The following is a 56,689-nucleotide window of genomic DNA, read 5'->3' as shown; positions in this document are numbered from 1 at the left end:
GATTCGCGGCAGGCCGGCGAACTGCTGCTCAAGCGCATCATCGGGCTGCCGGGCGATGTGGTGGAGCTGCGTGACAACGTGCTCTTCATCAATGGCCAGCCCGCCAGCTACGGCCCGGCGCACGCGCGTCCCGAAAGCGGAGATGGCGTCGACCAGGCGCGCTACCGCGATGAAAGGCTGGACGGGATGAATCACCTGGTGCGCCTATCGGAGGCCCATCCCAGCCTGCACAGCAGCTTCGGCCCGGTGGTGGTGCCGGCCGATCATTACATGATGCTGGGCGACAATCGGGACAACAGCATGGATTCGCGCTACTTCGGCTTCTTTGCCCGCAGCGAGCTGATGGGGCGCACCCGTCGCATCGCCTTCTCACTGGATGCCGACCAGTTCTACAAGCCGCGTCTGGAGCGTTTTGGCCGTCCCTTGGACGCGGTGACGATGCAGTAATGAGATTTCCGGGATTTTTGTCACAAAAATCTTCGTTTTTTTGCTGTCAATCGCTCAAGTTGTCCAAAAGCATGCCGTTATCAATGACGGAAAACATGCCTTTGTCATCTGGAGCACATCATTTCTCTCACCTTCATCTCCGATCCGGCCACCGGTCGCCGCAGGAATGCCGTCAGTCATGACGCCATCCTCGATGCCACTTATGTGATGCTCGAGGAGATCGGTTTCGACAAGCTCTCGCTGGAGGGCGTGGCGGCGCGCGCCGGCGTAGGCAAGGCCACCATCTACCGCTGGTGGCCCAACAAGAGCGCACTGGCCATGGAAGCCCTGCTGCGCGCGGTCGAACCGTTGCCGCCGCTGGGCGACAGCGGTTCGGCCCGCGACGACATCGAACAGCACATGCTGCAGCTGTCCCAACTGTTGCGTGGCAAGTCCGGCCGGGTGGTGCGCGAGATGATCGCGCTGGCTCAGTTCGAGCCCGAGAGCCGCCGCATTTTCAACGACAACTACCTGGAGCCGCGCCGCCTGGCGCTGGTCAACGTGCTGCGCCGTGGCGCCCAGCGCGGCGAATTCCGGGAAGATGCCGACCTCAACCTGGTCTTCGACCTGCTGTACGCCCCCGTACTGCAGCGTCTGCTGACCGGCAGCGCCGACATCGATGAACGCCAGATCCAGTCCCAACTGAAACTGGTCCTGGGCAGCATTGCGCTGTCCCAACCCCTTTTGACGCCAAGTAAAATTTCGAGCCAACAAACGTAAATTTTATTGAGCAGTACCCCGATTGCACCTAGAATCCGAGACGAAACGTATCGTATTGGTTCTGGGCAAGTGAACTTTTGCGTCAAAAATCAGCCATTCCGGGCCACCGGGATACGCTGAAAGCGCCAGCAGACGGCGGCTTTCGACGACAAGAATCCATCTCTTCCTCCGCAGAGGGCGCGGAGGACAGCCCTCGGGAAATGCGAGCCACCTGTTCAGCGGGTGACCTGCTTCTTCCCATGCACCGGTGCAGGCCGGGGCAATTCCAGACGACGTTGATCCGAACAGACATTGCCAGCATCCCTCACGGGAGACTGGCGCATGGTTGCCGCCGCGCATTTGGGCGTCGTCACGACGGCGCGTGGGCAACCCAGGGGCAGACCACACATGCAACATATGCCAGTGCAAGGGGGAAATATGCACAGCAACGCAATGCAGTCATGCCGGGGCGGTGATGCTTCCGGCGATGGCCAGGAATTCTGCCGCCGCTATCGCAAGATGCGGCGCTGGTGTCTCACCGGCTTCGTCGGCATTCCGTTTTTGCTGGGATTTCTCTGGCTGCAGTTCGTCGCCGCGCGCAGCGGCGGCGAGTTGTTCTATGCCGATCACGTCTGCGATTGCCGTGAGGCAGTCTCGATGTGGGTACGTGATTATGTATGGACGCAGATGATCTGGCTGCCGGGCAACATGCTGTTCCTGCTGATCTGGATCGCGTTGGCAGTCAAGCTGTGGAGCGGCAAGCGCAGCGCAGGCTGATCCTGCGCGTCATCAGCTGGTCAGCCATCGATATGGGCCACCAGCGGCAAATGGTCAGAGGCCACGCGTGACAGGGCGGTGCGGTGGACCTGCACCTGCAGCAGGCGTTGACGCGGGCTGATCCAGATGCGGTCCAGCGCAAACAGCGGCCAGCGTGATGGGAACGTGCGCGGCGCGGGTGCGGCCTCGAAGTGGGAAACCAGCCAGCGCAGGGCACGCCCCCACATGAACCATTCATTGACGTCTCCCATGAGGATCACCGGCGCCTGGTCGGTATCGAAGGCCTGCAGCAGCCGTTTGATCTGGGCACGCCGCTCAGCGGGCTTGAGTCCCAGATGGGTGGCGATCACGCGCAGCATGTGGCCGTGGCAATCGATATCCGCATCCAGTGCGCCGCGCGGTTCGCGGCTGCCGAAGGACAAGTCGATGCTCTGTTTGGCCAGAATGGGGTAGCGGCTCAGGACGGCATTGCCATAACGGCGTTCGGCACTCTCCATGGTCGGTCCCTCGACCGCGAAAAATCCAGTCTCTTTCCTTAGCAAGGACAGCACATCCGGCTGCGAGGAGCCGCCCAGGGGCACTTCCTGCAGGGCCACCACATCCGCATTGATTTCCTTGAGCACCTGGACAATGCGCTGCGGGGAGAATACGCCATCGGTGCCGATCGCCCCATGGATGTTGTACGTCGCCACGGTGAGCGGCCATGGGTCGAGGTCGCGCAAAGGCACATCGCCGGTGAGGACGAGTTCCTTATCGGAACGCGCCTCCGCCGTCGACGCCGGCTGGTGCCCGGCGGCACGCTGGGACAGGCTACCGGAGCGCATCAGGCCTGCCTCGCCTCCACGCCATGCTCGGCGCTGACGCGCGCCATGTCCTCATCGCCCGGAGTGTGCGGCGCAGGGCTCTTGCGGGTGGACGGTGCGGACGATTTCGATTTTTTCCCGACGCGCGGCTTGAGCAGCTTCTGCAAGCCAAACGCCATCAACATCAGCGCCGCGGTCACGCCGACCAGAATCAGCACGGTCTGCAAACTGGGATGGCGGATGGCTTCGGCCAGGTTGTGCGAGAACACCACCGTCAGCGCGATACCGGGGGCCATGCCGATCAAGGTGCCCAGCAGGTAATCGCGCAATCCAAGGTGCGACGCACCCGCCACCACGTTGACGACCGTGAAGGGCGCAATCGGCAGCAGCCGCACCACGGCCATGGCAGCGATGCCGCGCTGGGCAAAGCGTCGGCTCAGGTTGTTGATGCGCGGACCCAGCATGTCGCGCAGCGCGTCATGCCCCAGCCAATGGCCCAGGCCGAAGCCGAGCAGGGCGCTCAAGCTCACGCCCGCCGTGGCATACAGGCCGCCATTCACCGGCCCGAACACTACCCCCGCGACCGCGATCAACACCGTGATGGGTACCATCAGCATGCCCGCCACCACGAAGGCCGCAATCACGATGGCCGGCGTGAAGGGCATCTGGTCGACGCTGCGCGCCAGCGCAATCAGCGAGCTCAGATTGATCCATTCGCGCAGCGGTGTGAAGCGCCAGGCCAATGCAAAGACCACCAGTGCCACGGCCAGCACGCCCAGGCCGATCATGCGGCGCGGGACCGGCTTTCTGGCACTGTGCGGCACATAGGCATCGACGATTTCATCGGGGCTGATGGGGCGTTCCGGATCGAAGACGGCATTGTCCTGGGTCAAGGCATCCAGCTCCGGGATGAGGCGCGGATCCATGGGGCGCAGTTCGCGCCGTTCTGCCTTGCGCAAGCGGGCGATGGCGCCATGCAGGCTCTGGTCCTGCTGAAGGGCAGCTTGCACATCGGCAGCTGCGACGTCCAGATGCTCGGCCAGCAGGCGGTTGCGCATGAGCGCGATGGCCGCGCGGATTTCGTCCTGCTTGGCGGCATCGCCCTGCAATTCGATGGTCAGGTTGCATTCGGTGTCGAAGGCCATGGAGCGATTGCTCATGTTGGCCGAGCCGACCGAGAACAGCCGGTCATCCATGCTGAATACCTTGCTGTGGACGTTCAGGCAGCAGCCATCCTCCAGGCCGGGCAGATGCGGGCAATACATCTGGTAGCGCGTAGCGGCCTGCTCGCCCTGGTTTTCCAGGGCGCTTTTGAGACGGTGATGGATGCGGGCGCGCAGCGCGCCCATGGTGGCCTGCTCCAGCCAGCCGCTCTGGGTCTGCGGAGATATGACGGCCACTTCGGGGCCTTGCGGTTCGCGCAGGCGCGCGCCAATCGCTTCGGACAGCACGTTCGAGGTGAAGTACTGGTTTTCGAAGAACAGGTGATGCTGCGCACCGGCGATGGCATCAAGATAGAGTTCGCGCACTTCAAACACCCCTGGACGATCTTCGTAGGCAGGTTCGGTGCGCGAGATGCCAACCCGCAGATCGCACAGATCGGGCTCGAATCCCTGTGGCCATGGATCATCGGCAGGCAAGCTGGTGGCTTGCATCAACGCGGTACGGCGTTCGGCATAGCCGGCCAGGCTCCAGCGCCGACGCGCCAGTTCGCCCAAGGCACGGGCGACATCGCCGTCGACCATGGCCTGCACGTCATGGAAAGGGGCGTAAGGCTTGTCGTCGGGATCGCGCCGCAGCGGGTTCTCTGGGAGATGTTCCGGCGTATCCCAGCGGCAGCGGGTCAGGTCAAGGCCGCCCACGAACGCCAGCTTGTCATCGATCACCACGATCTTCTGATGATGCGAAGCGCCGACCGGATGGCGCGCATCGGTACGGAAATGCAGCCGCTTGTTACGCGCACGGCCCGGCTTGCGGGCAATCATCCATTCACGTTCCAGCGCGTAGAGCATGGCGTAGTCCCAGTTCAGCACGCGGATGTGCAGATCGGGCTGGCGCTCGACCAGCGCATGCAGCAGGTCACCCAGCTGCGGCGGCAAGCCATCGTCGGTGTCATTGATATCGGGTACCAGGACGGTACGGCTGTCGATATCCCAGCCGAGAATGAAGACGCTGCGCCGGGCGTTGAGCAGGGCCATGCGCAAGGCGCGGAAATAATCGGCGGCGTCGATGAGCAGCTTGAAACGCTGCGCATGTTCCACCCGCCAGCAATTGCGGCCGGGCTGCAGCAGCCCCGCTGCGGGGAATTCCTGGACAGGGGTGGACGACATCATGGCCTCCGGCGACACGTGAGTTTTGTGATCGTTGTGGTATGAATGGGATCAGGGCTTGCCAACAGACATCGGATGTTCATCCGTGTCGGTCGATTGCCGGGACGGATCCGTCGCGCCGTTGCTGCGCTCTTGCACCGCCTGGTGCGGCAGAGGCTTGGGCTTGCGCTGATCCATGCCGGTCTCGGTGGATTCCGTGGTTTCTTCGGGCAGGGGAATCTTGTCGCTCACGATGGGCTCCTCTTCACTTTCAATCACTTGTGGTTCATTGCGGCGGCTGGCCGTTGGAGGCGGTGACGCCACCGTCGACCGGCAGGTTCACACCGGTCACGAAGCCGGCATCAGGGCTGGCCAGGAAGGCGATCACGGAAGCAATCTCCACCGGGTCCGCACCGCGTCCGAGCGGAATGCGTTCGGCGAACTTGGCCAGCTGTTCCTGGTCCTCCGCCACATCGGCGGTCATGCCGGTGAAGGTAAGGCTGGGGCAGACGGCGTTCACGCGTATGCCTTTGCGGCCGAAATCCAAGGCCATGGCGCGGGTGAGGTTGACGACGGCACCCTTGGAGGTGTTGTAGGCCGCCAGATTCCAGTCGGCGCCCAGTCCCGAGACCGAGGCCACGTTGACGATGCAGCCGCGCGTCTTCTCCAGATGGGGCATGGCTTCGCGCGCCCCGTAGAACACGCCGTTGACATTGGTGGCCTGGACGTGGTGCCAGTCTTCCGGGCTGACCTGGGTGATGTCGCCTTCGGCGAAGATGCCGGCGTCGCTGACCAGGACGTCGATGCGGCCAAAGCGTTCGATGGCGAATGCCACCATCTGGCGCACGTCTTCATGGTGCGACACATCGGTTTCGCGCGCGGCGCTGCGCTCGGCCGGCAGGGAATCGAAGACCTTGGTCAGTGCGGCAGCATTGCGGTCGGCCAGCAATACCTTCGCGCCTTCGTCCGAAAAGCGGCGCGCAGTCGCTTCGCCGATACCGGAGGCAGCCCCGGTAACGATGACGACCTTGTCCTTGAAACGTTGCAATTGGGAGGGATTGAGGCTGGGCATGGGAGGCTCCTGTTCAACTGGCAAAGCAAATGGGTAAGCGTGAGGACAGCAGGGCGCATGGGGCCAAGCCGCCAAAAGCTTCACATTAGGCCCTTCCTCGGCGGCAGCCCATCGGACAGCTCCCCAAGCTGATGTAGGAAGATGCTGTCGCAGATCGCCCTCGGGAGGGCAAATGCGAGTCTCCGATAAACGCAAAAGTGTAATTTTTTGTTGTCATGGAGCAGTAATACTTCAGTGCAACAATGCGCCCCGCATCCAGACCGGCTGTTCATTCGTTCAGTTTCCAGGGAAGAAGCTGAAGCAAATGACCAAACCCGCGCCGGTTCACCGCCACCTCAAGGGGAATTCCATGACCATCCGCATGCGTATCACGCTATTGGTGATACTTACCTTTGTCGCGATCGCCGGTATCGGCGGCTACGCGATGATGCAATCCCGCAGCAGCGCCGTGGAGGTGCGTTCGGTGACCGAGGGCGTGATGCCCAGCGTGCTGGCCTCGGCCGATCTCATGGGGCAGTTGAAGGATGTGCAGTTGGCCGCCATGGTGATGGTCAACGAGACCGACAATCAACTGGTCGCGCAGGAAAACGACAAGCTGGCCGAGAAGAAGGCCGTGCTGGAAAAGGCACTGGCCCTGCAGGCGCAGCAGGCTGAGGGCGTAGCGCAGCGCGGGCTGATCGAGCAGGCCAAGGAAAGCCTGGACAACTACTTCGGTGCCATCGATACCACCGCCAAGTTCAAGCTGGCCGGCAAGAACGAGATCGCGCAAGCGCAGTTCTTCGGCGGCGTGATGCAGTACCAGACCGAGCTGGAAGGCATCGTCAACACCCTGCGCATCGAGAAGAACCGCTTCAAGGACAACGCAATTGCCTCGCTGAACGGCAAGCTGGCGCAGACCACTACCACCATCAGCATTGTCACCGTGGTGGCAGTATTGCTGCTGGGTGGCCTGGGCTTCCTGCTGTATCGCCAGATCACCGGTCCGATCAGCCGCATGGCGGCCATGATGGGCGAGATCGCCACCAGCCAGGACTTCACCCGCCGCCTGCCGGTGCAGCGCATGGACGAAGTGGGCCATTCCATCGTCGCTTTCAACGGCATGGTCGAGAAGATCGAGGAAGCTTCGGCCCAGGTGCGCCAGAAAACTGCCGACATGCAGGCCATGTTGCAGAACATTCCGCAGGGCATTCTCACCATCGTCGATGGCAACAAGGTGCATCCGGAGTATTCGGCCTTCCTGGAAACGGTGTTCGATACCACCGACATCGCCGGCCGCGACCTGATGGAACTGGTCTTCTCCAACACCAATCTCGGCGCCGACACGCTGTCGCAGATCGAAGTCATCGGCGGCGCCTGCATCGGCGAAGACGTGATGAACTTCAGCTTCAACGAACACCTGATGGTCGGCGAAATCGAAAAGACCATGGCCGATGGTAGCGTGAAGATTCTCGATCTCTCGTGGTCGCCCATCACCGATGAGCAGGACATGGTGATCCGCCTGATGCTGTGCGTGCGCGATGTGACCGAGCTGCGCCACCTGGCTGCCGAAGCCAACGAGCAGAAGCGCGAACTGGAAATGATCGGCGAAATCCTCGCCGTGGCCCCGGCCAAGTTCGCCGAATTCATCGTCAGCGCCCGCCGCTTCCTGGACGAGAACGAGCAGATCGTGCACCAGAACCCGCAAGCCACGGCCTTCGCCATCGCCAAGCTGTTCCGCAACATGCACACCATCAAGGGCAACGGCCGTACCTATGGCCTGCTGCACCTGGCCAACGTGGTCCACCACACCGAGCAGCATTATGACGACCTGCGCCATCAGGACAGCGGTGCCGTCTGGAACCAGGAAGAGCTGCTGCTGCAACTGGCCCAGGTACGCGAGATCATCGACCGCTACGCTCGCATCAACGACGTCACGCTGGGCCGCGGTGCCAGCGCCAGTGCCGGCGGCGACCAGGTGCTGCCGGGCTACCAACGCCATGTCCTGACCATCGACCGCAAGCACATCCAGGAAAGCCTGCTGCGTCTGGAGAACGTCAATACCGCCAACCTGCACGAGCTGGTGGCCGTGCGCAACGACGTGCGCCGTACCCTGCGCCTGCTGGGCACCGAGACCATCGAGGAAGTACTGGCCCCGGTCATCGATTCGCTGCCGGCGCTGGCCAGCGACCTCGGCAAGTCGGCCCCGGTGGTGCAGATCGACGACAACGGCTACGTGGTCCACAGTTTTGCTTCGCCGCTGCTGCAGAACGTATTCATGCACCTGATCCGCAATGCGATGGATCACGGTCTGGAATCGGGCGAAGAGCGACTGGCCAAAGGCAAGCCCGAAGCCGGTACCATCAAGCTGGAAATGGGCGTGATGGAAGACATGTTCCAGATGGCCCTGTCCGACGATGGCCGTGGCCTGGCGCTGCACAAGGTGCGCCAGATCGCTATCGAGAAGCAGCTCATCAGCGTGGACCAGGTACTCACCGATGCCGAGATCGCGCGCCTGATCCTGCAGCCGGGCTTCTCCACACGCAGCGAAGTGACCGAGGTATCGGGACGCGGCGTGGGCATGGATGCGGTGCTGGATTTCGTCACCCGTGAACACGGCAAGATCGAGATCCGCTTCATGGATAGCGAAGAGGGCGCTGCCTTCCGTGCCTTCCAGATCATCGTGATGCTGCCGGAAAACGTGGCGGTGGAAGTCGATGGCATCGACGTGCCGTATCCGGTGGCGGGACAGGAAATCGCTGCACCGGCGGTGCTGCCGCCGGGCGGCGATGCACAGGTCGCCTGATTCACCTGGCGCGATCACGCAATCTCATCAAGACAGCAGGAATAGCACGCCATGTTTCAATCACTTCTTCTGGTGGCGCTGGGCGCTGCCCTGGCCGGCCTGCCGATGGCCGCGCTGTGGCTGCGCCAGAAGCGTCGCGCGCGCCAGCTGATCGATGCCGGTCAGCTGGAACGCGTGCGTGACCAGGCACAGGCCGCACTCGCCGAGCAACAGCAGCAATGGAGCGCGCACCAGCAACAGCTGGAACAGGATCGGCTGGCCGCGCAGCAGCATATGGCCGAGATGCGCCGCGAGAGCGAGGCCATGCTGGCGCGCCTGTCCAGCGAGCAGTCCGATCACGTGTCGCGCGTGCGCCAGAGTTGCGACGAGTCGCAGGACACCATCAGCAAGCTGCTGGGACTGGTGCGCACCTTCGAGCGCTGGCATGACGACATGAACGAGCTGATCGCGCACAACCGCGAGATGCATCGCAAGAACGACGAGTTCGCGCTGATCGTGAATCAGGTCATCATCGTGGCCCTGAATGCGTCCATCGAAGCTGCGCGTGCCGGTGTGCATGGCCGTGGCTTTGCTGTGGTGGCGCAGGAAGTGCGCGATCTGGCGCAGCGGGCCGAGAAGCTTTCCAAGAGCTATCGCGCCAACCTGTACCAGAACGACCTGATCACCACCACCACCTTCCAGGACCTGCAGGCCGGCGGCAAGATGATCATGGGCGCCGTCATCGGCCTCGACCTGATCAACAAGAAGACCCGGCAAGCCCTGGCCGAAGCGGCATGAGCGCCAACGACATGGACGAGCTGCAGGCGGTAGCCGAGGTCGTGGCCGACGAGCGCATCAGCGCCAGCGCGCGCGACGGTTTCGATACCCTCCTGCAGCAGGCGCTGCGCAGCAGCCTGGTGCCGTCGGACGCCAGTGCGGAGATCTCGGTGGTGGAAGACATCGCCGCCCTCACCGGGAAGAAGATGGTGGTGCTGACCATCTCGTCTTATCTGTTCCGCCTGATGGTGATGTTCCACTTCACGCCGGACGCCGCCACGCGCGGCCACTTTGCGCGCCTGACGCGGGTGTCTGCAGGGGAGATGGGCGAGCAGGCCTTGATGGATGCGATTGCCGAATGCGGCAATCTTTGCTGTGGCATTTTCAACCGCGAACTGGGGCGCTTCTTCCCGCACCTGGGCATGTCCACGCCCAACGTGATCGATACGCAGTGCGTGGCCTACCTGCAAAAACTCAACTGCGCGCACGTGCGGCATTTCGCCATCGACATGGCGGACGCGCCGCGCCTGCACGTTTCACTGGCTCTTTCCACTTACGACCGGCTGGACTTTGCCGTGGCACCGGGCGAAGAGGCCGATACCACGGGCGAGCTGGAACTGTTCTGACCATCCAACGATTCGGGGGGATCTCATCACCATGGAAGCCACTGCCAGCCTTGACAACGCCATCACCAGCAAGATGCTGGTCCTGGACCGCGACGCCGACTGCTACGACACCATCAAATCCTTTTGCGAGCGCCACAACCTGGTCGGGCTGAAGGCGCATGAAGAACATGTGATGGCGGTCTTGCGCAGCAACGTCGACCTGGGCGGCATCATGCTCTCGGAAAGCCTGGCCGGACTGGGCGAGGGCGGGCGGGGCCTGGCGCGCCGCATCCGCGAGGTGCGTCCGGAATTGCCGATCTTCCTGCGCCGCCGCCGGGAAGCTGCTGATGTCGAATTGTCCGAACGCGATAGCGAACTTTTCAGCGCCGTCTATCGCATCGAGCACATCGATGCGCTGGCACCGGCGGTGGCCTCGTCGATTTTCAGCCAGCAATACCCCAATGCACTGGTGCGCGGCATTGCCGAGATCAGCCGCATGGTGCTGGAGAGCCAGTTCCCCGGCATGCAGGTCGAGATCGAGCAGCCTTACCTGGTGCGCGACCGCATCATCTTCGGGGAAGTGTTCACGCTCATTCCGCTGGAGAGCAGCTGGTGCCGTGGCTACATGATGCTGCAGGCGGAACAGAAGACGCTGCAGGCGCTGGCACCGGACGAATCGGGCGATTTCCGCCATCTCAACAATGCGCTGGGCGAACTGACCAACCTGATCTGGGGCTGGTTCAAGAACCGCTTCATCAACCAGAGCCAGCCCATTCATCAACTGAGCCAGGTGCCGATCATCATCAATCACCAGCATCGCTACATTTCCTTCGGTTCGGAGGATGCGCAGCTGTGCTTCAAGTACCTGCTGCGTCGTGACGACGGCGCACCGCTGGTGCTGCTGCAGCGCTTCATCTTCAACCTGTCGTGGTCGCCGGAGGATTTCACCGAGAACCAGACCTCGGTGGAAGAGCTGTTCGAATCTGGCGAGCTGGAACTGTTCTGAGGCCGGGGCAGCACACCGGCATTGGTTTACCTTCCCCTCAAGCAATTACGCAAATCAAGCAAAGAGAGAATTCAAGATGGCACAAATCCTGGTAGTGGACGATTCGAGCACCGTGCGCGCCGAAGTCGGTGACTTCCTCAAGAAAAATGGCCTGGACGTGGCCCTGGCCGTGGATGGCCGCGATGGCCTGGCCAAGCTCAAGAGCGATCCGGCCATCAAGCTGGTGGTGTCCGACGTGAACATGCCCAACATGGATGGCCTGACCATGGCCGAGAAGATCCGCAGCGAACTGGGCAATGCCACTGTGAACATCATCATGCTCACTACCGAGAATTCGCCCATCATGAAGGAACGTGGCAAGGCGGCCGGTATCAAGGGTTGGATCGTCAAGCCCTTCAAGGGGGAGGCGGTGTTGCCGACGTTCAAGAAGCTGGTGGGTGTTTGAGTCGATAAGATAGCTAAAGAGAACTCATGATCCTGCAGCATGATTCTTGATCGGCTCGCTTGTTTGCGAGCCGTTTTCATTTCCGGCGTTACTACTGTCCTGGGTGATTTGACGTGGCTACAATGATCGTCCGTTCATGATCCAATCCGTTTCAAACCGAGCGATATGCCGAAACTCAAGCAAGGAACGATTCTGCCCGGCCGCCGCGAAAACGCCGCCCTCACAAAGGCTGCTCTGGCCGACCCGGACACGCAGCTTCTCACGGCGGAGCAGTTCGCAGCGATGCGTCCGGAGGGCGGACGTGGCAGATCTGCGGGAGTGGCTGGCGCAGCACAAGCTGGCTCGAATCACTTCTCTTCCAGCACCAGTTCGAAACAGATCAGCACGGGATTACTGCCGCGCTTGAGCACGCCTTCACAGACCTGACCTTGGGGATTGATGAGGCCGATGTCCAGGCGGCCGACTCCATCACGCACTTCGCCCGAGCGGATCAGGATTTCAGTGGCACGGTCTTCCAGCACGCGTCCGTCTTCAAATTCCGCCCCGATGATGCTGCCCACGCTGCCGCGCACGACGGCATTGCGCATGCCCTGCTCCGCGCAGGCCTGTTCGACGGCGATGGTGAGATCCTGGTCGGGGCGGATGCGTGCCAGTACCAAGCGTTTTCCACTCGCTGAGAGGGGCTGGTCGCTCAGCCGGGTAGGGTAGAACAGGGTGAAATTGGTCTCGGGATCGTAGCGAGTCGCCATGGTGGCGTCGTGCAGACCCCAGGCTTGCGCGGGCGTACTGGCGCCGACCACGGTTTTTTCCATCATCAGGTGACCACCCTGGCGCTGGCCATCGCGGCCGCGCCAGATGGCGTGACAGTGCACGAAAGGCTCGCCGTCCTTGCGTCCGGCGGTGGCGCAGGCGTATTCGATCACCGTTCCTTCTTCCATCGCCTGTGGCGCGCTGTAGAAAGCGGCGTGCTGGTCATCCACCGCCAGTGCAGGCATGAGGAAGTGAAGGGGGGAGACAGGGAGGTTGGCGAAGCGCACGGTACCGCCATCCAGGCCCGCGCGTGCCAGCGGAATGCTGATGGCGTCACGCAGGTTCATGCCGGCTTCGAGGGTGAAATCGAGATGCATCGCCGGACCGGACAGGGTAACGATGCGCTGCGGGTCGGGCGGGCCGGGGTGGCGGACGGTGCGGGCGAAGGCGGGTGCGGCTGTCATGCGGTCTCCTTGGCAGCTGGGCTGCAGGCGGTGCGGCTTTGAGGGGCCGTCGGGGCTGGTTGAGTTCGGGGATTATCGCGCGTTCGGTGGCGGGGTGCCGGTGAATGTTTTTAATCCGTCAGCACGCAGATGAAGTTTGCAACTGCATATGGTCACTCACAATGAGTGCTGACACTTCTGCGGACACCTCTGGCTCGATCAGCAGTACAGATGGAGGAAATGACCATTACAGTCCCGATACAGCGCACTGTACAGTTATGCTGTCCGCCTCCCGCTGCACGAGACAGGGTACCGGCCCGGCCTCACATCACTTCTCGCCGATACTCTCCTGCTCCCGCTCCGCCTGGCGCCGCGCCCTGTAGGCGCCAATCTCGCCGATCTTCAAGCCTTCCGGCAGCGACAGATACTTCCCCTGTCCCACGCGTTGCGCATGATAGATGCCGGTATGTCCGGAGAACAGATAGGCCACCACGCAAGCCAGCGCCGCAAACGGACCGATCTCCGGCCCGAACAATTCGACGGCCATGATGGTGGAGGCAATCGGCGTATTGGCCGCGCCCGCAAAGACCGCCACGAAGCCGATCCCGGCCAGCATCGAAAATGGCAGATGCAGCAGGGGGGCCAGCGCATTGCCCACTGTCGCGCCGATATAGAAGAGCGGTGTGACTTCGCCGCCCTTGAAACCGGTGCCCAGCGAGGTCACCGTGAAGACCATCTTGCCCAGGAAATCCCAAGGGGCCAGCGGTTGCTGGAAGGCTTCCACGATCACCGGGATGCCGAGGCCGATGTAGCGTTGCGTACCCAGCGCCCACACCGCCACCGCAACGATGGCGCCGCCGATGAACGGTCGCAGCGGCGCATAGCTGACGTGACGCTTCATGAAGGCCGATAGCCGGTGCGTGCTGTTGGCAAACACCATGCCGACCAGCCCGAAGACCACACCGGCCGCGATCACCGCCGCCACGCTCCACAGCGCGACCGGTACCACGCCGCCCATGTGGTAGTGGGTGTGATGCACGCCCCAGGCCAGCCCGACCTGATCGGCCGCAATGGCCGCCACGAAGCAGGGCAGGATGGCGTCATAGCGCATGCGGCCGATGGCCAGCACTTCCAGTCCGAACAATGCACCGGCCATCGGCGTGCCGAAGACCGACGCAAACCCGGCGCTGATGCCGGCCATCAGGAGAATGCGCCGGTCTTCCGTGCGCAGACGCAGCACCGTGGTCAGCTGATCGGCCAGCGCGCCGCCCATCTGCACGGCCGTGCCTTCACGGCCCACGGAAGCACCGAACAGGTGCGACATCACGGTGCCGAACAACACCAGCGGCGCCATCCGCAGCGGGATCACCTTTTTCGGATCGTGGATTTCATCGATCAGCAGGTTGTTGCCGGCTTCCACCGGCTTGCCGGTCTTCAGGTACAGCCAGCCGACCGCAAAACCGCCCAGCGGCAGCAACCAGATGATCCACGGATGGGTTTCACGCCAGTGCGTGGCGTAGTCCAGCGCGAAGAGGAAGAAGGCCGATGCCGATCCGGCAAGGGCGGCGATCAGGCTGGCGATCAGACACCATTTGATGATGTAAGGCAGCAGGTGCAGCTGTTCGGGGAGTTTATGATTTTTCATGTGACCAGAGTGCTGAATGAACATCCTGGCACACCGGGTGCAGCGCGCGCGAAGCAGAAAGGCGAACGCCTACAGCCCCGGATTGCCAGGTCACTGTAGGCATCATCAGCCCCAACAGGACGTTGGTGGCGGTTGAAGGAGGAATGCCATCTCCTTGACCCCGATAGTAGCAAGATTGAAGCTCATCGACAACGGCGCGTTGTCTGTTGCAGACAGTGCATAGGTCAATCATCCACGCAGGGCCGCTTCCAGGTCACGCAAGTGCAGCCAAAGCCGGCCGCTGCTGCCTGCCGTGAGGGCGTGGGCGATGCGGCCGAACCACTGCGGCTGCAGCCGCAGCGCCGTGCGGAAGGCCTGCAGGGCATCGTCCATGCGATGTATCTCTTGCAGGGCCACACCCAGGTTGAGCGCGGCATCGGCATAGCCGGGACGCAGTTGCAGCGCGCGGGCAAAGGCGTCGACGGCGGCGGCACCTTCCTTCATATCCTGCAGCGTCAGACCGAGGTTGAACCAGGTCTCGGCTACCTCGGGACGCAGCCGGCACGCTTGTTCAAAGGCCTCACGGGCGGCGGGCAGCGCGCCCAGTTCGCGCAGGGCGCTCCCCAGGTTGAGGACGGCTTCCATGGCTTGCGGCGCCAGCGCGACGGCCTGGCGCAAAGCCGCTACGGCCTCCGCATGCCGCCCCACTGCCGACAAACTGGTGCCGAGGTGGAAATGCGCCTGGCTCAGTCCAGGCTGATGTCGTGCCGCTGCGTCGAAATACTGGACGGCCGTGGCGGGATCGCCTTCGGCCAGCGCTATCCGGCCGGCCATGAGTAACGAGGGCACATGCTCCGGCCGCGGTGCCAGGCTCAGCAGGATATGTTGCCGCGCCTGCGCCAGCGCCTGCCGGTCCAGCGCCAGCATGGCCAGCAGCTGATGGGCCGCCGGATGCTGCGGCACCAGCGCCAGCAAGGCGTGGCAGACTTGTTCGGCTTCTGCGGCACGTCCGGCATTGTAGTGCTGCAGGGCGGCGCCCATGATCTGGTCGGGAGCGGCTGGCGAGGCGGACATGGCGCGGGCAGGTGGTTGTTCAGCCAGCGGCGCGTTCGACGATGACGTAATGCTTGCGCACCGGCTCCAGCACTTCAAAGACGCCCTTGAATCCCGCCGGAATCACCATCGCATCGCCCGGACCCGCTTCGGCCGCATGGCCCTGTTCGTCGATGACGCGGCAGCGGCCTTCGAGGACGCAGAAATATTCATCTTTGTTGGGGGCGAAGGCGATGCGCCAGCTGCCTTTTTCGCAGGCCCAGATGCCGGCGTTCATTTCTCCGCTGGCATTGGTGAAGTGATTCCACGTGGTGCGCAGCGGATTGCCCTCCAGGCGGCGGTCTTCGCGTGGGTGGTCGTATTCGGGCGCAGGGGAATTCAGGCGGAACTGGGTGATGGCAGGGGTGGCGGACATGATGAAGAAGTGGGCAGGCAGCGGTCAACGGCGAGGCCAGCAGTGTAACAGCAGCAGGCCCGCTACAGTCGCGCTGGCTGGCACCAAGCGGGATGCCTTGGGTCACATCGGGACAGGAGAATCTGAACGAGGAGAGCATCATGGGCAAGATCTGGATCGGCATTTCCGGCTGGCGCTATGCGCCGTGGCGCGGCAGTTTCTATCCCGAGGGGCTGCGTCAGGACGACGAACTGCACTACGCCTCGCGGGTACTGCCTAGCATCGAACTCAACGGTTCCTTCTACGCCCTGCAGCGCCCGGAAAGCTACCAGCGCTGGTATGAAGCAACGCCGCCCGGCTTCCTTTTCAGCCACAAGGGCAATCGCTTCATCACGCACACGCGCCGGCTGCAGGATATTGATGGCGCTCTGGCCAATGTCTTCGCCTCCGGCGTACTGAACCTGAAAGAAAAGCTCGGCCCCTTCCTGTGGCAATTCCCGCCCAGCTTTCGCTACGACCCGGAGCCACTGGAACACTTCCTTAGCCTGCTGCCGCACGATACCGAGGCGGCGCAGCGGCTGGCGCGTGGCCATGAGCCGCGCATGGAGGGCAGGGTGGCGCTGGATGTCGACCGCAAGCGCAAGCTGCGCCATGCCATGGAAATTCGTCATGACAGCTTCGTGGATGAATCCTTCATCAAGCTGCTGCGCAAATACAAGGTCGCGCTGGTCGTCGCGGATGCGCCCAAGAAATGGCCCTATCAGGAGGACGTGACGGCTGATTTCATGTACCTGCGCCTGCATGGCGACAAGCGCCTGTACCAGAGCGGTTACAGCGATGAAGCCATCGACGCCTGGGCCGAGCGCATCCGGGCCTGGGCCAGCGGCGGTCAGCCGGAAGATGGGCCGCGCATCTCGGGGAGCGCGCCGCGCAAGCGGGCCAGTCGCGACATTTACTGTTATTTTGATAACGATATGAAGGTCAAGGCCCCCTTTGACGCGCGCCGCCTGATCGACCGCCTGGGCCTGAAGCTGGACTTGCCGCCGCCCGGCCACATGCTCGATGAGGATCGATGAGGTGAACCGGCCTCGAGGAGCGGCTATAATACTGCCCCTGATGCGGACAAAATGGGCTGCAATATCAGTGACTTAGTGAAGTTTGCTGAATTGCTGAAGCCCGCCGCGTGAATTCATCCCGGTGCGGCCTTGCGCCTGCCTTTCGCCTTCATATCGTGACTTACAGCATCAAAGAAATCTTCTATACCTTGCAAGGCGAGGGCGCGCACGCCGGCCGTCCGGCGGTGTTCTGCCGTTTTTCGGGCTGCAACCTCTGGACCGGCCGCGAGGAAGACCGCGCCCGCGCCATCTGCCAGTTCTGCGATACCGATTTCGTCGGCACCGATGGCGAGAACGGCGGCAAGTTCAAGTCGGCGGCTGAGCTGGCCGACAAGATCAACAGCTTCTGGCCGGCCCGCCATACGGCCAGCAAATACGTCGTCTTCACCGGCGGCGAGCCCCTGCTGCAACTGGATACGGCCCTGATCGAGGCCATGCATGCGGTCGGCTTTGAGATCGCCATTGAGACCAATGGCACCATCGAGGTGCCGCAGGGCGTGGACTGGATCTGCGTGAGCCCCAAGATGGGCTCGGAACTGAAGGTCAAACGCGGCAGCGAACTCAAAGTGGTGGTGCCGCAGCCTGGCCAGCCGCTGGACGAATATGAAAAGCTGGATTTCCAGCACTTCCTGCTGCAACCCATGGATGGCCTGCAGGCGGCCGCCAATACGCGCCTGGCCATCGAGATGGTCAAGAACAACCCCAAGTGGAAACTGAGCATCCAGACCCACAAGCTGCTCAATATCCCCTGACCGATTTTTTGCTTTTTTCTTCATGCGGCGCTGCGCCGCGTGATTACAATGGCTTCACCCGGCCTGCTGCACGGCTTGTGCGGCGGCCATCCTCGAAGAAACATTCATGCTCACCATCACCCGCAAACTCGAATTCGACGCCGGCCACCGCATTCCGGACCACAAGAGCCAGTGCCGCAACCTGCACGGCCACCGCTATACGCTGGAAATCACCCTGACCGGCGCGGTCATCGACATCGAGGGCAATTCCGACAACGGCATGATCATGGACTTCTCCGACATCAAGGCCCTGGCCAAGGAGCACCTGGTCGATGTCTGGGACCATGCCTTCCTGGTCTATGAAAAGGACGCGCCGGTCCGCGACTTCCTGGCCAGCCTGCCGGGCCACAAGACGGTCATCATCGGCAGCATCCCGACGGTCGAAAACCTGGCCCGCGAAGCCTTCGCCATCCTCAAGGCAGCCTACAAGGACCGCTACGGCACCGGCCTGCATCTGCAGAAGCTGGTGCTGCACGAAACGCCCAATTGCTGGGCTGAAATCACGGCCGACTGATGGACGGCGCTGTCCTCCCGCAAGCCATCACCGAGGCCGACCTGCGCCACATGCGCGCCGCGCTCGACCAGGCCAACAATGCCTGGGCGCTGGGCGAGGTGCCGGTGGGTGCGGTGGTGGTCAAGGATGGCGTGGTCATCGCCACCGGCTTCAACCAGCCCATCGGCAAGCACGATCCGACCGCCCATGCGGAGATCATGGCGCTGCGCCGGGCGGCCGAGAAGCTGGGCAACTATCGCCTGCCCGGATGTGAACTCTACGTCACGCTGGAGCCCTGCGTGATGTGTTCCGGTGCCATGATGCACGCCCGCCTGGCACGCGTGGTCTATGGCGCGGCCGATCCCAAGACCGGTGCGTGCGGCTCGGTGGTGAACCTGTTTGAGCAGGACAAGCTGAACCATCACACCGAACTGCTGGGCGGCGTGATGGCCGAGGAATGTGGCCAGTTACTGAAAGAATTCTTCGCCATGCGACGCGAACAAGTGAAGCAGCAACGCCTGCTCGACGCCGCCGCGCAAGGCGATGCACAAGCATCAGGTGAACCAACATGACGATGGCAACTGCTGGCCGTGAATTGCTGGAAGGACTGGTCCCGCCGGGAACGGGGGTGGCCATTGTGGCACCGTGTGGCCATGCCGGGCTGGATCCCGCCGGCGTGCAGCGCGGCGTGGCCTTGCTGGAATCGCTGGGCTGCCGGGTGCGCAATTTCTACGACCATGCCCGGCGCTACCAGCGCTTCGGTGCCACCGATGAGCAGCGCGCGGCGCAACTGATGGAAGCGGCAGCCGACCCGGAAATTGACGTCATCATGGGGCTGCGTGGCTCCTACGGCATGAGCCGCATCCTGCCCGCGCTGGATATTCCTACGCTGGCGGCCAGTGGCAAGCTGCTGGTGGGCTACAGCGATTTCACGGCCCTGCAGTGCTGCCTGCTGGCGCAATCCGGTTACGCCGGTTTCCAGGGGCCGATGCTCTCCGGTGACTTTGGCGCCGAATCGCCCAATTGGGCAGCGCTGGCGACCTTGTGGCGCACACTGACTTCATCGCAGGTGGTGGTCCACAACTATGATGGGCTGGCAGGTGCAGATCGTGCCCCCAATGGAGACCGCCGTACCGATCCGCTCAGTCCGGTGCTGCAGTGTTCGGGCAAGCTGTGGGGCGGCAATCTGGCGATGATGGCGCATATGGTTGGCCATCCGCAGTTTCCCGCGATCGACGGCGGGATTCTGTTCGTGGAGGATGTGAATGAACATCCGTTCCGGGTGGAACGCATGATCCTGCAACTGGAGCAGGCTGGCGTGCTGGCCAGGCAGAAGGCCATTCTGCTGGGCGACTTCTCGGCCTACCGCCTGGCCGAGATCGACAACGGCTACGATTTCACTGAAATGCTGGCCTTCCTGCGCCAGCGCATCGCCACCCCCATCGTGACCGGCCTGCCTTTCGGCCATGTGCGTGATCTGGTGACCCTGCCGCTGGGCGCGCACGCGGAGCTGGATGCCCGCGGCGCAGAAGGCTTCACCTTGACTCTCTCGGATTATCCGACCCTGGCCCGTCGCTGAGACTGCACGCGGCCCGGCGGGCTGCTTGCGTGCTCAGTGAAGGAATCGTCACTTTTCCTTGATTTCCACCTTGACCGCGTCCTGTTCGACCGTGATCTTGCCGGGCTCGAAGGTCTTGCCGTTCATCTGCAGCTGTTCCGGCTTGAAGGTATAGAGCGTGTAGTCGCGCAGGAACTGGTCGGCGGCGGCATTGCCCAGGGTGGTCAGCTGCTGCGCGTATTGCGGCGGCAGGTCGGTGCTGTCGACCTTGTCCACCTTCGGGGCATCCAATCGCAGCGAGCGCGTGGTCGGATCGTACTTGAATGCGCTGCTCAGGGTCAGCACCGCGTTGACCGGGCGCTGCAGGAGCAGGGGATTGGCAATCTGGGCGTCGACCACGGTATTCATGCGGTTTTCGGACGGCAGCATGCCCAGGCGCGGGTTGCTGAAGGTCACGTCGAAGATGTCCATGTAGCGCATCTTGCGCGGGAATTGCGGGGCGATGGCCGTCTGCAGTTGCTGTCTGGAGACGGTGTATTCATTGGTCCAGACGTTGTAACCGGTGTCGGCGGCCTGCGCTGGCATCAGCGGCAAGGCCAGAGCGGACAGGGTGAGGACGGCGGCGGGAAGAAGGACTCGCTTCATGCTTGCAGTTTCCAGAGTGGCAAATTGGGTCAGAGCGCCCTCGACGGGCGAAAATTCCGGGCAATTGTAAGCGTGCGTGGTCTCCTGAGGCGCACAAAGATTGGTTGTTGGCAATTTTTCACCGGCTCTCCCGCCCGCAAGGCAAGCCGCAGCAGGCTCGCGGTGGTAAAATGCCGGGTTTCGCGTGCCGCAGTTTCGTCGTGGTTTCGTTGTTGACCGGCGTACGCAAGTTACATTTTTGAAAAGGTTTTCGCAGTGCTATCCACCGCAAACATCACCATGCAGTTCGGCGCCAAGCCGTTGTTCGAGAACATTTCCGTCAAGTTCGGCGATGGCAATCGCTACGGCCTGATCGGCGCCAATGGCTGCGGCAAATCCACCTTCATGAAGATTCTGGGCGGCGACCTGGAGCCGTCGGGCGGCAACGTCAGCCTGGACGTGAACGAGCGCCTGGGCAAGCTGCGCCAGGATCAGTTCGCGTATGAAGAAATGCGCGTGCTGGATGTGGTCATGATGGGCCACGTGGAAATGTGGGCGGCCATGTCCGAACGCGATGCGATCTACGCCAATCCGGATGCCACTGACGACGACTACATGAAGGCCGCCGACCTGGAAGCCAAGTTCGCCGAATACGACGGCTACACCGCCGAAGCGCGTGCCGGCGAGCTGCTGCTGGGCGTGGGCGTGCCCATCGAACAGCACACCGGCCCGATGAGCAATGTGGCACCCGGCTGGAAGCTGCGCGTGCTGCTGGCCCAGGCCCTGTTCTCCAACCCGGACATCCTGCTGCTGGACGAACCGACCAACAACCTGGACATCGACACCATCCGCTGGCTGGAAGAAGTGCTCAACGAGCGCAATTCCACCATGATCATCATTTCCCACGATCGCCACTTCCTGAACCAGGTCTGTACCCACATGGCCGACATGGATTACGGCACGCTGAAGATCTATCCCGGCAACTATGACGACTACATGCTGGCGTCATCGCAGGCGCGAGCGCAGCAGTTGGCCGTCAACGCCAAGGCCAAGGAAAAAGTGGCCGAACTGCAGGACTTCGTGCGCCGCTTCTCGGCCAACAAGTCCAAGGCCCGCCAGGCGACTTCGCGCGCCAAGCAGATCGACAAGATCAAGGTCGAGGACATCAAGCCGTCTTCCCGCGTGAACCCGTTCGTGCGCTTCGAAGGCGAGAAGAAGCTGCATCGCCTGGCCGTGGAAACCCAAAGCATCACCAAGACCTACGACCGCGACATCTTCAAGAACTTCAGCATCATGGTCGAAGCCGGCGAGAAGATCGCCATCATCGGTGCCAACGGCGCGGGTAAAACCACTCTGCTGCGCAGCATCGGCGGCGACGTGACCGGCCTGCATCCGGATTCGGGCGAGGTGAAATGGGCGGAAAACGCCAACGTCGGCTATATGCCCCAGGATCCGACCGAGGAATTCGCCGGCGGCGAGACCCTGACCGACTGGATGGGCAAGTGGACCCAGGAAGGCGACGATGACCAGGCCGTGCGCGGCATCCTCGGCCGTCTGCTGTTCTCGGGCGACGACGTGAAGAAATCGGTGAAGGTGCTCTCCGGTGGCGAAAAGGGCCGCATGATGTACGGCAAGCTCATGCTGGGCCGCCACAACGTGCTGCTGATGGATGAACCGACCAACCACATGGATATGGAATCCATCGAGTCGCTCAACATCGCGCTGGAAAAGTACGCGGGTACCCTGATCTTCGTCTCGCACGATCGTGAATTCGTGTCCTCGCTGGCCACCCGTATCCTCGAAGTGAAGGACGGCCAGGTGATCGACTTCCAGGGCGGCTACGAAGACTACCTGGCCAGCCAGGGCATCGAATAATTCCCCCAACCGCATCAGCACAGCATTGTTGACCGCCATGCAAGCAACAGCAACCAAGGTCGTCGAATTCGAGCGACCGCAAATGGAGACCGGCGGCAGTTGTACCGCCAATGCGTGGGCCAAGGTACCGGCCACGCCCAGCACCGAGGAACGCGCGCAATTGAAAGCGCGCATCCGCCAGCTGCTCAAGGAAAAGCAGGCGGTGCTGGTGGCGCACTACTACGTCGATGGCGACCTGCAGGACCTGGCCGAGGAAACCGGCGGCTGCGTCTCGGATTCGCTGGAGATGGCGCGTTTTGGCCGTGACCATGTCGCCCGGACCCTGGTCGTGGCCGGCGTGCGTTTCATGGGCGAGACGGCCAAGATCCTCAGCCCCGAAAAGCGCATCCTCATGCCCGACCTGGACGCGACCTGCTCGTTGGACCTGGGTTGCCCGGCCGATGAGTTCGCGGCCTTCTGCGACCAGCATCCGGACCGCACCGTGGTGGTCTATGCCAATACCAGTGCGGCCGTGAAGGCCCGTGCCGACTGGATGGTGACTTCCGGCATCGGTCTTGAGATCGTCCAGCACCTGCACGCCCAGGGCAAGAAGATCCTGTGGGCACCGGACAAGCACCTGGGCAGCTACATCCAGAAGCAGACCGGCGCCGACATGCTGCTGTGGCAGGGTTCCTGCCTGGTGCATGACGAATTCAAGGGTGTCGAGCTGGAACTGATGCGCGCCGAACATCCGGACGCGCTGGTGCTGGTGCACCCGGAGTCGCCCGAAGCGGTGGTGGCGCAGGCCGATGTGATCGGGTCGACCTCGCAGCTGATCGCGGCGGTGCAATCGTCCGATGCGCCGGCTTTCATCGTGGCTACTGACAATGGCATCCTGCACAAGATGCGCGCAGCGGCTCCTGGCAAGCGTTTCATCGATGCCCCCACCGCCGGCAACAGCGCCACCTGCAAGAGCTGCGCGCACTGCCCGTGGATGGCCATGAATGGCTTGCAGAACCTGCTGCACGTGCTGGAAACCGGCGCCAATGAGATCCACGTCGACCCGGCCATCGGCCAGAAGGCCGTGGTCTGCATCGACCGCATGCTGGACTTCGCCGCCCAGCGCAAGGCCAAGGTCCGCCCCTCGGCGCGCCTTGAAGACGAACAGCAACTGTTTGCAGGAATCGGCCCCGCATGACGCTCCACGCCCTCAAGACTGCCTCGACCATCGCGGCCAGCAACCTGCGCAATCCCTTCGGTCCTTTCGATGCCGCGCTGCATGCGGCTTTCGATGCCAACGTCAACCAGGCCATCGCCGAGGATGTGGGCGACTGCGACTACACGGGCCTGTTGGTACCGGAAAACGAATTCGTGAAGGCCCGCGTCATCGTGCGCGAAGCTGCCGTGCTGTGCGGTGCACCCTGGTTCGAGGCCGTCATGACCCGGCTCGACCCGCGCCTGCAGGTCAGCTGGAGCTATGCCGAAGGCGACCTGATGGCCGCCGACAGCGAGGTCTGCACCATCGAAGGCCCGGCTCGTGCCTTGCTGACCGCCGAGCGCGGTGCGCTCAATTTCCTGCAACTGCTTTCGGGCGTGGCCAGCGCTACCCGTCGTTACGTGGAAGTAGTGCAGGGTACGCGTGCGGCCATTCTCGATACCCGCAAGACCTTGCCCGGTCTGCGCCTGGCGCAGAAATACGCGGTGCGCGTGGGCGGTGGCGCCAACCAGCGGCTGGCGCTGTATGACGGCATCCTCATCAAGGAAAACCACATCGCGGCCGCCGGCGGCATCACTGCGGCTGTGGCTGCCGCCTTGAAGCTCAACGCAGGTGTGACCATCCAGGTCGAGGTGGAAAGCATTGCCGAGCTCAATGAAGCCCTGCAGGCTGGTGCCGAATCGATTCTGCTGGACAACTTTTCCCTGGACATGATGCGCGAGGCCGTAGCCGTCAATGCGGGGCGCGCCTTGCTTGAAGCGTCCGGCGGCATCAACATGCAGACCGTGCGCGCCATTGCCGAGACCGGCGTGGATCGCATCTCGATTGGCAGCCTCACCAAGGATATCCAGGCGACCGATTTTTCCTTGCGCGTGATTGGCTGACCGGCTGAACGGCTGAACGGCCGGCCTCACCCTTGCATCGGCCTGGCGCAGTAGCTTGCACCAGGCTTCACTTTTTTGCGTTCCTGCATGCAGGAACGTATCTCGGTTTTCCCCTTCAAACGCCAGATGCCGACGACAATGCTTCGTTGGCAATGACGATAAACAACGGGGGAGCCCATGAAAACCTTTCACTGCGACAATTGCAGCGCGCAAGTCTTCTTCGAAAACACCGTATGTGGCAATTGCGGCTGGATGCTGGGTTATCAGCCACAATTGCAGGCCATTGCCAGCTTTTCGCCGCTGGAGCCGGCAGCCGCACCGGCGCCGGACGCCAACGCCGTCGTCCCTGAAGCCGGGCCGGGACGCTGGCGCAGCGTCAAGCCGCAGAATGAGGGTCTGGTGTTCAAGCAGTGCGTCAACTACTGGCGCGAAAACATCTGCAACTGGATGCTCGATGAGCGCGAGCCGCACGAACTGTGTGCCTCCTGCCGCCTCACGCGCGTCATTCCCAATCTCGACGAAGGCAACAACCGGGTGCTGTGGAGCCGCCTGGAGACGGCCAAGCGGCGCCTGCTGCATTCTCTCTGGACCTTGCAATTGCAGCCGGTACCGAAGATGGAAGATGAAGAAGCCGGCCTGGCCTTCGAATTCCTGCAAGACCTTCCGCATGGCGAGCGGGTGCTGACCGGGCATGCCGATGGCGTCATCACCATCAACATTGCCGAAGCCGATCCCGCCTACCGCGAACAGGCGCGCGAGCAGATGGCCGAGCCGTATCGCACGCTGCTGGGGCATTTCCGGCATGAGAGCGGCCATTACTATTTCGACCGGCTGGTGGCGCCAACCGACTGGATCACACCGTTCCGGGAGATGTTCGGTGACGAGCGCCAGGACTATGGCGAAGCGCTCAAGGCTCATTACGAGAATGGCCCGCGCCCCGACTGGGAAGAAAACTTCGTCAGTGCCTACGCCAGCAGCCACCCCTGGGAAGACTGGGCGGAGACCTGGGCCCATTATCTTCATATGTTCGATACGCTGGAGACTGCCTATGCCTGCGGCGTGCAGTTGCGGCCGCGCCATGAGGGCGAGCAGAAGCTGGTCATCAAGGCGCCGCCGGTGGCGGCCGGTTCCTTTGACGAACTGGCCCGCGAGTGGTTTGCGCTGACCTATGTGCTCAACAGCCTCAATCGCAGCATTGGCATGCCGGATTCCTATCCCTTCACCTTGTCTACGCCGGTGCTGCAGAAATTGCGCTTCGTGCATGAGGTGGTCAATGGCGGCGCGCCTGCTTGAGGCTCGCAGGATTGTTCACTCACATGCGCCTCGCCCATTAAAAAACCCGGAAGTTTCCTTCCGGGTTTTTTCTTCATCAGGCAAGCAGTGACGTGGAGTTCAGGCTGTTTCAGTCATCACGCCCTTCCAGCGCACGGTTCAGGCTCAGCGCAGCCAGCGAACCCACAGCGCCGGACAGCAGATAGAAGCTCACGTAAGCCATCCCGAAGTGCGCAGACAAGCCCAGCGCCACCAGCGGTGCGAAACCGGCACCGACCAGCCAGGCCAGGTCTGACGTCAGGGCCGCGCCGGTGTAGCGATAACGGGTCTTGAAGTTGGCCGTCACGGCGCCGGCAGCCTGGCCGTAAGACAAGCCCAAGAGCGCAAAGCCGATCAGGATAAAGGTGTTCTGGCCGGATTCGCCGCCATTCATCAAGCTCGGGACAAAGGCCGACAGGATAGCGATCAGCAATGCCATCGAACCCAGGGTATTGCGGCGCCCGAAGCGATCCGCAATCAGGCCCGATACCACAATGCCAGCTGCCATGATCACACCGCCCCAGATCTGGATCACCAGGAAAGCCGAGGCTTCACGCAGCGAATACAGTTTGATCCACGACAGCGGGAATACCGTCACCAGGTGGAACAGCGCATAGCTGGCCAGGGCGGCGAGGGCGCCGATGATGATGTTGCGGCCTTGGGTGGTGGCCAGCTCAACCACGCCGGCCGGCTCCAGTTCGCGTTCATCGAGCAGCTTGGCGTATTCCGGCGCCGACACCAGGCGCAGGCGCGAGAACAGGGCCACCACGTTGATGGCAAAGGCCACATAGAAGGGGAAACGCCAGCCCCAGTCAAGGAAGTCGGCCGTGGTCAGCGTGGCCAGCATGTAGGCAAACAGGCTGGCGGCGATCACGAAGCCCAGCGGCGCGCCCAATTGGCCCAGTGCGGCATACCAGCCGCGCTTGTTCGGCGGGGCGTTCATCGCCAGCAGCGAAGGCAGGCCGTCCCACGCACCGCCCAGCGCCACCCCTTGACCGACACGCAAGAGCGAGAGCAAGATGATGGCCCACACACCAATGTGTTCGTAAGTTGGCAATAACGCAATGCCCGCAGTCGAAAAGCCGAGCATGAACAACGCCAGCGTCAGTTTCACCTCTCGGCCGTAGTGCTTTTGAATCGCCATGAAGATCGTGGTCCCGATGGGGCGGGCCAGGAAGGCGAAGGCAAAGATCACGAAGGCGTAGAGCGTGCCTTCCAGTTTCGGTTCGTTGGGAAAGAAGACCGCCGGGAACACCAGCACTGAAGCCAGTGCATAGACGAAGAAGTCGAAGTATTCGGACGCGCGTCCGATCACCACGCCCACCGCGATCTCACCGGGTTCGATCGCGCCGTGTTCGTGGTGAGTGGAAGGATTGCTGGGTTGAGGCCGGAGTTGACCGGAACCTTCACCATTGTGGATGCTGGTGCTTGCCATGGCTTTGTCTCCCACTGTTAGAGGTTTAGTCGCAGTACGTGCTACAAATCCCAACCTGGCAGGTGGCAAGTGACAGGGTGGGACAAAACGTCCAATCGCCAACACACTTTATTGGCGTTACATTACCACGCTCTGATACATACGACTGGAATTTTCCTTCATGGTTTCTCAAATCCTCCGTCGCGGATTGCTCCTGCTTCCTGCGCTTCTGTTGGCTGGGTGCAACACCGTCGTGATGAATCCTTCCGGCGACATCGCTAACCAGCAAGCACGCCTGATCGTCATCTCGACCGCGTTGATGCTGCTCATCATCGTCCCGGTGATCATCCTGACGCTGCTGTTCGCATGGCGTTATCGCAAGAGCAACACTTCCGCTCCCTACGAGCCGGACTGGGATCACTCGACCCGCCTGGAACTGGTCATCTGGGGCGCACCCCTGCTGATCATCATCGCCCTGGGCCTGTTGACCTGGATCACCACCCACACCCTGGACCCGTACCGTCCGCTCTCGCGCATCGACGCCGAGCGTCCGCTGTCGCCCCAGGTCAAACCGCTGGTGGTGGAAGTCGTGGCGCTGGACTGGAAGTGGCTGTTCATTTATCCGGAGCAGGGCATCGCTACCGTCAATGAACTGGCCGCACCCGTGGATACCCCGATCCAGTTCAAGATCACTGCCTCCAACGTGATGAACTCGTTCTACATCCCGGCACTGGCAGGCCAGATCTACGCGATGCCGAGCATGGAAACCAAGCTGCACGCCGTGATCAACAAGGCCGGCGAATATGACGGCTTCTCCGCCAACTACAGTGGTGCCGGCTTCTCGCACATGCGCTTCAAGTTCCATGGCCTGGACCAGGCCGGCTTTGACGCCTGGGTGCAGAAGGCCAAGGCGGGCGCGGGCAAGCTGGACCGTGCCGAATACCTGAAGCTGGAACAGCCGAGCGAACGTGAACCTGCCCGCCTGATCGGCAGCGTCGAGCCCGAACTGTTCCACGCCATCGTGAATCGTTGCGTCGCACCCAACACGGTTTGCATGGACAAGATGATGGCCACCGACCTGAACGTGAAACCGGGCCAGCAAAAGGCCGAATGATTTCCTTGCCTGGTAGCCGTATCAGCGCAGCAGAACACCGCTGCGCCCCCATTTCCTTTTTCCCCGGGAAGTAAAGATGTCTGACAATTTTGACCTGATAAAGCTGATCTTCGGTCGTCTCAGTCTGGAAGCGATTCCATACCATGAGCCGATCCTGATCGGTACCTTCGCCATGGTGGCGCTGGGCGGCATAGTAGTACTCGGCCTGCTCACCAAATATCGCCTGTGGGGCATGCTGTGGCGCGACTGGTTCACCAGTATCGACCACAAGCGCATCGGCATCATGTACATCGTGCTGGCCATCGTCATGCTGCTGCGCGGCTTTGCCGATGCGCTGATGATGCGTGCGCAGCAAGCCATCGCCTTTGGCGACAATGCCGGCTTCCTGCCGCCGCACCACTATGACCAGGTGTTCACCGCCCACGGCGTGATCATGATTTTCTTCGTGGCCATGCCCCTGGTGACCGGTCTGATGAACTACGTCGTGCCGCTGCAGATCGGTGCACGTGACGTGGCCTTCCCCTTCCTGAACAACTTCAGCTTCTGGATGACCACCTTCGGCGCACTGCTGGTGATGGCCTCGCTGTTCGTGGGCGAATTCGCCCGCACCGGCTGGCTGGCTTACCCGCCGCTGTCGGGCATCCTGTACAGCCCTGACGTGGGGGTGGATTACTACATCTGGGCCTTGCAGGTGGCCGGGGTAGGGACACTGCTTTCCGGCATCAACCTGGTGGTGACCATCGTCAAGATGCGCGCCCCGGGCATGAACATGATGAAGATGCCGGTCTTCACCTGGACCTCGCTCTGCACCAACGTCCTGATCGTGGCTGCCTTCCCGGTGCTGACCGCCGTGCTGGGCATGCTGTCTCTGGACCGCATCTTCGGTACCAACTTCTTCACCAACGACATGGGCGGCAACGCCATGATGTACGTGAACCTGATCTGGATCTGGGGCCACCCCGAGGTGTACATCCTGATCCTGCCGGCTTTCGGCGTGTTCTCGGAAATCGTGTCGACCTTCAGCGGCAAGCGCCTGTTCGGTTACACCTCCATGGTGTATGCGACCGTCGTGATTACGATCCTGTCCTACCTGGTGTGGCTGCACCACTTCTTCACCATGGGTTCGGGTGCCAGCGTGAACTCGTTCTTCGGCATCACCACGATGATCATTTCGATCCCGACCGGTGCCAAGATCTTCAACTGGCTCTTCACGATGTACCGCGGCCGTATCCGCTTCGAAGTGCCGATGCTGTGGACCATCGGTTTCATGGTCACCTTCGTCATCGGTGGGATGACCGGCGTGCTGCTGGCCGTTCCCCCGGCTGACTTCGTGCTGCACAACTCGCTGTTCCTGATCGCCCACTTCCACAACGTCATCATCGGCGGCGTGGTGTTCGGCATGTTCGCCGGCATCAACTTCTGGTTCCCGAAGGCCTTCGGCTTCAAGCTGAACGAATTCTGGGGCAAGTGCTCGTTCTGGTTCTGGCTGGTCGGCTTCTACCTGGCCTTCATGCCGCTGTATGTACTGGGCCTGATGGGCGTGACCCGCCGCATGAGCCACTTCGATGATCCGTCGCTGCAGATCTGGTTCGTGGTCGCTGCACTGGGTGCCGGCCTGATCGCCCTGGGCATCGGTTCCTTCATCATCCAGATCGCTGTCTCGATCCGCGACCGCAAGAAGCTGGCCGATGTGACCGGTGATCCGTGGAACGGCCGTACCCTGGAATGGTCGACTTCGTCGCCGCCGCCGGCTTACAACTTCGCCTTCACCCCGGTCGTGCATGACAACGACGCCTGGGCTGACATGAAGAAGAACAACTATCAGCGTCCGCTGGGTGATTTCGTGGAAATCCACATGCCCAAGAACACCGGTGCCGGCTTCATCATCGCCGCGCTGTCCGCTGCCGTTGGCTTCGCCATGATCTGGCACATGTGGTTGCCCGCCGTGGCTGGTTTCGTCGCCCTGTGCGTGGCCACCATCGTGCACACCTTTAATTACAACCGCGACTACTACATCCCGGCCGACGAAGTCGTCCGTGTCGAAGCAGAGCGCACACGTCTGTTGAATAGCCATGTCTGAAGCAATCAACCACACGGCCGACGCGACGCCTAGCTCGCGCTATTTCGTCCGCCATCACCATCCGGAGAACGGCACTTTGCTGGGCTTCTGGATTTACCTGATGAGCGATTGCCTGATCTTCGCCTGCCTGTTTGCGTGCTACGCCGTCCTGGGCCGCAACTATGCAGGCGGTCCGACCGGCGCCGAGCTGTTCGACCTGCCGCTGGTGGCGCTGAACACCGCGCTGCTGCTGCTGTCGTCGATCACCTACGGTTTCGCCATGCTGGCCATGCAGGCCAAGAAGCAGCAGAACACCATCATCTGGCTGATCATCACGGGTCTGCTGGGTGCCGGCTTCATCTACTTCGAACTGTACGAGTTCCTGCACCTGATCCACGAAGGCGCAGGTCCGGCACGCAGCGGCTTCCTGACCTCGTTCTTCGCGCTGGTCGGCACCCACGGTCTGCACGTTTCCTTCGGCATCATCTGGCTGATCGTGCTGCTGTTCCAGATCAACAAGCACGGCCTGACCGAAGCCAACGGCCGTCGCCTGATGTGCCTGTCGATGTTCTGGCACTTCCTGGACGTGGTCTGGATCGGCGTCTTCACCTTTGTCTATCTGATGGGAGTCCTGCCATGAGCCGCGGCCACCAAGAACACCCGGCCCGACCGATGGGCCATCAAGACGACCATGGCCACGGTCATGGTCATGGCGACCACGCCGCACACGGCACGATGAAGGATTACGTCACCGGCTTCGTGCTGGCCGTGATCCTCACCGCGATCCCGTTCTGGATGGTCATGAACAAGACCATCGCGAACCCGGCAACTCTGGGCATCGTATTGCTGGTCTTCGCGGCAGTGCAGATCGTGGTGCACATCAAGTATTTCCTGCACATGAACAGCAAGTCCGAAGGTGGATGGAACATGCTGGCGATGATCTTCACCGTCGTCATCGTGGTGATCGCACTGTCCGGTTCGCTGTGGGTCATGTATCACTTGAACCACAACATGATGCCGACCATGTCGCCTGAAAACATGCCGACCGAAACCGTGCCGCAGTCGATGCAGGGTATGCAAGGCATGCAACACGGCGCAGCCCCATCGAAATGAGCCCGACGCCAACTGATGGCGTGACGCAAGGCAAAGAAAGCGGGGCGGCGCAAGCCGCCCCGGTATCCCGCACAAAGGCCAGCTTGTTGCTGCTGACGCTTTTGGCGGGATTTTTCTTTCTGGTCTTCGCTGCGCTGGGAACCTGGCAGGTCTATCGCCTGCAATGGAAGCTGGACCTGATCGCCAAGGTCGACGCCCGGGTGCACGCCGCGCCGGTGGCGCCACCCGCTGCGCAGGACTGGCCGAACGTGACCGCCGAGCGCGATGAATACAAGCGCGTGGCCTTGAGCGGCCGCTACCTGTACAGCAAGACGGTGGCCGTGCAGGCCAGCACCGACCTGGGCAGCGGAGCGTGGCTGCTGACGCCCTTGCAGATGGCCGATGGCAGCCTGGTGCTGATCAATCGCGGCTTCGTACCGGTCTCGCCGCTCAAGCTGGCGGACACGCAGTTGCCGGATGCGCCAGCGGGGCAGATGAACGAAGTGACCGGCCTGTTGCGCATGAGCGAGCAGGGCGGCGGCTTCCTGCGCAGCAACGACGCGGCTCAGAACCGCTGGTATTCGCGCGATGTGAAGGCGATTGCACAAGCCCGAACTCTGCCAGCAGGGCAGGTCGCCCCTTATTTTGTCGATGCTGATAAAGCCTCCTCAGAAGCCAATGCCGCCAGCGCTCCTGATGCGCAGAAACCCGTCGGTGGCCTGACCGTGATCGCCTTCCACAACAGCCACCTGGTCTATGCCCTGACCTGGTACGCCCTGGCGCTCATGTCGCTGGGTGCGGGCTATTGGGTGATCCGCGACGAACGCCGCTGGCGCCAGCGCATCCAGGATGCGCAAGCCAGGGGCTGAGCGATGACCGCCTCAGACACCGTCGCCAAGCGCAAGACCCTGCGCGAGCGCTGGCAGCGCCTGCGCCAGGGCGAGCAAAACCCGGCCGGCCACCAGAACATGCTGCTGCTGATCCAGCTGCGCTGGCTGGCGGTGCTGGGGCAGGTCTCCACGATTGCCTTCGTGGTGCTGGTGTTCGACCTGCACCTGCCGCTGCCGCACATGCTGGAGGTGTTGTCCTGCCTGATTGCCTTCAACATTGCCAGCCACCTGCGCTGGCATGAGCGGCGCATCGCCACCAATGCCGAACTGTTCCTGGCCTTGCTGGTGGACGTGGCGGTGCTGACCTTCCAGCTTTACCTGAGCGGCGGCATCACCAATCCCTTCGCCTTCCTGTACCTGATGCAGATCATCCTCTCGGCCGTGCTCCTGAAGCCCTGGTCGAGCTGGGCCATCGTCGCCGTGACCATGGCCTGCCTGGCGGGACTGGCACTGTTTTCCGAGCCGCTGGCACTGCCGCCGGACCACAACGCGGGCTTGCTGAGCCTGTATGTGGAGGGCACGCTGATCTGCTTCCTGCTCAATGCCGGGCTGATGGTGTTCTTCATCACCCGCATCAGCAGCAACCTGCGCGCCGGTGATGCCTTGCTGGCCGACCTGCGCCAGCGTGCCGCCGAGGAAGACCACATCGTCCGCATGGGCCTGCTGGCTTCCGGAGCAGCCCATGAACTGGGGACGCCGCTGGCGACAGTGTCAGTGATCCTGGGTGACTGGAAGCGCATGCCCGAAATCAGCCAGCGCGCCGACATGCTGGACGACATCGCCGAGATGGAAGCCCAGCTGCAGCGCTGCAAATCCATCGTCAGCGGCGTGTTGCTGTCGGCCGGCGAGGCGCGCGGCGAATCGTCCATCAAGACCACGATCAACACCTTCCTCGATAGCGTGGCCGAAGACTGGCGCAAGACGCGGCCGGTGGAGATCTTCGAATACCGCAACCTGATCGGGCAGGATGTGCCGGTCGCCTTCGACTCGGCCATCAAGCAGATGCTGGGCAACGTGCTGGACAACGCCTTCGAGGTCTCGCCCCAATGGCTGGCGCTGGAGGTGAGGCGGGAAGGGGATCTGCTGCTCATGGAAGTGAGCGATCGCGGCCCCGGCTTCCCCGACTGGATGATCAACCAGATCGGCAAGCCCTACCAGTCCACCAAGGGCAAGCCGGGCCGTGGCCTGGGCCTGTTCTTTGTGGTCAACGTCGCGCGCAAGCTGGGCGGACGGGTCTGGGCCAGCAATCGTGCCGCGGGTGGCGCGCGCGTGACGCTTGAGCTGCCGCTGTCGGCCATCAGCCTGGCCCCGCTGACCGAAACGGCGCCTGGCAGCGAACTGCCGGACTATCCGATGGGCGCTTGATGTGCCGCAAGCCGCGCCTGACGCGGCATTGACCGTGATCATTTTCTTTTTCTTCAGGTGCCGGCCATGTCCGGCGCCGTCTCGCCTTACAATACCGGCTTTGGCAAAGTAGAAAAATAGGAAATGCACATGCCGGCTGATCGCCTGCTTCTGATCATCGAGGACGACGCCGCCTTCGCACGCACCTTGGGACGCTCCTTCGAGCGTCGCGGCTACACCGTCCTGCTGGCCGCCAGCCAGGAGGAAGCGGCGGCCCACCTGAAAGAACACAGTCCCGGCTATGCCGTGGTCGACCTGAAACTGGGCGGCAACGCCTCCGGCCTGGCCTGCGTGCAGATGCTGCATGCCCACGATGAGGCCATGCTCATCGTCGTGCTGACCGGCTTCGCCAGCATCACCACGGCGGTGGAAGCCATCAAGCTGGGTGCCTGCCAGTACCTCGCCAAACCCTCCAATACCGACGACATCGAAGCCGCCTTCGGCCACGTGGCCGGTGCCTCCGACGTCGAACTGCCCGCGCGCGCCACCTCCATCAAGACCCTGGAATGGGAACGCATCCACGAGGTGCTGGTGGAAACCGATTTCAACATCTCCGAAACCGCGCGCCGCCTCGGTATGCACCGCCGTACCCTGGCGCGCAAGCTGGAAAAACAGCGTGTGAAGTAATCTGCACACGGCCGCGCCAGCGGTTATCATTACGCCCGCCCCGCGCGCCGCAACGGCCGGGGCACTCTCACCAGAAGGGAATGACGTGAACCATTTCAACTTCCAGCGCGGCCTGCTGTGGGCGTGCGCCGCGACCATCGTGAATCTTTCTGCAGGCGCAGCCCAGGCCCAGGAGACCATCAAGATCGGCGAGATCAACAGCTACAAGGCGCAGCCTGCCTTCCTGGAACCGTACCGCCGGGGCTGGGAGATGGCCCTGGATGAAGTCAATGCCGCCGGTGGCGTGCTGGGCAAGAAGCTGGAAGTGATCGCCCGCGACGACAATGGCAACCCCGGCGATTCAGTACGCGTGGCCGAAGAACTGATGGCGCGCGAACGCGTGGCGCTGCTCTTTGGCGGCTTCCTCTCCAATACCGGCCTGGCGCTCACCGATTACGCCAAGCAGCACAAGGTCTTCTTCCTGGCGGCCGAGCCGCTGACCGACAAGATCGTCTGGCAGAACGGCAACAAGTACACCTACCGCCTGCGTCCGTCCACCTACATGCTGGTGGCGTCCGTGGTGAAGGAAGCCGCCAAGCTGAAGAAAAAGCGCTGGGCCATCGTCTATCCCAACTATGAATACGGCCAGTCCGCCGTCGCCAGCTTCAAGACCCTGCTCAAGCAAGCCCAGCCGGATGTGGAATTCGTCGCCGAACAAGCGCCGCCGCTGGGCAAGATCGATGCGGGCGCGGTCACGCAGGCGCTGGCCGATGCCAAGCCGGATGCCATCTTCAATGCACTCTTCGCCGCCGATCTGGGCAAGTTCGTGCGTGAAGGCAACACGCGTGGTCTGTTCGATCAGGTGGAGGTGGTGTCGCTGCTGACCGGCGAACCTGAATACCTCGATCCGCTGAAGAACGAAGCCCCGCAGAACTGGATCGTCACCGGCTATCCCTGGTACGCCATCAACACCCCCGAACACAAGAAATTCGTGGACGCCTATCGCAAGAAATTCAACGACTACCCGCGCAATGGTTCGCTGGTCGGCTACAGCGCGTTGATGTCGATTGCCGCCGGCATCAAGAAGGCCGGCAGCACCGATGCCGACAAGCTCGCTGCGGCCTTCTCGGGCCTGAAGGTGGAGACGCCGGTGGCCTCCATTGTCTATCGCCCGCAGGATCACCAGTCCACGCTGGGCGCTTTCGTCGGCCGTACCGGCATCAAGGACGGCAAGGGCATCATGACCAGCTTCAGCTATGTCGACGGCGCCAGCCTGCAGTTGCCGGATGCCGAGGTCAAGAAGCTGCGTCCGGCGGATTGACCTGCCACGCTGATCTTGCTCACGTTCCAATGCGGCCGTTGCTGATGCCATGACGCTTGCCAGCCTCACCGTCCAGCTGCTCAATGGCCTGGCCGATGCTTCCGCGATGTTTTTGGTGGCGGCAGGCCTGTCGCTGATCTTCGGCGTTACCCGCATCGTCAATTTTGCGCATGGCTCGTTCTACATGCTGGGGCTGTATGTCGCCTACAGCCTGGTGGAGCGGCTGGGCAGCACGGTGCTCGGTTTCTGGGGCGCGCTGCTGCTGGCCGCGCTCACCGTGGCCGCGCTGGGTGCCGTGGTGGAAGTGGTGGTCTTGCGTCGCATCTATCGTGCGCCGGAACTGTTCCAGCTGCTGGCCACCTTTGCCCTCGTCCTCATCATCAAGGATGCCGCCCTCTGGATCTGGGGGCCGGAAGACCTGTTCGGCCCGCGTGCGCCAGGGCTCTCCGGCGCCGTACATCTGCTGGGGCGTCGGCTGCCGCAATACGATCTGCTGCTCATCGTCATCGGTCCGCTGGTGTTCGGGCTGCTGTGGCTGCTGCTCAACCGCACGCGCTGGGGCACGCTCATCCGCGCCGCGACGCAGGATCGCGAGATGCTCGGTGCGCTGGGCGTCAATCAGGCCTGGCTGTTCACGGCCGTCTTCGCGCTGGGCTGCTTTCTGGCCGGATTGGGCGGCGCGCTGCAAGGGCCACGCATGCCGGCCAACCTGGCACTGGATCTCGATACCATCGGCAACGCCTTCGTGGTGGTGGTGGTCGGTGGCATGGGCTCGCTCGGCGGTGCCTTCGCCGCTGCCTTGCTGATCGCCGAGGTCAAGGCGCTGTGCATTGCGTTGGGCAATGTCTCCTTGTTCGGCATCGAGGTCTCGCTCTCGCGGCTCACGCTGGTGGTGGAATTTCTGGTGATGGCGGCCATCCTGGTGATGCGCCCGTGGGGCCTGTTCGGCAAGCCGCTGGCGCTGGTGCGCAGCGGTGCCGGCCATGACGCGCCGGTGCGCGCACCCGGGCGCAAGGCACGCCTGGCGGGATGGACCGCGGTGCTGGCTTTGCTGGCGCTGCCCTTGCTGGCAAGCCGTTTTCCTTATCTGCCGGTGCTGATGGTGGAAATCCTGATCGCCGTCCTCTTCGCCGCCAGCCTGCATTTCCTGATGGGGCCGGGGGGCATGGTGTCCTTCGGTCACGCCGCCTATTTCGGATTGGGGGCCTATGCCGCCGCACTGGTCACGCTCAAACTGCAGTGGCCGATGCCGCTGGCCATGCTCGCCGGCGCGCTCGCGGCCATGGCTGGCGCGATCCTGTTCGGCTGGTTCTGCGTGCGGCTGTCGGGCGTGTATCTGGCCATGCTGACGCTGGCCTTCGCCCAGATTGTCTGGGCCACCTTTTTCCAGTGGGATGACCTGACCGGGGGCAGCAACGGGCTGGTCGGCATTCGTCCCGCTGAAGCGCTGGCCTCGCCGCTGGCGTACTACTACCTGGCCCTGGGCTGTGCCGCGCTTGGCGTCATTCTCCTGCGGCGCGTGATCCATGCGCCATTCGGACTGGCCTTGCGCGCCGCCCGCGACGCGGCCGTGCGCGCCGAGTCGCTGGGCATGGATGTGCGCCGCCTGCAATGGGGCGGCTTCGCCATCGCCGGGCTGTTCTGCGGATTGGCCGGTGTATTGTTCGCCTTCTCCAAGGGCAGCATCTCGCCCGAGGTGGCCAGCGTGGGGCGCTCGGTGGATGGCCTGGTGATGGTCTTGCTGGGCGGCGTGCAGAGCCTGCTCGGTCCGCTGCTGGGCGCAGCGCTGTTCACCTGGCTGCAAGACCTGGTGGCGCGCGAGACCGATTATTGGCGTGCCTTGCTGGGCGGCGTGATTCTGCTGCTGGTGTTGCTGTTCCCCGGCGGCATGGCCGGCGCGTTCAGCCGCCTGCGTGCACCGTTGAAGCGGGAGGAGGACGCATGAGCCTGCTGCAGATCGATGGCCTGCGCAAATCCTTCGGCGGTGTCGCCGCGCTGGATGACGTTTCCTTTACGCTGCCGGCTGGCGAGATGCTGGCGCTGATCGGACCGAACGGTGCGGGCAAGTCCACCTGCTTCAATCTCATCAACGGCCAGTTGCGTCCGGATGCCGGGCGCGTGCTGCTCGATGGCGAGGACATTGCCGGCCTTGATGCACGCCGCATCTGGCGGCGCGGCGTGGGGCGGACTTTCCAGGTGTCGGCCGCCTTCGCATCCCTGACCGTGCTCGAAAACGTCCAGGCCGCCTTGCTCTCGCATCGTCGCCGGCTGTGGCAGCTATGGCGTCCCGCTGCGGCTTGCCTGCGCGATGAAGCGATGGCCCTGTTGGCGCAGGTCGGCATGGCTGATCAGGCCGGACGGGCCTGCGGCGTGCTGGCCTATGGCGACATCAAGCGCGTCGAGCTGGCCATGGCGCTGTCCAATGCGCCGCGTCTGCTGTTGATGGATGAACCGACCGCCGGCATGGCCCCGTATGAGCGTCAGGAGCTGATGGCCCTGACGCGCCACCTGGTCAGCGAACGCGGCTTGTCGGTACTCTTCACCGAGCACAGCATGGATGTGGTATTCGCGTTTGCCGACCGCATCATCGTGCTCGCGCGCGGCCAGTTGATCGCGCAAGGCGCACCCGAGGAAGTGCGCCAGGACGCGCGGGTACGCGAGGTCTACTTCGGCTCGGGTGCCAGCTTCGGGAGCCCGGCATGAGTGGGCCATTGTTGCGGGTCGAGGGACTGCATGCCTTCTACGGGCAGGCGCATATCCTGTTCGATCTCTCGCTGGAAGTGGGGCGCGGCGAAGTGGTCGCGCTCACCGGGCGCAACGGCGCGGGAAAATCCACTACGCTCAAGGCGCTGATGGGCTTGCTGGAAGGCACGCAGGGCCAGGTCACGCTGGAGGGCCGCGACATCACGCGCCTGGCCCCGTTCCAGCGCGCCCGCCTGGGACTCGGTTTCGTGCCCGAGGACCGGCGCATCTTCACCGAACTGAGCGTGCTGCAGAATCTGGAAACCGGTCGGCAGCCTGCGCGCGCGGGCGAGCCGGCATGGACGCCGCAGGCGCTCTTCGCGCTCTTCCCCAACCTGGGCGCCATGCCGCATCGCCCCGGCGGGCGCATGAGCGGCGGCGAACAGCAGATGCTGACCATTGCCCGCACGCTCATGGGCAATCCGCACCTGCTGTTGCTGGATGAGCCTTCCGAAGGCGTGGCCCCGGTGATTGTGGAGCAGATGGCGAACATGATCCTGCAATTGAAACGGCGCGGCATGTCCATCCTCCTCTGCGAACAGAATACGCACTTCGCCGGCCTGGTCAGCGACCGCAGCTACACACTGGATCAGGGCCGCATGTTGCCGTAGGACAGCACGCCATCCCGGCAAGCTCATCCATGGCAATCCGGCCTGCAGCAAGGGCTGCGCAAAATGCATCTCAACATGTAACAGGACACTCGCATTCTTGTTGCAATTGGGCCGGGAACCGTTGAGGTCGTCCGTGTCCAAACTCCTGAAAGCAGCTCGCTTCCCGTTGCCTCACTGCAACCGAGCCCAGCCCACTGGAGAAAAATACAATGCCCAACACCGCCAAGCACCCCACGGTGCATTGGCCTGCCGACGACTTCAATGATGCAGGAATGCGCAACGACCACGCCAAGGTCGCGGTAGGCGATGACGCCAACGATATCTTCTTCGCAGCCGTCGAAATGACGCGCATGCCGATGATCGTGTCCGATCCCAACAAGCCGGACAATCCGATCATCTTCGTCAACAACGCCTTCATGAACATGACCGGCTACAGCCGGGCCGAGGTCGTGGGCAAGAACTGCCGGTTCCTGCAAGGCCCGGAGACCGACCGCGCAGTGGTCGCACAAGTGCGCCAGGCCGTGGCGGAAAAGCGCGAGCTCGCCACCGAGCTGCTGAACTACCGCAAGAATGGCTCGACGTTCTGGAATGCGCTCTTCATTTCACCGGTCTATGACCAGCATGGCGAACTGAAATACTTCTTCAGCTCGCAACTGGACATCAGCCGCCGCCGCGACGCCGAACAGGCCCTGGGCCAGGCGCGCAAGATGGAAGCGCTGGGCCAGCTCACCGGCGGCATTGCGCATGACTTCAACAACCTGCTGCAGGTCATCAGCGGCTACCTTGACATCATCAATCTTGCGCTGCGCAGCGATACGCCCGACCTCGGGCGTGTCTCGCGCAGCGCCGACAGCATCCGCAAGGCTTCCGGCAAGGCGGCCATGCTGACCCAGCAATTGCTGGCCTTCGCCCGCAAGCAGCGGCTGGAGGGGCGCACCATCAACCTGAATTCGCTCACGGAAGGTTTCACCGATCTCGTGCAACGCACGCTCGGTGGCGATATCGAGGTCCAAACCGACCTGGCCTCGGGCCTGTGGAATTGCCGTCTCGATCCGACCCAGATGGAAGTGGCATTGCTGAACGTGCTCATCAATGCGCGCGATGCGATGTCCGGCAAGGGAACGGTAAAAATCCATACAAGCAATGAAGACCTGAGCTCGGAAGATCGTGCCATCCAGCTGGGCGTAAAACCCGGTCTCTATGTCTGCATCGCGGTCACGGACAACGGCCCCGGCATTCCTGCGGACATCCTCCCGCGCGTGATGGACCCGTTTTTCACTACCAAGGACGAAGGCAAGGGCACCGGCCTCGGTCTGTCGATGGTGTATGGCTTCGTCAAGCAGTCCGGCGGATCCGTGCGCATCGTCTCCAGCGCAGAGCGCGGCACGACCGTCTCGATCTACTTCCCGGCCACGCAGGACCAGGTCGGAGGGGCCTTCGAGTATGACAACCGCACGCATACCCAAGGCGGTCACGAGCACATTCTGGTGGTTGACGATAGAATCGAGGTCGCCGAGCTGGCCCAGGCGATGCTGGAAAGCCTGGGCTATCGCGTCAGCATGGTGAATTCACCGACGGAAGCCTTGCAGGTGTTGCGTTCCGAACCGAAGGTGGATCTGCTTTTCACCGACCTCATCATGCCGGGCAGCATGAATGGCGTGGTACTGGCGCGAGAGGCCCGGCGCATGATACCTTCCATCAAAATTTTATTAACTACCGGTTATGCCAGTGAATCGATAGAGCGGCATGGTGCCGATGGCGAATTTCCCGTCCTCGACAAACCTTACCGCCACGATGAGCTGGCCCGCAAGATCCGCATTGTCCTCGACGGCGCCACTGGCGTGAGCTGAAAAGAATAACAACAAGTCGTCCGTACACGTGCCCTCACACGAAGGGGAGTCGTCCCATGCAATTGGATCACCTGTTGGCCAGGGCGCAGTCCCTTGCCTATCGCATTTCGGCCGAATTCAACGGCCAGCCTTTGCCCGATGACCGGCGCGCCTGCGCCGCCATCGGTTGTCTCACTGTGGCCCAGCAACATCACTGCGGCATCATCCTGCTGCTGCGTGATGACATGCCGGTCCACGCCTCGGCCTTTGCCCTCATCGGGCACCAGATCGAGGCCGCCTTCAATGCCCTGTGGCTGTGGTACTGCGCCAGCGAAGAGGAGCTCACGCGGTTCCTGGCCGACGGCAGCGGGAAGAGCATGCGCCAGCTGGTCACGCAGGTTGACAGCGTGCTGGCCGGCCGCGACGGCCAGGAGGCTGCCATCCTTGGTGGCCACTGGGTGCGGCTGAGCGATTTCGTCTTCTCCGGCGAGCGCCGCGTCCGTCACTGGCTCGATGCCAACGAGGTCGATGCCATGTATTCCGAAGAGGCCGTCACCGACCTGGTGGAATTGTCCAACTCCATGGCAGAACTGGGGTTGGCCAGCTATCGCACGATTCACGACAAGCACATCACGGCCGTGCGCAGTGGCACGTCCCACGTCGTCAAGATGGATCTGGCCAAGTAAGAAGACCAGCCACTTGGGCCGCCGTCATTTCAGGTGACCAGGGCAGACGCCCCAGCAGCGGCGCTTGCAGCCGCTGCACCAGCGTGTTCACCATGGCGCCGGCCTGCGTCTCTCGCGCATCGACATGATTGGCCACCCAGCCAGCCAGGCGCAGCCCGCGCGCGCGGATGGCCAGCGCACTGAGCAAGGCATGATTGATGCAGCCAAGGCGGATGCCGACCACGAGGATCACGGGCAAGCCCAGCCGGGCCACCAGATCATCGCTGTTGTGGTCCGCATCGAGCGGCACCATGAAGCCACCCGCACCTTCCACAATCAGTACGTCACACGCCGACTGCAATTGCGCGTGGCATAGCGCCAGGTGATCGAGTGCAATCTGCACGCCTTCTTCCGCCGCCGCAATGTGCGGTGCCGTGGCCTGCCGCAGCAGGTAGGGATTCACCAGGTGCAGCGGCAAATCCACATTGGCCGCGGCCTGCAAGGCCTGCACATCCTCGTTGCACCAGACGCCGTCCCGCAGGAAAGCCCCGGATGCCACCGGCTTCATGCCGCCGGCACGCACGCCTCGCGCGGCGTGCAGGTGGATGAGCGCGGACGCCACCAGCGTCTTGCCCACGCCGGTATCGGTACCGGTGACGAAATAGCTGCGGCCGCTCATGGGCGAGGCTCCGCGCGCATCGCCGCATCGAAGGCCGCATGCAGACGCTCGCCCATCCATTGCGCCTGGGCCGCATCGAGGATGTAGGGCGGCATCACGTAAAGCGTCTTGCCGATCGGACGCACCAGCAGTTCGCGTTGCGCGGCCTCGTCGGCGAGCCGGCGCGAAAAACCTGCCGTGACGGCGGCATCATCGATGCGCGCATCACAAGCCCAGATCATGCCGCACTGTCGCACGTGCCGCACCCGCGCATCCTGCGCCAGCGGCTGCAGGGCCTCGGCCAGCACCGGGGCGAACCGGGCATTGCGGTCCAGCACCTGTTCCTGCGCGAAGATGTCCAGCGTCGCCAGCGCAGCACGGCACGCCAGTGCATTGCCGGTATAGGAGTGCGAATGCAGGAAGCCGCGCCGCACATCGTCATCGTAGAAAGCGGCATAGATGGCCTCGCTGGCCATCACCAGCGACAGCGGCAGGTAGCCACCGCTGATGCCCTTGGACAGGCACAGCAGATCCGGCCACACGCCCGCCTGCTCACAGGCGAAGAAGCGGCCGGTACGCCCGCAGCCGACCGCGATCTCGTCGGCGATGAGGTGCGCGCCGTAGGCATCGCACAGCCCGCGCAGGCCGCGCACATACTGTGGATCATGCATGGCCATGCCCGCAGCGCATTGCACCAGCGGTTCGACGATGAGGGCGGCAATGCGTCCCCTGCGTTCCTGCAGCAGCCTTTCCACATCGGCCAGCGCGCGCCGGCTGACATCGGCGGCCGTCTCGCCCGGTGCAGCCTGTCGCGCATCGGGCGAGGCAGCGATATGTGCCGGACGCAGCAGGGATTCATAGGCACTGCGAAAGAGCGGCGTGTCGGTCACGCCGAGCGCCCCCACGGTCTCGCCGTGATAGCCGCCGGCGATGCAGATGAATTCATTCTTGTCTGCATGCCCGGCATTGCGCCATGCATGCACGCTCATTTTCAGCGCGATCTCCACCGCCGAGGCTCCGTCCGAGGCATAGAAGCAATGGCCCAGCGCATGCTCCGTCAGCGCCGCCAGCCGCTCGGAGAGCTGCACCACCGGCTCATGCGTGAAGCCTGCCAGCATGGCGTGCTCCAGCTGGCCCAACTGGTCGATCAGGGCCGCATTGATGCGCGCATTGGTGTGGCCGAACAGATTGACCCACCAGGAACTGATGGCATCCAGATAGCGCCGTCCCTCGGTATCGACCAGCCATGCACCGTGCGCACGAGCCAGCGCGATGGGAGGCGTGCGCTCATGCTGGCGCATCTGGGTGCAGGGATGCCACACGCTGCGCAGGCTGCGGGCGGCCAGCGGGCTTGCCATGGTCATGCGGATTCTCCTTGGGCCAGTGATCTCAGTGCCGCCACCAGGCGCGCCACATCGGCCGGGGTATGCAGGGCTGACAGGCTGATGCGCAACCGGGCTGTCCCCTTGGGGACCGTGGGCGGGCAGATCGCCGGCACCCAGATGCCCCTGACGCGCAGGGCCGCCGAGAGGGCGCGGGCGGCCGCATTGTCGCCCACGATCAGCGGGTGGATGGCGGTCGGGGAGGGCAGCAGTGTCCACGGCAGCCCCGCCAGTCCGCTGCGCAATTGCTTGGCCAGTACCTGCAGATGCGCGCGCCGCCACTCTTCGCGGGCGATCAGGCGCAGGCTGGCCGAGGTGGCGGCGGCCAGCGCGGGGGGATGCGCCGTGCTGAACATGTAGGTACGGGCGCGCTGCAGGATCCATGCAAGCACGCCGGCGTCACCGGCGACGAAAGCGCCGGCCACCCCGGCCGCCTTGCCCAGCGTGCCCATCAGCAGCACGTGCGGCGCCTGCACGCCCGCCAGGGCCAGGCTGCCTCGTCCTTGCGGGCCAAGTACGCCCAGGCCATGGGCGTCATCCACCAGCAGCCAGGCCTCATGCCGGGCGCACACTGCCGCCAGTTCGGCCAGCGGGGCCAGGTCGCCATCCATGCTGAACACGGCATCGGTGAGCACCAGCTTGCGAGGGCTGCTGCAGCGGGAGAGCACCTGCTCCAGACGGCTCACATCGTTGTGCGGAAATACCTTCAGGCTGGCCCCGGACAAGCGTGCGCCATCGATCAGCGAGGCATGGGCCAGGCGATCCACGATGACGGTATCCCCTTTGCCGGCCAGCGCTGCGGCGACCCCCAGGTTGGCCATGTAGCCATTGCCGAACACCAGCGCCGAAGGCATGCCGACAAAGGCCGCCAGTTCGGCTTCCAGCGTTTCATGAGCGCGGCTGTGGCCGCTGATCAGAGGCGAGGCCGCCGCACCCACGCCATAGCGCTGCAAGGCCTCGGCGGCCGCGGCGATGAGCTGCGGATGGTTGGCCAGGCCAAGGTAATCATTGCTGCAGAAGGACAATTCGTCGTGTCCATCGACCTGCAGCAGCGGTCCCTGCGGACCGTCGACCACACGCCGCGTGCGCAGCAGGCTCTGGCTGGCGAGGGCGTCCAGCTCACGGGTGAAATCTTGCATGGAGGGGCTTTCAGAAAAATACGGACAAGCGATCCAGCGCCCGATAGGCGGCATTGCCTTGCCACACCGGCGTTTCGTCAGCGAGCGACAGCGTGGGCAGGCGCTGCATCAGCACGCTGAAAGCGATTTCGGCTTCCAGCTGCGTCAGTGCCGCCCCCAGGCAGACGTGCGGCCCCTGGCCGAAGGACAGGTGCATGCCTTCGTCACGCCGGATATCGAAACGCTGCGGATCACGGAAGCGGCGCGCATCGTGATTGGCTTGCCCGATATGCAGGATGGCCAGCTGACCGCGCTGCAGGCGTTGACCGGCCAGCGTCACGTCCTGCAACAGGCGGCGGCCGGTGTACTGCACCGGGCTGTCATGGCGCAGCATCTCCCGCACGGCCAGCCGCAGGGCGGCGGGGTCCGCTTGGCGGGCCTTGAGCGCTGCCCATTGCGCGGGATCTTGCAGCAGGGCCAGCACGCCATTGCCCAGCAGATTGCGGGTGGTCTCGTAGCCGGCAAAGAGCAGGGTGCAGCATTGGGCCAGCAGTTCGTTGCGATTCAGTTGTCCGCTTGCATGGGCTTGCAGCAGGCCGCGCAGAAGACAACCCTCAGGCAGCTCGCCCGCTCGCGCCAATGCCTGACTGAAGAAATCACACAGACTGCGCATGGACTGTTGCGCCGCGAGGGTCTGCGTGGCGTCCGGCGTCGGACTGCCGATGAAGGCCGCCAGATCGGCCGCCCAGTCGATGAATTCCGCCGGTACGCGGTCGGGCAATCCCAGCAGTTGCGCAATCACCAGGGCGGGCAGGGGACGTGCAAAGCGCGCGATGAAATCGAAGCCGCGTGCTGCCTGCGGATCGGCCACGATGGCATCGGCCAGCCGCTGCGCCAGTGCGGTGATGTCGCTACGCCGGGCTTGCAGGTCAGCCGGTTTGAATCCCGGATTGAGTACGCCGCGCAGGCGGCGATGGGCGCGGCCGTCCAGGAACAGCAAGGATCGCGAGAACAGGCGCTTGAACTCACGCTGCGCTTCGTCCTGCTGTCCGTTACCGCTTTCACCTAGCCCGCTGTTGATCCAGCGCGCTGCACGCCTTACGGAGAAGCGGGGATCGCGCAAGGCCGCTGCCACTTCCTCGTAACCGGTGATGACCCAGGCTCCGCCGCAGTGGGCGGTGCTCCAGTGCAGTGGCATCAGGCGGCCGCAGGTGCCGCTTGCAGGCCCAGGCGCTGCAGCAGGTCGAGGTCGGCCGAGACCGGCGCATTGGCCGTGGTCAGCAGTTTGGCCCCGAGGAAGATGGAGTTCGCACCCGCTGCAAAGCACAGTGCCTGGGTCGCTTCGCTCATGCTCTCGCGCCCGGCGGAGAGGCGGATCACCGCGTGCGGCAGGGCGATGCGGGCCACCGCCACGGTGCGCACGAATTCGAATTCGTCCAGCGGTGCCACATCCTGCAGCGGCGTGCCCGCGATCGGCACCAGGTGATTGATCGGCACTGATTGCGGCGGCACCGGCAGGCTGGCCAGCTGGGCAATCAGGCCGGCACGCTGGGCGCGCGTCTCACCCATGCCGATGATGCCGCCGCAGCACACGTTGAGGCCGGCTTCCTGCACGCGTTGCAGGGTGTCCAGCCGATCCTGGTAGCTGCGGGTGGAGATGACCTGGCCATAGAAATCGGGCGCGGTATCGAGGTTGTGGTTGTAGTAGTCCAGTCCGGCCTGCTTGAGTGCCTCGGCCTGGGCTTGCTCCAGCATGCCGAGGGTCATGCAGGTTTCCAGCCCGAGTGCGCGCACCTGGCTGACCATCTCGGTGAGCGCGGCCATGTCACGTTGCTTGGGATTGCGCCACGCCGCCCCCATGCAAAAGCGCGTCGCGCCCTGGTCGCGCGCGGCCTGTGCGGCCTGCACTACCTCGTCCACGCCCATCAGCTTGCCGGCCGGCACCCCCGCTTCCTTGTGATGCGCCGACTGCGAGCAATAGCCGCAGTCTTCCGCGCAGCCCCCGGTCTTGATCGACAGCAGGCTGGACAGCTGGACTTCATTGGCGCGGTGGTGCTGGCGATGCACGGTCTGTGCGCGGTACAGCAGATCGAGGAAGGGCAGTTCAAACAGCTGCTCGGCCGCGCTGCTGTCGATGGCGGCCAAAGGGCGGTGGAAATGCAGGGGAGCGCTGGCTTGGGCAGCGGCGGGGTAAGGGCACTGGCTCATCGATAAAATCCGGTCCGTGAGTGAAAAGGCTTAGAATTCAGCTTCGGCGGATTCTAACTTCGCTCAAATTCGTTCAACAATTTCTTTTTTCATAGATTATCTATAAAAAACATGGCGCATCATTCCGAGCATCCAAGCACCGTCGAACGCATCGCGGAGGTCCTGCGCACGCGCATCATCCGCGGCGAAATCGCAGGCGGGGCGGCGCTTCGGCAGGATCACGTGGCGCAGGAATTCCAGTCCAGCCACGTGCCGGTACGGGAAGCGTTTCGCCAGTTGGAAGCCGAGGGATTGGTGCTCACATTGCCCCGTCGCGGGGTGCGGGTCACGCAGGTGGACCGGGCGGCGGTCAAGGAAAATGCCGAGATGCGCGGCTCGCTGGAAATCCTGGCCCTGCGCCACAGCATCCGCAAGTTCGGCCCCGAGCACATCGCCCGCCTGGAGGCCGCCCAGGAGGCCTGTGCCCAGGCCGCTTCACTGATCGAATGGGATGCCGCCAACAACCTGTTCCACGACATCCTCTCCAGCGAATGTGGCATGCCGCGCCTGCTGGCGGTGTTGAAGCAACTGCAGCTGACCAATTCACGCTACCTGTTCTCGACCGGCTTCAAGCGCGGCTGGCAGCCGCGTTCGGATCACGATCACCGCCTCATCATCGAAGCCCTGCGCGACAAGAAGACCGACCGTGCCGTGCAGCTGCTGAGCATGCACATCGGAACCATGGAACGGGTCGGCTTCGTGGCCGCGTAGCGCGCGTGTTTTCTTGTTCTTATGTATGTATAAATATATGAATGAAAGCCATACATCACTGCTGATTCGGGGGGCGCTGCTCGTGAAATATGCCGGAAAGAAAGGAGAGGCTTGGCACAAAGGGCAGTTGCAATGTATGGATTTTTGAAAGGCATGGATCCATACTAGACGCCCGCCTGTCTGCACATCCGCAGGCTCGCTTCTTCATCAGGATTCTCCATGGCCCGACCGAACCCTTCACACACCGCAGATTCCTCCCTGGACTGGATCAGCCGCTTCACTGCTCATGGCGGTCCACGTTATCTGCAGATCGTGGGCTTTCTGGAGCAGGCCATCGCCGATGAACGCCTCAAGCCCGGCGATCGCCTGCCGCCGCAGCGGATGCTGGCTGATCGCCTGGGCGTCGATCTCACCACCGTCACCCGCGCCTACGGCGAAGCGAGCCGCCGCCAGTTGCTGGAAGGACGCGGCGCCGCCGGGAGTTTCGTGGCAGCGCCCAAGGTGGACCTGAGCCAGGTGATCGACCTGTCGATGAACATCCCGCCGCCGCCGGCCGGTATCGATCTGGATGACCTGCTGCGCCAGGGCGTGTCGCAGGTGCTGATGCACAGCGATGTCGATCTGCTGATGACGTATCACCTGGGCGGTGGCAGCAGTGCCGACCGCGCCGCCGGTGCGATGTGGCTGCAGGACATGCTGGGCCCGGTGGAAGATGACCGGGTGCTGGCCTGTCCGGGGGCGCAGTCGGCCCTGGCCGCCTTGCTGCTGTCGCAGACCCGGCCGGGTGAAACCGTGCTGACCGAACCGCTGGCCTATCCTGGGCTGCTGGCGGCGGCAGCCCAGCTCGGGCGCCGCGTGGTCGCGGTCGGCGTGGATCACGAAGGCATGCGCCCGGATCTGCTCACGACCATGGTGCGCAAGCATGGCGCGCGGCTGGTCTATCTCAATCCCACGCTGCAGAATCCGACCACCCGCACCATGCCGGCCGCGCGCCGCGCCGAGATCGCTTCCGTCGCCACCCGGCTCGATCTGCGCATCATCGAGGATGACCCCTACTGGCGCTTTGCGGCCCATGCGCCCAGGCCGCTGGCGCACTACGCACCGCGGCATGTGTTTTACGTGTCCACGCTGGCCAAGTGCCTGCTCCCCGGATTGCGGACCGCCTATGTGCTCACCCCTGAGGGGCAGGCACAGGACGAAGTGCTGGCTGCACTGCGGTCTTTCGTATTGATGTCCACGCCGCTGACCACGGCACTGTCAACGCAGTGGATCCACGATGGCACCGCCGCCATGCTGGCCGAAGGCATCCGGCAGGAAGCCTGGGCGCGTCAGGCGCTGGCCTTGCGTACCCTGGGTGAGGAAGGGCCGGCCGATAGCGGCGGCATCCATCTCTGGAAGGCCTTGCCGGAACACTGGAAGGGGCAGGACTTCGTCCGCAAGGCCAGGGAGGCTGGGCTCAACGTGGTTGCGCAGGACAGTTTCCAGGCCGGTGACGGCGAACCCGCGCGCAGCGGTGCGCCGCACATTCGCCTCTCGCTGGGGCGTTCGCGCAGCCGCTTTGAACTGGTCCACGCCTTGCGGCGGCTGATGGAACTGGCCCATCGCCGCAGCCTGCGCGAAACAGTAGTGTAGGTGGTGTGAGAACCTAGGCCGCGATGGCAAGACTGGTCTGGCGGCGCGCGGCTGCCAGAATCTCGCCGACGGCTTCGTCCTCCGAATGGGCGGACAGGGGCAGGGAGCCCCGGGTGATTTCTGCACGATCCTTCAGGATCGCGTAGGAGCCTTTCCAGCGGCCTTCGCTATCATCGGCCTGATAGACCAGCAGGTAACCGTCGAATTCGATTTTCTTCATAGGAGCTTCTCGCCAGGGCAAGGGGAGCATGCGCACCATGCTCGATGTTGCGCAGTATGCCGCTGGCGTGTTCTCCTGCCTGTCATCCGCCTTCGCAAAGGCGTGTAGGACAAGAACGCAATCTCATCCGTGACGCCGCGCTAGCGCGATTGCACCGGTGCCAGCAAGCCGTTGACCGCATCGCTCACGATCAGTCCAGGCAGGGAGGCGCGGTCATTGCTGACGATCACCGTATCCTTTTCCACGTCGCCCGGCAGGGCCAGTTGTGCGATGTAGCGGCAGTCAGCGCTGCAGGTGTAGCGCAGCACGGTCTGGCCGCGCACGGCTTCCAGGATGTACTGGCCGTTTTCGATGCCGTAATAGCGCACGGCCACCAGCGCTTGGGTCTCGCCGGCCTCGGGGTCGCGATAGAAATACTGGCCGCGTTCGGCCCGCGCGTAATGCGGCCAGGGCGTGCTGCCTGCCGGCGCCAGGTGGTCGATCTGGCGCGCGTCAAGGCCCAGCCGCAAGCCCGGGGCGGCCGGTGCCGCAAGCGGGGCCTGGGCAGGGGGCACTGCGAGCAGGGCGGGCGCAGGCGAAGTCGCATTTCCTTTGGCGGTGAGCAGGGCCGCTGCGATGGCCGGTGCGGCTTGCGCCTCCAGTTCGGTCTGGCGACGCTGATACCAGGCCAGCAGGCAGGCGCGGTCGCGGCAGTTGTCTTCGCGCCAGCGCCATTGCGCATCGCTGGCGGTGCGGAAGGCACGTTGATCGGCTGCAGCCTGGCGCGCGCGGCGGTAGGCGTGGCCCAGTTGATCGTCCAGCGCGGACAGCTCGGCATCCCGGCAGATGGTCTTTTCATTGGCCGAACCGGCCTTGCTGCAGTCGAAGCTGGCGGCACGCGCCGACGGTAGTTCCAGCGCACCCAACAGGCTGGCGCTGCTGAGCAGGAGGATGAGGGGCAGGGTTTTCATGGCGAGACTCTCCGTATTGCGGGGACGTGATGGGCGCCAGCATCGCACTGCCATGGGCTGCCCAAAACGCGGAGAAGAAACGGAATTTTTTTAAAATCTTTGCAGCTGAAAAAGCATGTTGGCCGTTCTTCACAATTTCCCGTGCGCAGTCGCGCAAGCTCGCCTACATCCAAGTAGAACTCATTTCATCAATAGGCGTGAGATGCGTTCTGCCCAGAAAGGGCGCTGGCAAGGCGCGCGACGCGTCGTGTGGCGGTGCCACACGCAAGGAGCGCAACGCGGCCAGCGCCCTTTCTGGGCAGAACCCGGAGGGAGCGGCCCGTTTGGGCGAATTGCTGCGTTACGAATTTGGGTCAAGACGCCCAGTCTTGACCCAAATTCGCGCCTTGCACTTCATCCCAAACGGGACTCGCTCGCACTCTCGCCTATTGATGAAATGAGTTCTACAATCCCGTCTCCATCCGCACCAGCCCGCTATTGACGGTGACCGACTCAGCCGCTCCTCTTTCCTCCACCGCCTTGCGCCCAGGCGAACGCGCAGGCTTCCTGTTGTCCCGGCACTGGCGCGATACCCCGGCCGGGGTGGAGATCGAGCTGTGGGTGGCCACTGATGACGGTCCGCAATGCCTGCGCCTGCCGCCGCAGACAGCGGTGGCCTTCGTGCCGCAAGCCGAGGCCGAACGCGTGCAGGCCTTGATCGCCCGCGAACCCGGTATGGAACTGCGTGCGCTGGAACATCTCAAGGATGTCAGCCAGCGCCCGGTGCTGGGCTTGTATGCGCGCCAGTACCGCAAGCTGCTGAAGATGGAGAAGACCCTGATCGCCGCTGGCATCAGTGTCTATGAAGCCGATATCCGTCCGCCCGAACGTTATCTGGTGGAGCGTTTCATCAATGCCCCGCTGGCCTTTCAGGGCGTGGATGATGGGCACGGGGTGCTGGCAGAAGCCCGCATTCGTGCCTTGCCGGGCTATCGTCCGCCGCTCAGGCTGGCGTCGCTGGATATCGAAACCAGCTGGGAGGGCGAGCTCTACAGCATCGCCATCGAAGGCTGCGGCCAGCGCAGCGTCTATGCGCTGGGGCCGCCCAGTGGTGCGGTGGCGTCGGTGGATTTCGCACTGCAGTTCTGCCAGAGCCGCAAGGAACTGATCGACTGCCTCAATGACTGGGTGGCACGCCACGATCCGGATGCGCTCATCGGCTGGAACCTGGTGCAGTTCGACCTCAACGTGCTGCAGAAGCAGGCGCAGAAGTACCACACCACGCTGCGCCTGGGCCGCGCCGGACGGACGCTTGAGTGGCGCGAACACGGCATGCGCGCCAATCACCTGCTGGTCAACGCAGCGGGCCGACTGGTGATCGACGGCATTGAAAGCCTGCGCGGTGCGTTCTGGAATTTCCCGTCCTTCAGTCTGGAGAACGTGGCGCAATCGCTGCTGGGCGAAGGCAAGGCCATTGCCACGCCGTATCAGCGCATGGACGAGATCGATCGCATGTTCAACGAGGACAAGGCAGCCCTGGCCACCTACAACCTCAAGGACTGCGAACTGGTCACGCGCATCTTCGCCAAGACCGACATTCTCTCCTTCCTGCTGGAACGCGCCAGCGTGACCGGCTTGCAGGTCGACCGCAGTGGCGGTTCGGTGGCGGCGTTCACGCATCTGTATCTGCCGCACATGCATCGCAAGGGCTACGTCGCCCCCAATCTCGGGGATGCCGAGGCACTGGCCAGTCCGGGCGGCTTCGTGATGGATTCGCGCGCGGGGCTGTATGACTCGGTGATCGTGCTGGACTACAAGAGCCTGTATCCCAGCATCATCCGCAGCTTCCTGATCGACCCGGTCGGGCTGGTCGATGGCACCCTGAATGAGCCGGAGGAGAGCGAGACCGTGCCCGGCTACAGACCGTGCCCGGCTACAACGGCGCGCGCTTCTCACGCCGCAGCCACAGCCTGCCGGCCATCATCGAGCAGATCTGGCAGGGGCGCGAAGCCGCCAAGGCCCAGGGCAACAAGCCGTTGCAGCAGGCGCTGAAGATCATCATGAATTCCTTTTACGGCGTGCTGGGGTCGACTGGCTGCCGCTTCTTCGATTCGCGCCTGGCCTCGTCCATCACCCGGCGCGGGCACGAGATCATGCATCGCACGCGCGAGCTGATCGAGGAGGCGGGTTACGAAGTCATCTATGGCGATACCGATTCCACCTTCGTCTGGCTGCGCCGGCCGCATGGCGATGACGAGGCGCGCCAGATCGGTCTGCAGCTGACTGCGCGCATCAATGACTGGTGGCGTCGCCATCTGGCCGGGCAGTATCAGCTGGAAAGCGCGCTGGAACTGCAGTTCGAGGTGCATTACCAGCGTTTCCTGATGCCGCATGTGCGCGGGGCCGAGACCGGCAGCAAGAAGCGCTACGCCGGTTACGTGCGAACCAGCGAAGGCGAGGACAAGGTCACCTACAAGGGGCTGGAAACGGTGCGCACCGACTGGTCGCCGCTGGCGCAGCGGTTCCAGCAGGCACTGTATCTGCGCATCTTCCGTGGCGAGCCTTACCGCGACTTCATCACCGGCTACGTGGCCGACCTGCTGGCCGGGCGGCTGGATGATCTGCTGGTATATCGCAAGCGCTTGCGCCGCCAGCTCGACCATTACGAAAAGAACGTCCCGCCCCACGTGCGCGCTGCGCGCATGGCCGACCAGGTCAACGAGGAAGGCGGGCGTCCGCTGCAATACCAGCAAGGTGGCTGGATCAACTACGTCATGACCACGGCCGGACCGGAACCCCTGGAAAAACGCCGCGCCGCCATCGACTACGGCCATTACCTGGAACGCCAGCTGGCCCCGGTGGCCGATGCCATCCTTGTCTTCGTGGGCGACAGTTTTGCGGCGGTAACCTCGCCGCAGCAGGAGTTGTTCTGAAGCGGCATCCCTGATGCGCTCATCAGGGTGCCGCCCTCCGGCAATGGGATACGCACGCTATCGTCTTCTATCGTTGCGCGCCCGTCGGCAAAGGTTCGGCCACGGACACCAGCAAGCGGTCGATGCGTTGGCGATCCATATCGACGACCTCGATGCGAAAGCGGTCCCATACGAAGTAGTCCGATGCCTGGGGGAGGCGGCCGAAGTGGTTCAGGACGAACCCTGCCAAGGTATGGAAGCTGCCGGACGCTTCACCTGGAAAGCGCGTTTCGGTCTGCATCAGCTCGCGGAAACGGTCCAGTGAGACGCCGCCATCCATCAGCCACGATCCATCTTCACGCTGATTGGCATCGGCCTCGATGCCATCATCCATGAGGGAGACATCACCGACGAGCGCGGCCATCAAGTCGTTCAGGGTGACCATGCCCTCGATCTCTCCATACTCATCCACGACCAGCGCCAGTTCCATCCTGTCCTTTTTCAGCACCTCCAGCAGGTCCATGGCGCTGATGGATTCAGGGACGTAATGTACCGGCTTGAGTGCGCGTTCGAGATCGATGCCTGACAAGGTGTTGGCGCGGATGGCTTGCTCGAACAGATCGCCGCAGTGGAGCAGGCCTACGACATTGTTCCGCTTGCCCTTGAACACGGGGAAGCGGGTGAACCGGCTGTCGGCAATTCTGGCCAGGGTAGTGGCGAGCGGAGCATCCAGATCAAGAAATTCCAGATCATTGCGTGGCGTCATCAGCCCGCCCAGGCGCTGATCGTCAAGCCTCAGGGCGCGCGCCACGATGTCATGCTCGGTTTGCTCGATGACGCCCGCATGCGCGCCTTCCTTGATCAGCCCAGCGATCTCCTCTTCGGTGAGACGGTTTTCCCTGGCCACCTGCAATCTGAGCAGCCGCATGATGGCATCGGTCGTCACGGAAAGTATCTTGACGAAAGGTGCTACCGCCCGGGAAAGACCCCGCATCATGGGAGCAATCAGCGTGGCGACCGCTTCCGGGTACTGCATCGCGATACGCTTGGGAACCAGTTCGCCCAGCACGATAGAGGCATAGGTAATGCCCATCACGATGATGACCAGAGAAATTTCCCGGGCATAGGGGGCCAAGGCAGGAAGGCTGCTGACATGCGGCATCAGTTGAGTCACCAGCGAGGCTTCGCCGAAGGCACCGGTAAAAATGCCGATGAGCGTAATGCCTACCTGAACCGTCGACAAGAAGCGGCTCGGATTGTCAGCCAGCTCCAGCGCAGCTCGTGCGCCACGGCTGCCGTTCTTGCTGAGCGTCTCCAGACGGACGCGTTTGGATGAGACGATGGATAGCTCTGACATGGCAAATACGCCGTTGAGCATGACCAATCCAAGGATGATGAGTATGTCCATCGGGAAGGAACCACTCGTCGGTTCCGGTTGTTGAGGAAAGTGCATTGTATATGCAGCTCAACCGGATGGGCGGATTCCCGGTGACGAAGGGGGGCGCGGCTTGCCTGGGGGCCAAAGACAAAGGGCCGGATTCCACGAATCCAGCCCTTGGCTGACCTGCAGGCGAACAGCGATTGTCTACGTTCGACGCATCACTGTATTCACGCTTCAGCGGTAATACGAATCGCGCTCGCGTCCGTCCATCCGCTCGGAATGCACACGCACGCGCACCGGCACCGGCTGGCGCTGCGCCTTGCCGTAGACCTTCTGCCAGAGCACCAGCCCGAACGCCAGGCTGCCCGCCAGCAGATAAACGGCGTAGAACGCGGCGAGATAGCTACCGTAGTGCAGCAAGGTCTGGATGATGGCCATGGGGTCCTCCCGGGAATGAATCAGTGTCGATGGCCACATCGTATGCCTGCCGGGAGGCGGCGGATATCAGGTTTTTTCTGATGGTCTGACTTGCAACGTCGCCGCAGCCGCCGGCACCTGCAGGTGCTGCAGCAGCTTGCCCACCATGGCAATCACGGTCAGGCCGACGATGCAGAAGAAGACCGCCAGCGGCGTCAGGCTGTGGATGGAGACGAACCCGGCCAGCCCCATCATGCCCGAGGACACCAGCAGCAGCGCAAAGCCCAGGATGGCGCTGGTCAGTCCGGCAATGTGCGGAAAGATCGAATTGCCCTTGGCCATCAGCGTGGGATACATGGCCCCGGCGCAGAAGGCCATCACCAGCACCGGCGTGATGAGGGTCCACACCGTCAGCCCCACCAGCAAGGCCAGGGCCAGCATGGCAAAGGCCGCCGCCGTCATCACCCGCGCCCCGATGCGCAGCCGCTGTTCGGCCGAGGGCAGGCGGCGATGGTGGATGCGGTTGGAGATGCCGCCCAGGAAATACATCATCCCGATCGCCAGCGCCAGGTAGCCGAAGAAGGTCGGCGGCTGGCGCAGCGTGTTCTGCACCATGAAGGGACCGACGATGTTGAACACCAGCAGGATGCTGTAGCACAGCCCCTGGGCCAGGAAACAGCTCTGGAACACCGGGCTGGCCAGCACCATGCGCGCATTCTTGAGCAGGGTGGCCGGATGCAGGTACACCGGCTCGGCCAAAGTTTCCCGATAGCGCCACAGGATGGCCCACATCGCGAACGAATACAGCAGCAGGAAGACCAGGCAGGAACGCCAGCCGAAGGCTTCCTGCAGGTGCGCCCCGATCACCGGTGCAATGATCGGTGCCAGGCCCCAGGCAATGGCCATGTAGGTGTAGGCATGCACCAGGGTTTGCCCGACAAAGGAATCGGTGATGATGGCCTTGGCCAGCAAATTGGTGGCGGCAATGCCGAAGCCCTGCAGCACCCGTGCCGCGACGAAGGTTTCCAGGTTGGGGGCCAGCAGCGTCAGCACGCATCCCAGCGTGAACAGGCCCAGCCCCAGCATCAGGACGCGCTTGCGGCCCCAGGCATCGGCCAGCGGTCCGAACGCCAGCTGGCCGAAGGCGTAGGCGATCAGGTAGCCGGTCACGCTGGTCTGGATGGCCTGGGCCGAGGTGCCGTAGTCGATCGCCATCTGCGGCAGGGCCGGCACGTACAAGTCGATGGCCAGCTGGCCCGCCGAGGCAAAGGCACAGATCAGGAACAGCAGGAACTTAGGGTGATTCGGCGGATGGCGCGGCACAGGCCGTGTGGCGGGACTGACAGGGTTCATGGAGAGCGGATGCTGCATGGCAAAGACCGCTATTGTGAACCTTGGTGCGTTTTTCTGCTGGCGCTCGCTCTTTCGTTGGAAGACTGTCTCCGATAGTAGAAAAAAGAGACGAATTATTTGGCAAGTAAACGG

General features: G+C 63.2%; 54 protein-coding genes, 1 pseudogene and 1 riboswitch (2 of these 56 cut by a window edge). Of the genes and pseudogenes, 34 read left to right on the top strand and 21 right to left on the bottom strand.

The genetic code is table 11. The features are described from left to right. The 3 genes from lepB to ACWFUC_RS18390 form a co-directional block, all read left to right on the top strand. Positions 1–447, top strand: partial view of a signal peptidase I gene (gene lepB, locus ACWFUC_RS18400; RefSeq protein ID WP_286869228.1) — the 3' portion only. The gene continues 246 nt to the left of window position 1, outside the view; 447 of the gene's 693 nt are visible here — the last part of the coding sequence; the start codon falls outside the window, past its left edge; it ends in the stop codon at positions 445–447. A gap of 108 nt (positions 448–555) precedes the next feature. Then, positions 556–1,206 (top strand): TetR/AcrR family transcriptional regulator, encoded by a 651-nt coding sequence (locus ACWFUC_RS18395; protein WP_280920959.1) that lies wholly within the window; start codon positions 556–558, stop codon positions 1,204–1,206. A 321-nt stretch (positions 1,207–1,527) separates the two neighbouring features. Next, positions 1,528–1,962 (top strand): hypothetical protein, encoded by a 435-nt coding sequence (locus ACWFUC_RS18390; protein ID WP_227022714.1) that lies wholly within the window; start codon positions 1,528–1,530, stop codon positions 1,960–1,962. Between the two features lie 20 nt (positions 1,963–1,982). On the opposite strand, the gene ACWFUC_RS18385 is transcribed toward ACWFUC_RS18390, so the two are convergent. The 4 genes from ACWFUC_RS18385 to budC are packed head-to-tail and all read right to left on the bottom strand — an operon-like array spanning position 1,983 to position 6,146. Next, entirely contained in the window at positions 1,983–2,786 is an 804-nt protein-coding gene (locus tag ACWFUC_RS18385) for an endonuclease/exonuclease/phosphatase family protein (RefSeq protein WP_489622941.1), read from the bottom strand. After that, positions 2,786–5,095 (bottom strand): VTT domain-containing protein, encoded by a 2,310-nt coding sequence (locus tag ACWFUC_RS18380; protein ID WP_489622940.1) that lies wholly within the window; start codon positions 5,093–5,095, stop codon positions 2,786–2,788. The genes ACWFUC_RS18385 and ACWFUC_RS18380 overlap by 1 nt, the downstream gene beginning before the upstream one ends. A gap of 51 nt (positions 5,096–5,146) precedes the next feature. After that, a complete protein-coding gene (locus ACWFUC_RS18375; RefSeq protein ID WP_134222494.1) occupies positions 5,147–5,326 on the bottom strand; it encodes a hypothetical protein in 180 nt (59 codons plus the stop codon). A 34-nt stretch (positions 5,327–5,360) separates the two neighbouring features. Next, entirely contained in the window at positions 5,361–6,146 is a 786-nt protein-coding gene (gene budC / locus ACWFUC_RS18370; RefSeq protein ID WP_489622939.1) for a meso-2,3-butanediol dehydrogenase, read from the bottom strand. Positions 6,147–6,495: 349 nt separating this feature from the next. On the opposite strand from budC, the gene ACWFUC_RS18365 reads away from it, so the two are divergent. From ACWFUC_RS18365 to ACWFUC_RS18345, 5 genes are all read left to right on the top strand, one after another. Continuing rightward, complete coding sequence (locus ACWFUC_RS18365; RefSeq protein ID WP_489622938.1) at positions 6,496–8,928, top strand: ATP-binding protein; 2,433 nt, start codon at positions 6,496–6,498, stop codon at positions 8,926–8,928. Between the two features lie 51 nt (positions 8,929–8,979). Further along, positions 8,980–9,705 carry a methyl-accepting chemotaxis protein gene (locus tag ACWFUC_RS18360; protein WP_039787064.1) on the top strand — a complete coding sequence of 242 codons (726 nt, stop codon included), beginning with the start codon at positions 8,980–8,982 and terminating at the stop codon, positions 9,703–9,705. Continuing rightward, positions 9,702–10,310, top strand: coding sequence for a hypothetical protein (locus ACWFUC_RS18355; protein ID WP_489622937.1), 609 nt, complete (start codon positions 9,702–9,704; stop codon positions 10,308–10,310). Before ACWFUC_RS18360 ends, ACWFUC_RS18355 begins: the two co-directional genes overlap by 4 nt. Positions 10,311–10,341: 31 nt before the next feature. After that, positions 10,342–11,295: a chemotaxis protein CheX gene (locus ACWFUC_RS18350; RefSeq protein ID WP_489622936.1), complete on the top strand. Its 954-nt coding sequence runs from the start codon at positions 10,342–10,344 to the stop codon at positions 11,293–11,295. Between the two features lie 76 nt (positions 11,296–11,371). After that, entirely contained in the window at positions 11,372–11,740 is a 369-nt protein-coding gene (locus ACWFUC_RS18345; protein WP_039787057.1) for a response regulator, read from the top strand. 347 nt (positions 11,741–12,087) lie between these two features. Here ACWFUC_RS18345 and ACWFUC_RS18340 read toward each other — a convergent pair whose 3' ends face one another. From ACWFUC_RS18340 to ACWFUC_RS18325, 4 genes are all read right to left on the bottom strand, one after another. Beyond that, entirely contained in the window at positions 12,088–12,954 is an 867-nt protein-coding gene (locus ACWFUC_RS18340) for a PCC domain-containing protein (RefSeq protein ID WP_489622935.1), read from the bottom strand. 307 nt (positions 12,955–13,261) lie between these two features. After that, positions 13,262–14,578, bottom strand: coding sequence for a voltage-gated chloride channel family protein (locus ACWFUC_RS18335; RefSeq protein WP_489622934.1), 1,317 nt, complete (start codon positions 14,576–14,578; stop codon positions 13,262–13,264). Positions 14,579–14,667: 89 nt separating this feature from the next. After that, positions 14,668–14,741, bottom strand: a riboswitch (Fluoride riboswitch). A 65-nt stretch (positions 14,742–14,806) separates the two neighbouring features. Further along, complete coding sequence (locus ACWFUC_RS18330; RefSeq protein ID WP_489622933.1) at positions 14,807–15,631, bottom strand: tetratricopeptide repeat protein; 825 nt, start codon at positions 15,629–15,631, stop codon at positions 14,807–14,809. Between the two features lie 19 nt (positions 15,632–15,650). Then, a complete protein-coding gene (locus tag ACWFUC_RS18325; RefSeq protein ID WP_134222486.1) occupies positions 15,651–16,025 on the bottom strand; it encodes a cupin domain-containing protein in 375 nt (124 codons plus the stop codon). A 140-nt stretch (positions 16,026–16,165) separates the two neighbouring features. Between ACWFUC_RS18325 and ACWFUC_RS18320 the strand changes: the two genes are divergently transcribed. From ACWFUC_RS18320 to ldcA, 5 genes are all read left to right on the top strand, one after another. Continuing rightward, positions 16,166–17,080, top strand: a complete 915-nt coding sequence (locus ACWFUC_RS18320) for a DUF72 domain-containing protein (RefSeq protein ID WP_489622932.1) — start codon at positions 16,166–16,168, stop codon at positions 17,078–17,080. A gap of 155 nt (positions 17,081–17,235) precedes the next feature. After that, positions 17,236–17,871, top strand: coding sequence for a 7-carboxy-7-deazaguanine synthase (queE, locus tag ACWFUC_RS18315; protein ID WP_489622931.1), 636 nt, complete (start codon positions 17,236–17,238; stop codon positions 17,869–17,871). Between the two features lie 106 nt (positions 17,872–17,977). Further along, complete coding sequence (gene queD / locus ACWFUC_RS18310) at positions 17,978–18,424, top strand: 6-carboxytetrahydropterin synthase QueD (protein ID WP_034332336.1); 447 nt, start codon at positions 17,978–17,980, stop codon at positions 18,422–18,424. Next, a complete protein-coding gene (gene tadA / locus ACWFUC_RS18305; protein WP_034332337.1) occupies positions 18,424–18,975 on the top strand; it encodes a tRNA adenosine(34) deaminase TadA in 552 nt (183 codons plus the stop codon). The genes queD and tadA overlap by 1 nt, the downstream gene beginning before the upstream one ends. 2 nt (positions 18,976–18,977) lie before the next feature. Next, positions 18,978–19,982 carry a muramoyltetrapeptide carboxypeptidase gene (gene ldcA / locus ACWFUC_RS18300; RefSeq protein WP_489625563.1) on the top strand — a complete coding sequence of 335 codons (1,005 nt, stop codon included), beginning with the start codon at positions 18,978–18,980 and terminating at the stop codon, positions 19,980–19,982. Positions 19,983–20,030: 48 nt separating this feature from the next. On the opposite strand, the gene ACWFUC_RS18295 is transcribed toward ldcA, so the two are convergent. Further along, a complete protein-coding gene (locus ACWFUC_RS18295; protein ID WP_489622930.1) occupies positions 20,031–20,606 on the bottom strand; it encodes a DUF1439 domain-containing protein in 576 nt (191 codons plus the stop codon). A gap of 255 nt (positions 20,607–20,861) precedes the next feature. Between ACWFUC_RS18295 and ACWFUC_RS18290 the strand changes: the two genes are divergently transcribed. The 4 genes from ACWFUC_RS18290 to ACWFUC_RS18275 all read left to right on the top strand — a co-directional run bounded on the left by ACWFUC_RS18290 (position 20,862) and on the right by ACWFUC_RS18275 (position 25,832). Beyond that, positions 20,862–22,460 carry an ABC-F family ATPase gene (locus ACWFUC_RS18290; RefSeq protein WP_134136421.1) on the top strand — a complete coding sequence of 533 codons (1,599 nt, stop codon included), beginning with the start codon at positions 20,862–20,864 and terminating at the stop codon, positions 22,458–22,460. Between the two features lie 37 nt (positions 22,461–22,497). After that, positions 22,498–23,637: a quinolinate synthase NadA gene (gene nadA / locus ACWFUC_RS18285; RefSeq protein WP_489622929.1), complete on the top strand. Its 1,140-nt coding sequence runs from the start codon at positions 22,498–22,500 to the stop codon at positions 23,635–23,637. Next, the gene (gene nadC, locus ACWFUC_RS18280) at positions 23,634–24,539 is read left to right on the top strand and encodes a carboxylating nicotinate-nucleotide diphosphorylase (protein ID WP_121045571.1); all 906 of its coding nucleotides are present in this window, start codon (positions 23,634–23,636) and stop codon (positions 24,537–24,539) included. The genes nadA and nadC overlap by 4 nt, the downstream gene beginning before the upstream one ends. Positions 24,540–24,716: 177 nt before the next feature. Beyond that, complete coding sequence (locus ACWFUC_RS18275) at positions 24,717–25,832, top strand: zinc-binding metallopeptidase family protein (protein ID WP_209581929.1); 1,116 nt, start codon at positions 24,717–24,719, stop codon at positions 25,830–25,832. 109 nt (positions 25,833–25,941) lie between these two features. Here the strand turns inward: ACWFUC_RS18275 and ACWFUC_RS18270 are convergent, their stop codons facing one another. Then, positions 25,942–27,285, bottom strand: a complete 1,344-nt coding sequence (locus ACWFUC_RS18270) for an MFS transporter (protein ID WP_489622928.1) — start codon at positions 27,283–27,285, stop codon at positions 25,942–25,944. 160 nt (positions 27,286–27,445) lie between these two features. Between ACWFUC_RS18270 and cyoA the strand changes: the two genes are divergently transcribed. The 13 genes from cyoA (at position 27,446) to ACWFUC_RS18205 (ending at position 41,618) form a co-directional block, all read left to right on the top strand. After that, positions 27,446–28,378: a ubiquinol oxidase subunit II gene (gene cyoA, locus ACWFUC_RS18265; RefSeq protein ID WP_034331667.1), complete on the top strand. Its 933-nt coding sequence runs from the start codon at positions 27,446–27,448 to the stop codon at positions 28,376–28,378. Between the two features lie 76 nt (positions 28,379–28,454). Then, positions 28,455–30,458 (top strand): cytochrome o ubiquinol oxidase subunit I, encoded by a 2,004-nt coding sequence (cyoB, locus tag ACWFUC_RS18260; protein ID WP_134222475.1) that lies wholly within the window; start codon positions 28,455–28,457, stop codon positions 30,456–30,458. Beyond that, positions 30,451–31,077 (top strand): cytochrome o ubiquinol oxidase subunit III, encoded by a 627-nt coding sequence (cyoC, locus tag ACWFUC_RS18255; protein ID WP_034329230.1) that lies wholly within the window; start codon positions 30,451–30,453, stop codon positions 31,075–31,077. The genes cyoB and cyoC overlap by 8 nt, the downstream gene beginning before the upstream one ends. Further along, entirely contained in the window at positions 31,074–31,550 is a 477-nt protein-coding gene (gene cyoD / locus ACWFUC_RS18250; protein ID WP_039785863.1) for a cytochrome o ubiquinol oxidase subunit IV, read from the top strand. Before cyoC ends, cyoD begins: the two co-directional genes overlap by 4 nt. Then, entirely contained in the window at positions 31,547–32,398 is an 852-nt protein-coding gene (locus ACWFUC_RS18245) for an SURF1 family protein (RefSeq protein ID WP_489622927.1), read from the top strand. Before cyoD ends, ACWFUC_RS18245 begins: the two co-directional genes overlap by 4 nt. A 3-nt stretch (positions 32,399–32,401) precedes the next feature. Next, positions 32,402–33,784, top strand: coding sequence for an ATP-binding protein (locus tag ACWFUC_RS18240; RefSeq protein ID WP_134222473.1), 1,383 nt, complete (start codon positions 32,402–32,404; stop codon positions 33,782–33,784). Between the two features lie 129 nt (positions 33,785–33,913). Next, positions 33,914–34,450 (top strand): response regulator transcription factor, encoded by a 537-nt coding sequence (locus ACWFUC_RS18235; protein WP_121045563.1) that lies wholly within the window; start codon positions 33,914–33,916, stop codon positions 34,448–34,450. 112 nt (positions 34,451–34,562) lie between these two features. Beyond that, positions 34,563–35,750, top strand: coding sequence for an ABC transporter substrate-binding protein (locus tag ACWFUC_RS18230; protein ID WP_245202040.1), 1,188 nt, complete (start codon positions 34,563–34,565; stop codon positions 35,748–35,750). A gap of 49 nt (positions 35,751–35,799) precedes the next feature. Continuing rightward, positions 35,800–37,695, top strand: a complete 1,896-nt coding sequence (locus ACWFUC_RS18225) for an ABC transporter permease (RefSeq protein ID WP_489622926.1) — start codon at positions 35,800–35,802, stop codon at positions 37,693–37,695. Beyond that, complete coding sequence (locus tag ACWFUC_RS18220) at positions 37,692–38,453, top strand: ABC transporter ATP-binding protein (protein ID WP_489622925.1); 762 nt, start codon at positions 37,692–37,694, stop codon at positions 38,451–38,453. The genes ACWFUC_RS18225 and ACWFUC_RS18220 overlap by 4 nt, the downstream gene beginning before the upstream one ends. Continuing rightward, entirely contained in the window at positions 38,450–39,103 is a 654-nt protein-coding gene (locus ACWFUC_RS18215) for an ABC transporter ATP-binding protein (protein ID WP_134136411.1), read from the top strand. Before ACWFUC_RS18220 ends, ACWFUC_RS18215 begins: the two co-directional genes overlap by 4 nt. Positions 39,104–39,312: 209 nt before the next feature. Next, positions 39,313–40,953: a histidine kinase famiy protein gene (locus tag ACWFUC_RS18210; RefSeq protein WP_489622924.1), complete on the top strand. Its 1,641-nt coding sequence runs from the start codon at positions 39,313–39,315 to the stop codon at positions 40,951–40,953. A gap of 56 nt (positions 40,954–41,009) precedes the next feature. Next, the gene (locus ACWFUC_RS18205; protein WP_489622923.1) at positions 41,010–41,618 is read left to right on the top strand and encodes a DUF6988 family protein; all 609 of its coding nucleotides are present in this window, start codon (positions 41,010–41,012) and stop codon (positions 41,616–41,618) included. Here the strand turns inward: ACWFUC_RS18205 and bioD are convergent. From bioD to bioB, 5 genes are read right to left on the bottom strand one after another with little or no spacing between them, the layout of a single operon-like run. Beyond that, positions 41,596–42,276, bottom strand: a complete 681-nt coding sequence (bioD, locus tag ACWFUC_RS18200) for a dethiobiotin synthase (protein WP_489622922.1) — start codon at positions 42,274–42,276, stop codon at positions 41,596–41,598. The two genes, ACWFUC_RS18205 and bioD, sit on opposite strands and share 23 nt — an antisense overlap. Next, positions 42,273–43,619: an adenosylmethionine--8-amino-7-oxononanoate transaminase gene (gene bioA, locus ACWFUC_RS18195; protein ID WP_489622921.1), complete on the bottom strand. Its 1,347-nt coding sequence runs from the start codon at positions 43,617–43,619 to the stop codon at positions 42,273–42,275. Before bioA ends, bioD begins: the two co-directional genes overlap by 4 nt. Then, on the bottom strand, positions 43,616–44,776 hold the full coding sequence (gene bioF, locus ACWFUC_RS18190) for an 8-amino-7-oxononanoate synthase (RefSeq protein WP_489622920.1): 1,161 nt from the start codon (positions 44,774–44,776) through the stop codon (positions 43,616–43,618). Before bioF ends, bioA begins: the two co-directional genes overlap by 4 nt. A gap of 10 nt (positions 44,777–44,786) precedes the next feature. Beyond that, positions 44,787–45,953 carry a cytochrome P450 gene (locus ACWFUC_RS18185; RefSeq protein ID WP_489622919.1) on the bottom strand — a complete coding sequence of 389 codons (1,167 nt, stop codon included), beginning with the start codon at positions 45,951–45,953 and terminating at the stop codon, positions 44,787–44,789. Continuing rightward, positions 45,953–46,963, bottom strand: a complete 1,011-nt coding sequence (bioB, locus tag ACWFUC_RS18180) for a biotin synthase BioB (RefSeq protein ID WP_489622918.1) — start codon at positions 46,961–46,963, stop codon at positions 45,953–45,955. The genes ACWFUC_RS18185 and bioB overlap by 1 nt, the downstream gene beginning before the upstream one ends. Positions 46,964–47,074: 111 nt before the next feature. Between bioB and ACWFUC_RS18175 the strand changes: the two genes are divergently transcribed. Continuing rightward, on the top strand, positions 47,075–47,713 hold the full coding sequence (locus ACWFUC_RS18175; protein WP_039785832.1) for a GntR family transcriptional regulator: 639 nt from the start codon (positions 47,075–47,077) through the stop codon (positions 47,711–47,713). 219 nt (positions 47,714–47,932) lie between these two features. After that, positions 47,933–49,345 (top strand): aminotransferase-like domain-containing protein, encoded by a 1,413-nt coding sequence (locus tag ACWFUC_RS18170; protein WP_489622917.1) that lies wholly within the window; start codon positions 47,933–47,935, stop codon positions 49,343–49,345. Positions 49,346–49,358: 13 nt separating this feature from the next. Here the strand turns inward: ACWFUC_RS18170 and ACWFUC_RS18165 are convergent, their stop codons facing one another. Next, a complete protein-coding gene (locus ACWFUC_RS18165) occupies positions 49,359–49,565 on the bottom strand; it encodes a hypothetical protein (RefSeq protein ID WP_166675067.1) in 207 nt (68 codons plus the stop codon). Between the two features lie 140 nt (positions 49,566–49,705). Further along, positions 49,706–50,515, bottom strand: a complete 810-nt coding sequence (locus tag ACWFUC_RS18160) for a lysozyme inhibitor LprI family protein (protein ID WP_489622916.1) — start codon at positions 50,513–50,515, stop codon at positions 49,706–49,708. A 29-nt stretch (positions 50,516–50,544) separates the two neighbouring features. On the opposite strand from ACWFUC_RS18160, the gene ACWFUC_RS18155 reads away from it, so the two are divergent. Next, positions 50,545–50,955, top strand: coding sequence for a hypothetical protein (locus tag ACWFUC_RS18155; protein ID WP_489637253.1), 411 nt, complete (start codon positions 50,545–50,547; stop codon positions 50,953–50,955). Positions 50,956–51,034: 79 nt separating this feature from the next. Next, positions 51,035–53,427: pseudogene (locus ACWFUC_RS18150) on the top strand (DNA polymerase II). A 67-nt stretch (positions 53,428–53,494) separates the two neighbouring features. On the opposite strand, the gene ACWFUC_RS18145 reads toward ACWFUC_RS18150, so the two are convergent. The 4 genes from ACWFUC_RS18145 to ACWFUC_RS18130 all read right to left on the bottom strand — a co-directional run. After that, positions 53,495–54,814, bottom strand: coding sequence for a hemolysin family protein (locus ACWFUC_RS18145; protein WP_489622913.1), 1,320 nt, complete (start codon positions 54,812–54,814; stop codon positions 53,495–53,497). 207 nt (positions 54,815–55,021) lie between these two features. Beyond that, positions 55,022–55,225, bottom strand: coding sequence for a hypothetical protein (locus tag ACWFUC_RS18140; RefSeq protein ID WP_039785818.1), 204 nt, complete (start codon positions 55,223–55,225; stop codon positions 55,022–55,024). Positions 55,226–55,291: 66 nt separating this feature from the next. Beyond that, positions 55,292–56,557, bottom strand: a complete 1,266-nt coding sequence (locus tag ACWFUC_RS18135) for a multidrug effflux MFS transporter (RefSeq protein ID WP_489622912.1) — start codon at positions 56,555–56,557, stop codon at positions 55,292–55,294. A gap of 113 nt (positions 56,558–56,670) precedes the next feature. After that, positions 56,671–56,689 carry the final stretch of a hypothetical protein gene (locus tag ACWFUC_RS18130; protein ID WP_489622911.1) on the bottom strand. The gene runs 200 nt beyond the window's last position, so only the last 19 of its 219 coding nucleotides appear in the window; its start codon lies beyond the right edge, outside the window — the gene reads right to left on this strand; the stop codon is at positions 56,671–56,673.

The sequence above is a fragment of the Herbaspirillum sp. Her4 genome, assembly GCF_057961335.1.
The sequence above is the reverse complement of the archived record's forward strand: the minus strand, read 5'-3'. Positions and strand labels throughout refer to the sequence as shown.

Coding starts and splice junctions, on each gene's coding strand:
- ACWFUC_RS18390 (WP_227022714.1), top strand. CDS start 1,528: ATGGTTGCCGCCGCGCATTTGGGCGTCGTCACGACGGCGCGTGGGCAA.
- ACWFUC_RS18385 (WP_489622941.1), bottom strand. CDS start 2,786: ATGCGCTCCGGTAGCCTGTCCCAGCGTGCCGCCGGGCACCAGCCGGCG.
- ACWFUC_RS18380 (WP_489622940.1), bottom strand. CDS start 5,095: ATGTCGTCCACCCCTGTCCAGGAATTCCCCGCAGCGGGGCTGCTGCAG.
- budC (WP_489622939.1), bottom strand. CDS start 6,146: ATGCCCAGCCTCAATCCCTCCCAATTGCAACGTTTCAAGGACAAGGTC.
- ACWFUC_RS18365 (WP_489622938.1), top strand. CDS start 6,496: ATGACCATCCGCATGCGTATCACGCTATTGGTGATACTTACCTTTGTC.
- ACWFUC_RS18360 (WP_039787064.1), top strand. CDS start 8,980: ATGTTTCAATCACTTCTTCTGGTGGCGCTGGGCGCTGCCCTGGCCGGC.
- ACWFUC_RS18355 (WP_489622937.1), top strand. CDS start 9,702: ATGAGCGCCAACGACATGGACGAGCTGCAGGCGGTAGCCGAGGTCGTG.
- ACWFUC_RS18350 (WP_489622936.1), top strand. CDS start 10,342: ATGGAAGCCACTGCCAGCCTTGACAACGCCATCACCAGCAAGATGCTG.
- ACWFUC_RS18345 (WP_039787057.1), top strand. CDS start 11,372: ATGGCACAAATCCTGGTAGTGGACGATTCGAGCACCGTGCGCGCCGAA.
- ACWFUC_RS18340 (WP_489622935.1), bottom strand. CDS start 12,954: ATGACAGCCGCACCCGCCTTCGCCCGCACCGTCCGCCACCCCGGCCCG.
- ACWFUC_RS18335 (WP_489622934.1), bottom strand. CDS start 14,578: ATGAAAAATCATAAACTCCCCGAACAGCTGCACCTGCTGCCTTACATC.
- ACWFUC_RS18330 (WP_489622933.1), bottom strand. CDS start 15,631: ATGTCCGCCTCGCCAGCCGCTCCCGACCAGATCATGGGCGCCGCCCTG.
- ACWFUC_RS18325 (WP_134222486.1), bottom strand. CDS start 16,025: ATGTCCGCCACCCCTGCCATCACCCAGTTCCGCCTGAATTCCCCTGCG.
- ACWFUC_RS18320 (WP_489622932.1), top strand. CDS start 16,166: ATGGGCAAGATCTGGATCGGCATTTCCGGCTGGCGCTATGCGCCGTGG.
- queD (WP_034332336.1), top strand. CDS start 17,978: ATGCTCACCATCACCCGCAAACTCGAATTCGACGCCGGCCACCGCATT.
- tadA (WP_034332337.1), top strand. CDS start 18,424: ATGGACGGCGCTGTCCTCCCGCAAGCCATCACCGAGGCCGACCTGCGC.
- ldcA (WP_489625563.1), top strand. CDS start 18,978: ATGGCAACTGCTGGCCGTGAATTGCTGGAAGGACTGGTCCCGCCGGGA.
- ACWFUC_RS18295 (WP_489622930.1), bottom strand. CDS start 20,606: ATGAAGCGAGTCCTTCTTCCCGCCGCCGTCCTCACCCTGTCCGCTCTG.
- nadA (WP_489622929.1), top strand. CDS start 22,498: ATGCAAGCAACAGCAACCAAGGTCGTCGAATTCGAGCGACCGCAAATG.
- nadC (WP_121045571.1), top strand. CDS start 23,634: ATGACGCTCCACGCCCTCAAGACTGCCTCGACCATCGCGGCCAGCAAC.
- ACWFUC_RS18275 (WP_209581929.1), top strand. CDS start 24,717: ATGAAAACCTTTCACTGCGACAATTGCAGCGCGCAAGTCTTCTTCGAA.
- ACWFUC_RS18270 (WP_489622928.1), bottom strand. CDS start 27,285: ATGGCAAGCACCAGCATCCACAATGGTGAAGGTTCCGGTCAACTCCGG.
- cyoA (WP_034331667.1), top strand. CDS start 27,446: ATGGTTTCTCAAATCCTCCGTCGCGGATTGCTCCTGCTTCCTGCGCTT.
- cyoB (WP_134222475.1), top strand. CDS start 28,455: ATGTCTGACAATTTTGACCTGATAAAGCTGATCTTCGGTCGTCTCAGT.
- cyoC (WP_034329230.1), top strand. CDS start 30,451: ATGTCTGAAGCAATCAACCACACGGCCGACGCGACGCCTAGCTCGCGC.
- cyoD (WP_039785863.1), top strand. CDS start 31,074: ATGAGCCGCGGCCACCAAGAACACCCGGCCCGACCGATGGGCCATCAA.
- ACWFUC_RS18245 (WP_489622927.1), top strand. CDS start 31,547: ATGAGCCCGACGCCAACTGATGGCGTGACGCAAGGCAAAGAAAGCGGG.
- ACWFUC_RS18240 (WP_134222473.1), top strand. CDS start 32,402: ATGACCGCCTCAGACACCGTCGCCAAGCGCAAGACCCTGCGCGAGCGC.
- ACWFUC_RS18235 (WP_121045563.1), top strand. CDS start 33,914: ATGCCGGCTGATCGCCTGCTTCTGATCATCGAGGACGACGCCGCCTTC.
- ACWFUC_RS18225 (WP_489622926.1), top strand. CDS start 35,800: ATGACGCTTGCCAGCCTCACCGTCCAGCTGCTCAATGGCCTGGCCGAT.
- ACWFUC_RS18220 (WP_489622925.1), top strand. CDS start 37,692: ATGAGCCTGCTGCAGATCGATGGCCTGCGCAAATCCTTCGGCGGTGTC.
- ACWFUC_RS18215 (WP_134136411.1), top strand. CDS start 38,450: ATGAGTGGGCCATTGTTGCGGGTCGAGGGACTGCATGCCTTCTACGGG.
- ACWFUC_RS18210 (WP_489622924.1), top strand. CDS start 39,313: ATGCCCAACACCGCCAAGCACCCCACGGTGCATTGGCCTGCCGACGAC.
- ACWFUC_RS18205 (WP_489622923.1), top strand. CDS start 41,010: ATGCAATTGGATCACCTGTTGGCCAGGGCGCAGTCCCTTGCCTATCGC.
- bioD (WP_489622922.1), bottom strand. CDS start 42,276: ATGAGCGGCCGCAGCTATTTCGTCACCGGTACCGATACCGGCGTGGGC.
- bioA (WP_489622921.1), bottom strand. CDS start 43,619: ATGACCATGGCAAGCCCGCTGGCCGCCCGCAGCCTGCGCAGCGTGTGG.
- bioF (WP_489622920.1), bottom strand. CDS start 44,776: ATGCAAGATTTCACCCGTGAGCTGGACGCCCTCGCCAGCCAGAGCCTG.
- ACWFUC_RS18185 (WP_489622919.1), bottom strand. CDS start 45,953: ATGCCACTGCACTGGAGCACCGCCCACTGCGGCGGAGCCTGGGTCATC.
- bioB (WP_489622918.1), bottom strand. CDS start 46,963: ATGAGCCAGTGCCCTTACCCCGCCGCTGCCCAAGCCAGCGCTCCCCTG.
- ACWFUC_RS18175 (WP_039785832.1), top strand. CDS start 47,075: ATGGCGCATCATTCCGAGCATCCAAGCACCGTCGAACGCATCGCGGAG.
- ACWFUC_RS18170 (WP_489622917.1), top strand. CDS start 47,933: ATGGCCCGACCGAACCCTTCACACACCGCAGATTCCTCCCTGGACTGG.
- ACWFUC_RS18165 (WP_166675067.1), bottom strand. CDS start 49,565: ATGAAGAAAATCGAATTCGACGGTTACCTGCTGGTCTATCAGGCCGAT.
- ACWFUC_RS18160 (WP_489622916.1), bottom strand. CDS start 50,515: ATGAAAACCCTGCCCCTCATCCTCCTGCTCAGCAGCGCCAGCCTGTTG.
- ACWFUC_RS18155 (WP_489637253.1), top strand. CDS start 50,545: ATGGGCGCCAGCATCGCACTGCCATGGGCTGCCCAAAACGCGGAGAAG.
- ACWFUC_RS18145 (WP_489622913.1), bottom strand. CDS start 54,814: ATGGACATACTCATCATCCTTGGATTGGTCATGCTCAACGGCGTATTT.
- ACWFUC_RS18140 (WP_039785818.1), bottom strand. CDS start 55,225: ATGGCCATCATCCAGACCTTGCTGCACTACGGTAGCTATCTCGCCGCG.
- ACWFUC_RS18135 (WP_489622912.1), bottom strand. CDS start 56,557: ATGAACCCTGTCAGTCCCGCCACACGGCCTGTGCCGCGCCATCCGCCG.